The sequence below is a fragment of the Chryseobacterium sp. CBo1 genome, assembly GCF_001693475.1.
Taxonomy (GTDB): Bacteria; Bacteroidota; Bacteroidia; order Flavobacteriales; family Weeksellaceae; genus Chryseobacterium; species Chryseobacterium formosense.
Genome location: NZ_MAUH01000045.1, coordinates 1 through 57671 on the forward strand (window position 1 = coordinate 1; position 57671 = coordinate 57671).

55 protein-coding genes (1 of these 55 running past the window's edge) are annotated in these 57671 nt (G+C 34.8%); 30 read left to right on the forward strand and 25 right to left on the reverse strand.

From position 1 onward, the window contains the following. Positions 1 to 399 precede the first annotated feature (399 nt). Positions 400 to 1005 (reverse strand): bifunctional nicotinamidase/pyrazinamidase, encoded by a 606-nt coding sequence (gene pncA, locus BA768_RS16660; RefSeq protein WP_065721816.1) that lies wholly within the window; start codon positions 1003 to 1005, stop codon positions 400 to 402. A 358-nt stretch (positions 1006 to 1363) separates the two neighbouring features. Between pncA and BA768_RS16665 the strand changes: the two genes are divergently transcribed. From BA768_RS16665 to BA768_RS16690, 6 genes are read left to right on the forward strand one after another with little or no spacing between them, the layout of a single operon-like run. After that, positions 1364 to 2506: a DEAD/DEAH box helicase gene (locus BA768_RS16665; protein WP_065721684.1), complete on the forward strand. Its 1143-nt coding sequence runs from the start codon at positions 1364 to 1366 to the stop codon at positions 2504 to 2506. Between the two features lie 25 nt (positions 2507 to 2531). Continuing rightward, a complete protein-coding gene (locus BA768_RS16670; RefSeq protein ID WP_065721685.1) occupies positions 2532 to 3155 on the forward strand; it encodes a hypothetical protein in 624 nt (207 codons plus the stop codon). Continuing rightward, positions 3112 to 3651: a YfiT family bacillithiol transferase gene (locus tag BA768_RS16675; RefSeq protein WP_065721686.1), complete on the forward strand. Its 540-nt coding sequence runs from the start codon at positions 3112 to 3114 to the stop codon at positions 3649 to 3651. The genes BA768_RS16670 and BA768_RS16675 overlap by 44 nt, the downstream gene beginning before the upstream one ends. Continuing rightward, positions 3648 to 4103 (forward strand): hypothetical protein, encoded by a 456-nt coding sequence (locus BA768_RS16680; protein ID WP_228388470.1) that lies wholly within the window; start codon positions 3648 to 3650, stop codon positions 4101 to 4103. The genes BA768_RS16675 and BA768_RS16680 overlap by 4 nt, the downstream gene beginning before the upstream one ends. Beyond that, the gene (gene ytxJ / locus BA768_RS16685; protein WP_034676266.1) at positions 4100 to 4483 is read left to right on the forward strand and encodes a bacillithiol system redox-active protein YtxJ; all 384 of its coding nucleotides are present in this window, start codon (positions 4100 to 4102) and stop codon (positions 4481 to 4483) included. The genes BA768_RS16680 and ytxJ overlap by 4 nt, the downstream gene beginning before the upstream one ends. Further along, complete coding sequence (locus BA768_RS16690) at positions 4480 to 5073, forward strand: Crp/Fnr family transcriptional regulator (RefSeq protein WP_034676264.1); 594 nt, start codon at positions 4480 to 4482, stop codon at positions 5071 to 5073. Before ytxJ ends, BA768_RS16690 begins: the two co-directional genes overlap by 4 nt. A gap of 40 nt (positions 5074 to 5113) precedes the next feature. Here the strand turns inward: BA768_RS16690 and BA768_RS16695 are convergent, their stop codons facing one another. Further along, positions 5114 to 5464, reverse strand: a complete 351-nt coding sequence (locus tag BA768_RS16695; RefSeq protein WP_034676263.1) for a hypothetical protein — start codon at positions 5462 to 5464, stop codon at positions 5114 to 5116. A gap of 44 nt (positions 5465 to 5508) precedes the next feature. Continuing rightward, on the reverse strand, positions 5509 to 6015 hold the full coding sequence (locus tag BA768_RS16700; protein WP_065721687.1) for a pyridoxamine 5'-phosphate oxidase family protein: 507 nt from the start codon (positions 6013 to 6015) through the stop codon (positions 5509 to 5511). 274 nt (positions 6016 to 6289) lie between these two features. Between BA768_RS16700 and BA768_RS16705 the strand changes: the two genes are divergently transcribed. The 5 genes from BA768_RS16705 (at position 6290) to BA768_RS21610 (ending at position 8827) form a co-directional block, all read left to right on the forward strand. Continuing rightward, positions 6290 to 6508: a hypothetical protein gene (locus BA768_RS16705; protein ID WP_065721688.1), complete on the forward strand. Its 219-nt coding sequence runs from the start codon at positions 6290 to 6292 to the stop codon at positions 6506 to 6508. 423 nt (positions 6509 to 6931) lie between these two features. Continuing rightward, the gene (locus BA768_RS16710; RefSeq protein ID WP_228388472.1) at positions 6932 to 7546 is read left to right on the forward strand and encodes a Crp/Fnr family transcriptional regulator; all 615 of its coding nucleotides are present in this window, start codon (positions 6932 to 6934) and stop codon (positions 7544 to 7546) included. Between the two features lie 318 nt (positions 7547 to 7864). Further along, positions 7865 to 8170 (forward strand): hypothetical protein, encoded by a 306-nt coding sequence (locus BA768_RS16715; protein WP_065721690.1) that lies wholly within the window; start codon positions 7865 to 7867, stop codon positions 8168 to 8170. A gap of 11 nt (positions 8171 to 8181) precedes the next feature. After that, complete coding sequence (locus tag BA768_RS16720; protein ID WP_065721691.1) at positions 8182 to 8688, forward strand: CinA family protein; 507 nt, start codon at positions 8182 to 8184, stop codon at positions 8686 to 8688. A 7-nt stretch (positions 8689 to 8695) separates the two neighbouring features. Continuing rightward, positions 8696 to 8827 carry a hypothetical protein gene (locus BA768_RS21610; RefSeq protein WP_262484179.1) on the forward strand — a complete coding sequence of 44 codons (132 nt, stop codon included), beginning with the start codon at positions 8696 to 8698 and terminating at the stop codon, positions 8825 to 8827. Positions 8828 to 8922: 95 nt separating this feature from the next. On the opposite strand, the gene BA768_RS16725 is transcribed toward BA768_RS21610, so the two are convergent. Then, a complete protein-coding gene (locus BA768_RS16725; protein WP_065721817.1) occupies positions 8923 to 9516 on the reverse strand; it encodes a Crp/Fnr family transcriptional regulator in 594 nt (197 codons plus the stop codon). A 463-nt stretch (positions 9517 to 9979) separates the two neighbouring features. On the opposite strand from BA768_RS16725, the gene BA768_RS16730 reads away from it, so the two are divergent. Next, a complete protein-coding gene (locus BA768_RS16730) occupies positions 9980 to 10330 on the forward strand; it encodes a helix-turn-helix transcriptional regulator (RefSeq protein WP_065721692.1) in 351 nt (116 codons plus the stop codon). 3 nt (positions 10331 to 10333) lie between these two features. On the opposite strand, the gene pdeM is transcribed toward BA768_RS16730, so the two are convergent. The 5 genes from pdeM to BA768_RS16755 all read right to left on the reverse strand — a co-directional run bounded on the left by pdeM (position 10334) and on the right by BA768_RS16755 (position 17832). Next, a complete protein-coding gene (pdeM, locus tag BA768_RS16735) occupies positions 10334 to 10978 on the reverse strand; it encodes a ligase-associated DNA damage response endonuclease PdeM (protein ID WP_034676249.1) in 645 nt (214 codons plus the stop codon). 147 nt (positions 10979 to 11125) lie between these two features. Further along, positions 11126 to 13573 (reverse strand): ligase-associated DNA damage response DEXH box helicase, encoded by a 2448-nt coding sequence (locus BA768_RS16740; RefSeq protein WP_034676247.1) that lies wholly within the window; start codon positions 13571 to 13573, stop codon positions 11126 to 11128. Between the two features lie 192 nt (positions 13574 to 13765). Then, positions 13766 to 15346, reverse strand: a complete 1581-nt coding sequence (locus BA768_RS16745; protein WP_065721693.1) for an ATP-dependent DNA ligase — start codon at positions 15344 to 15346, stop codon at positions 13766 to 13768. A gap of 263 nt (positions 15347 to 15609) precedes the next feature. Continuing rightward, positions 15610 to 16626 (reverse strand): ligase-associated DNA damage response exonuclease, encoded by a 1017-nt coding sequence (locus BA768_RS16750; protein ID WP_065721694.1) that lies wholly within the window; start codon positions 16624 to 16626, stop codon positions 15610 to 15612. Positions 16627 to 16674: 48 nt separating this feature from the next. Further along, a complete protein-coding gene (locus tag BA768_RS16755) occupies positions 16675 to 17832 on the reverse strand; it encodes a helix-turn-helix domain-containing protein (protein ID WP_065721695.1) in 1158 nt (385 codons plus the stop codon). Between the two features lie 259 nt (positions 17833 to 18091). Here BA768_RS16755 and BA768_RS16760 point away from each other — a divergent pair, with 259 nt between their 5' ends. Beyond that, positions 18092 to 21010, forward strand: coding sequence for a TonB-dependent receptor (locus BA768_RS16760; RefSeq protein ID WP_065721696.1), 2919 nt, complete (start codon positions 18092 to 18094; stop codon positions 21008 to 21010). Positions 21011 to 21019: 9 nt separating this feature from the next. Beyond that, on the forward strand, positions 21020 to 21844 hold the full coding sequence (locus BA768_RS16765) for a tyrosine-protein phosphatase (protein WP_065721697.1): 825 nt from the start codon (positions 21020 to 21022) through the stop codon (positions 21842 to 21844). A 148-nt stretch (positions 21845 to 21992) separates the two neighbouring features. Here BA768_RS16765 and BA768_RS16770 read toward each other — a convergent pair whose 3' ends face one another. From BA768_RS16770 to BA768_RS16785, 4 genes are read right to left on the reverse strand one after another with little or no spacing between them, the layout of a single operon-like run. Beyond that, entirely contained in the window at positions 21993 to 22370 is a 378-nt protein-coding gene (locus BA768_RS16770) for a rhodanese-like domain-containing protein (RefSeq protein ID WP_065721698.1), read from the reverse strand. After that, the gene (locus tag BA768_RS16775; RefSeq protein ID WP_228388478.1) at positions 22367 to 22630 is read right to left on the reverse strand and encodes a DUF3817 domain-containing protein; all 264 of its coding nucleotides are present in this window, start codon (positions 22628 to 22630) and stop codon (positions 22367 to 22369) included. The genes BA768_RS16770 and BA768_RS16775 overlap by 4 nt, the downstream gene beginning before the upstream one ends. Before the next feature lie 41 nt (positions 22631 to 22671). Continuing rightward, positions 22672 to 23172 (reverse strand): hypothetical protein, encoded by a 501-nt coding sequence (locus BA768_RS16780; protein WP_228388475.1) that lies wholly within the window; start codon positions 23170 to 23172, stop codon positions 22672 to 22674. Between the two features lie 28 nt (positions 23173 to 23200). After that, positions 23201 to 23791, reverse strand: a complete 591-nt coding sequence (locus tag BA768_RS16785; protein WP_065721700.1) for a TetR/AcrR family transcriptional regulator — start codon at positions 23789 to 23791, stop codon at positions 23201 to 23203. A gap of 126 nt (positions 23792 to 23917) precedes the next feature. Here BA768_RS16785 and BA768_RS16790 point away from each other — a divergent pair, with 126 nt between their 5' ends. Further along, complete coding sequence (locus tag BA768_RS16790) at positions 23918 to 24547, forward strand: chloramphenicol acetyltransferase (RefSeq protein WP_065721701.1); 630 nt, start codon at positions 23918 to 23920, stop codon at positions 24545 to 24547. Between the two features lie 34 nt (positions 24548 to 24581). Here BA768_RS16790 and BA768_RS16795 read toward each other — a convergent pair whose 3' ends face one another. Then, a complete protein-coding gene (locus BA768_RS16795) occupies positions 24582 to 25331 on the reverse strand; it encodes an NUDIX hydrolase (RefSeq protein ID WP_034676221.1) in 750 nt (249 codons plus the stop codon). A gap of 493 nt (positions 25332 to 25824) precedes the next feature. On the opposite strand from BA768_RS16795, the gene BA768_RS16800 reads away from it, so the two are divergent. The 6 genes from BA768_RS16800 to BA768_RS16820 all read left to right on the forward strand — a co-directional run bounded on the left by BA768_RS16800 (position 25825) and on the right by BA768_RS16820 (position 36168). After that, positions 25825 to 28092, forward strand: a complete 2268-nt coding sequence (locus BA768_RS16800; RefSeq protein WP_083206724.1) for a TonB-dependent receptor — start codon at positions 25825 to 25827, stop codon at positions 28090 to 28092. 10 nt (positions 28093 to 28102) lie between these two features. After that, complete coding sequence (locus BA768_RS16805; protein ID WP_317039974.1) at positions 28103 to 29923, forward strand: glycoside hydrolase family 3 protein; 1821 nt, start codon at positions 28103 to 28105, stop codon at positions 29921 to 29923. A gap of 60 nt (positions 29924 to 29983) precedes the next feature. Then, positions 29984 to 30397 carry a glycoside hydrolase family 3 C-terminal domain-containing protein gene (locus tag BA768_RS21695; protein ID WP_317039975.1) on the forward strand — a complete coding sequence of 138 codons (414 nt, stop codon included), beginning with the start codon at positions 29984 to 29986 and terminating at the stop codon, positions 30395 to 30397. A 430-nt stretch (positions 30398 to 30827) separates the two neighbouring features. Further along, a complete protein-coding gene (locus tag BA768_RS16810; protein WP_065721702.1) occupies positions 30828 to 31706 on the forward strand; it encodes an alpha/beta hydrolase in 879 nt (292 codons plus the stop codon). A 333-nt stretch (positions 31707 to 32039) separates the two neighbouring features. After that, complete coding sequence (locus BA768_RS16815; RefSeq protein WP_065721703.1) at positions 32040 to 34499, forward strand: glycoside hydrolase family 3 N-terminal domain-containing protein; 2460 nt, start codon at positions 32040 to 32042, stop codon at positions 34497 to 34499. A 247-nt stretch (positions 34500 to 34746) separates the two neighbouring features. Continuing rightward, positions 34747 to 36168, forward strand: a complete 1422-nt coding sequence (locus BA768_RS16820) for a sugar MFS transporter (RefSeq protein WP_065721819.1) — start codon at positions 34747 to 34749, stop codon at positions 36166 to 36168. 54 nt (positions 36169 to 36222) lie between these two features. Here the strand turns inward: BA768_RS16820 and BA768_RS16825 are convergent, their stop codons facing one another. Further along, positions 36223 to 38010, reverse strand: coding sequence for an ATP-binding protein (locus BA768_RS16825; protein ID WP_065721704.1), 1788 nt, complete (start codon positions 38008 to 38010; stop codon positions 36223 to 36225). A gap of 374 nt (positions 38011 to 38384) precedes the next feature. Here BA768_RS16825 and BA768_RS16830 point away from each other — a divergent pair, with 374 nt between their 5' ends. Both BA768_RS16830 and BA768_RS16835 read left to right on the forward strand, forming a co-directional pair. After that, positions 38385 to 39611 carry a hypothetical protein gene (locus BA768_RS16830; protein WP_065721705.1) on the forward strand — a complete coding sequence of 409 codons (1227 nt, stop codon included), beginning with the start codon at positions 38385 to 38387 and terminating at the stop codon, positions 39609 to 39611. Between the two features lie 5 nt (positions 39612 to 39616). Then, positions 39617 to 40525 carry a leucine-rich repeat domain-containing protein gene (locus tag BA768_RS16835; protein WP_065721706.1) on the forward strand — a complete coding sequence of 303 codons (909 nt, stop codon included), beginning with the start codon at positions 39617 to 39619 and terminating at the stop codon, positions 40523 to 40525. Positions 40526 to 40572: 47 nt separating this feature from the next. On the opposite strand, the gene BA768_RS16840 is transcribed toward BA768_RS16835, so the two are convergent. The 4 genes from BA768_RS16840 to BA768_RS16855 all read right to left on the reverse strand — a co-directional run bounded on the left by BA768_RS16840 (position 40573) and on the right by BA768_RS16855 (position 43925). Beyond that, complete coding sequence (locus BA768_RS16840) at positions 40573 to 41586, reverse strand: SDR family NAD(P)-dependent oxidoreductase (RefSeq protein WP_065721707.1); 1014 nt, start codon at positions 41584 to 41586, stop codon at positions 40573 to 40575. Positions 41587 to 41747: 161 nt separating this feature from the next. Then, a complete protein-coding gene (locus BA768_RS16845; RefSeq protein ID WP_083206726.1) occupies positions 41748 to 42602 on the reverse strand; it encodes a GLPGLI family protein in 855 nt (284 codons plus the stop codon). Positions 42603 to 42615: 13 nt separating this feature from the next. Further along, positions 42616 to 42966 (reverse strand): hypothetical protein, encoded by a 351-nt coding sequence (locus tag BA768_RS16850; RefSeq protein WP_065721709.1) that lies wholly within the window; start codon positions 42964 to 42966, stop codon positions 42616 to 42618. Between the two features lie 119 nt (positions 42967 to 43085). Continuing rightward, positions 43086 to 43925 (reverse strand): M23 family metallopeptidase, encoded by an 840-nt coding sequence (locus BA768_RS16855; RefSeq protein ID WP_065721710.1) that lies wholly within the window; start codon positions 43923 to 43925, stop codon positions 43086 to 43088. A 164-nt stretch (positions 43926 to 44089) separates the two neighbouring features. Here BA768_RS16855 and BA768_RS16860 point away from each other — a divergent pair, with 164 nt between their 5' ends. From BA768_RS16860 to BA768_RS16885, 6 genes are all read left to right on the forward strand, one after another. Continuing rightward, entirely contained in the window at positions 44090 to 44929 is an 840-nt protein-coding gene (locus tag BA768_RS16860; protein ID WP_065721711.1) for an SDR family oxidoreductase, read from the forward strand. Positions 44930 to 44974: 45 nt separating this feature from the next. Further along, positions 44975 to 45892, forward strand: coding sequence for a helix-turn-helix domain-containing protein (locus tag BA768_RS16865; protein WP_065721712.1), 918 nt, complete (start codon positions 44975 to 44977; stop codon positions 45890 to 45892). Positions 45893 to 46030: 138 nt separating this feature from the next. Further along, positions 46031 to 46729 carry a DsbA family protein gene (locus BA768_RS16870; RefSeq protein ID WP_065721713.1) on the forward strand — a complete coding sequence of 233 codons (699 nt, stop codon included), beginning with the start codon at positions 46031 to 46033 and terminating at the stop codon, positions 46727 to 46729. Between the two features lie 13 nt (positions 46730 to 46742). Then, positions 46743 to 47330 (forward strand): nucleosidase, encoded by a 588-nt coding sequence (locus BA768_RS16875; RefSeq protein WP_065721714.1) that lies wholly within the window; start codon positions 46743 to 46745, stop codon positions 47328 to 47330. Between the two features lie 101 nt (positions 47331 to 47431). After that, complete coding sequence (locus BA768_RS16880; protein WP_065721715.1) at positions 47432 to 48673, forward strand: MutS-related protein; 1242 nt, start codon at positions 47432 to 47434, stop codon at positions 48671 to 48673. Positions 48674 to 49105: 432 nt separating this feature from the next. Beyond that, positions 49106 to 49609 carry a hypothetical protein gene (locus BA768_RS16885; RefSeq protein WP_065721716.1) on the forward strand — a complete coding sequence of 168 codons (504 nt, stop codon included), beginning with the start codon at positions 49106 to 49108 and terminating at the stop codon, positions 49607 to 49609. 46 nt (positions 49610 to 49655) lie between these two features. On the opposite strand, the gene BA768_RS16890 is transcribed toward BA768_RS16885, so the two are convergent. After that, positions 49656 to 50687, reverse strand: coding sequence for a threonine aldolase family protein (locus tag BA768_RS16890; RefSeq protein ID WP_065721717.1), 1032 nt, complete (start codon positions 50685 to 50687; stop codon positions 49656 to 49658). 85 nt (positions 50688 to 50772) lie between these two features. Between BA768_RS16890 and BA768_RS16895 the strand changes: the two genes are divergently transcribed. Continuing rightward, on the forward strand, positions 50773 to 51426 hold the full coding sequence (locus BA768_RS16895) for a metal-dependent transcriptional regulator (RefSeq protein ID WP_065721718.1): 654 nt from the start codon (positions 50773 to 50775) through the stop codon (positions 51424 to 51426). A gap of 37 nt (positions 51427 to 51463) precedes the next feature. Here BA768_RS16895 and BA768_RS16900 read toward each other — a convergent pair whose 3' ends face one another. The 5 genes from BA768_RS16900 to BA768_RS16920 all read right to left on the reverse strand — a co-directional run. Next, entirely contained in the window at positions 51464 to 52042 is a 579-nt protein-coding gene (locus tag BA768_RS16900) for a glutathione peroxidase (protein ID WP_065721719.1), read from the reverse strand. 17 nt (positions 52043 to 52059) lie between these two features. After that, complete coding sequence (locus tag BA768_RS16905) at positions 52060 to 52722, reverse strand: histidine kinase (protein ID WP_065721720.1); 663 nt, start codon at positions 52720 to 52722, stop codon at positions 52060 to 52062. A 142-nt stretch (positions 52723 to 52864) separates the two neighbouring features. Further along, on the reverse strand, positions 52865 to 53587 hold the full coding sequence (gene kdsB, locus BA768_RS16910) for a 3-deoxy-manno-octulosonate cytidylyltransferase (RefSeq protein WP_065721721.1): 723 nt from the start codon (positions 53585 to 53587) through the stop codon (positions 52865 to 52867). A gap of 212 nt (positions 53588 to 53799) precedes the next feature. Beyond that, positions 53800 to 56634 carry a VIT domain-containing protein gene (locus tag BA768_RS16915; protein WP_065721722.1) on the reverse strand — a complete coding sequence of 945 codons (2835 nt, stop codon included), beginning with the start codon at positions 56632 to 56634 and terminating at the stop codon, positions 53800 to 53802. Positions 56635 to 56646: 12 nt separating this feature from the next. Continuing rightward, on the reverse strand, positions 56647 to 57671 hold the 3' portion of the coding sequence (locus BA768_RS16920) for a trypsin-like peptidase domain-containing protein (RefSeq protein ID WP_065721723.1). It continues 325 nt past the right edge of the window; 1025 of the gene's 1350 nt are visible here — the last part of the coding sequence; its start codon lies off the right edge, out of view; its stop codon occupies positions 56647 to 56649.

The window sequence follows — 57671 nt, forward strand, 5'->3', positions numbered from 1 at the left end:
TGATTAGATTTTTAATATCCAAACCATCAATAATGCTTGAAACTATTTTCACAGGATGCTTTTCATCAATCAACTCCGATAAATTCGGAGGAAAAAGTAAATTTTCTTTGGGATTGTAATCTTTAAAGACTACTTTTGAATTAGTTAACACAAAGCAAATTACAAAATTTGCAACTATTAGGAAAGCTCAGGCTTTCCTTTTTTGCATTAAAAAGGCTGTCTCTCTTTTGAGACAGCCTCTTTTTTATTTTGAAAGTTTGTCATTCTGGACGAAGGAAGAATCTATACTTATTGTTAGAGAGATTCTTCATTTCACTTCGTTCCATTCAGAATGACAGACGAATGTTAATTACAAGATTGAAATTTATGTAATTTGTGAAAAAATTCGTGTTTTAATTTTTACCCTAAAACCGTTACTCCTTTCTGTAACATTTCAAAAATAGCATCTTTACCATTATCAGGTTTTACGTTCACAGCACGTGTTCCGTTGAAATGCAGACACGTAATATAGCCATTGGCAACCGCATCAAGACAAGTGAATTTTACACAGTAATCTAAAGCTAAACCGACAATTTCAACCAATTGAATTTCGTGATATTTCAGAAAATCATCCAATCCGGTTTTCATAAAATGATTATTATCCTGAAAACCGCTGTACGCATCAATCTCCGTATTTTTTCCTTTCTGAACAATATGCGTTACCTTATCACGGTTTAAATCTTTATGAAATTCCGCTCCGAAGGTTCCTTCAATACAGTGATCCGGCCACATAAACTGCGGAACTCCGTTTAGAATAATACTTTCCCCAACTTTTCTATCGTTATTGCTTGCGAAACTTTTATGATTTGCCGGATGCCAATCCTGTGTAAGAACAATCTGCTCGTAATCATTCTCTTCCATCAGAAGGTTGATATAAGGAATAATTTCATTCGCTCCGGGAACGGCAAGCGCTCCGCCTTCACAGAAATCATTCTGTACATCGACTATTATTAATGCTTTTTTCATATCTAAGATGATCGAATTTTTGATAAATTTATAAAATTTATTACTCAAAAATTTATCCAAAAAAGAATTATCGGACAAAACGGCATTTAGATTATTAGTTTTTAATAAAGACTTAATAAATTTAAATATGTTGGTCATCGCAAAGACGCAAAGTTATTTAGTAATCATGCTGTTTTAAGACGCAAGAAAATCAAAGATTTTCAATAAGTTCTGCATTATTAAATTTTATCTTTGATAAAATCCTTGCGTCTTAAAAAAAATAAAATGAATTCAAAACTTTTGCGCCTTTGCGATCACCAACAAATAAGCATAGAAACTAAAATTTCAATAGCTTATCTTTGTAATAAATAAATTTTATATGTCATTTGAATCATTAGGATTATCAAGCAATATTATTCGTTCTGTGAAAAAATTGGGTTATTTAAAGCCTTTTCCGATTCAGGAGCAGGCTGTTCCGGTTATTTTACACGGTAAAAACCTGATGGGAATTGCACAGACCGGCTCAGGAAAAACGGCTTGTTTCGTAATGCCTATTTTAGACAAATTACAAAAAACCGAGGTTAAAAAAGATCGGAAAGTTCAGGTTTTAATATTGGTTCCTACACGAGAGCTTGCCATTCAGATTGATGAAGTTTTTAAAGCTTTTACCGATAATCTGAACCGTGAAATCCGCACAATGGCAGTTTATGGTGGTGTGTCGATAAATCCTCAGATGAAAGGAATGTTTGGTGTAGAAGTTTTGATTGCGACACCGGGAAGATTGCTGGATCTGATTGATCACAATGCCGTAAGCATTTCTACCATTCAGCATCTGGTTATTGATGAAGCAGATAAAATGTTTCAGCTTGGATTCGGTGAGGAGATGAACAAACTTTTCGCAATGATGCCTGTTGCAAAACAAGTTACTCTATTTTCTGCTACTTTGAATGATAAAGTTTCTGAGATAAAAGAACGTTTATCAATCGATCCTACATTAATTGAAATCAAAAAAGAGGAAGTTGAAATTGATCATATCGAACAATTGGCATATCATGTTGCTCCCGAGAATAAAGGTCCGTTTTTAAGATATTTAATTAAAGAAAAGAAAGTTGAAAAAGCTTTGATTTTTGTTTCTTCTACGAGATCTGCGGATAATTTAGTTGAAAAATTAAAGAAAAATAAAATAAAGGCAGTTGCGATTCACAGTCAGAAATCTCAGGGTGCACGTAGAAATAACCTTGAAGAATTTAAAGTAAATGGCGCTCAGATTTTAGTAGCAACTGATTTGATTGGTCGCGGAATTCACATCGAATCCTTACCATGTGTCATCAATTACGAATTGCCGCGCTCACCTTTGGATTATGTTCACCGTATCGGTAGAACGGGTCGTGCAGGAGAAACCGGAACGGCGATTTCTATTCTTACCGATGAAGAATTGCAGCATTTCAGAGTGATTCAAAAGAAAATGGGGAAAAAAGTAACTTTACAGAGAACAGAAGATATTAATTTGCATGGTTATTAATTAATGCATTCATGCTTTTCCAATCATGAAAGAATTTACAATTGTGCGAGGTCTATTTGATACCAGAAAACGCCAGTTAATCATTAACAAAAACCTTATTAAATTTGAGAATAAGGATAAACGTGAAGATCTGTTTACTATAATTTCTAAGGAAGAAATTGCAGGAGTTCGTTACGGAGTTCATTTTATTAAAGGCCTTGAATTTTATATAGGAAGAGAATACCAGATTTTTATTCAAAATAAATCCGGGAAAGAATTTAAGATTTTCTTTAAATTGTTTTATAAAAGAAAGTTACAGGAAAAACATCAGTTATTTTGTGATATCATTGATGCTTTATGGCAATATTTTTTTAATGATATTTTAAACAATTATATTGAGAAATTTAATTGTAATCAAAATTTTACACTTGCCGGAATTACTTTTAAAAATGTCTGTATACAATTTGATAGCAAGGAAATATCATATGAAGACTTATCTGTAAAAAAGTATTACCATTATTTTGTACTGTACTCAAAAAAAGACCAGTACATCAATAAAATGTTGAATTACTTAAAAGATAAGGATGCCATAATTTTAAACGAATTATTAAACTGCATAATTAAAAATGAGCAACTTAGAGCAAAAGAAGTATCCGATCGGCCGGTTTGAAGTTCCTGAAGACATCTGTGACATCAAACTGAATGAATATATAAAAGTCATCAAAAATTTTCCGGATAAACTAAAAAATTTAATTGAAAATTTTAATGACGAACAATTAGATACTCAATACCGAGAAGGTGGTTGGACGGTGAGACAGCTGATTAATCACATTGCAGACAGTCATATTAACAGTCTGATGCGTTTAAAATTGGCTCTTACTGAAGAAAACCCTTCTATAAAACCTTATGATGAAGCAAAATGGGCTGAACTTCAGGACAGCGTAAATATGCCGATAAAACCGGCGATGAGAATGATTAAAGGAACTCATCAAAGGTGGGCTCATTTGTTAAAATCGATGACCAACAAACAGTTTGAAAGAACTTTTCATCATCCTGAGCAAAATAAAAACTACGACCTGAGAACCTATCTTGCCTATTATGTTTGGCACTGCAATCATCACTTTGCACATATTGAAAATCTAAAGACTGAAAAAAACTGGCCGTGAAAAGTCTTCATAACGAAAATGATTTTAACGAAATAAAAAAAAGAATTGCCAGTCTTTCCGAAAATTCTGAACGGAGATGGGGGAGGATGAATGCCGCACAAATGCTCCATCATTGTAACCTTATTCTTCAGATTCCTTTGAAAAAGATCGAGTTACCCGAGATTAATTTTATCTTAAGAGCCATCGGAATATGCACAAAAAAAGAAATGCAGATTTTCAATAACGGAATTCCGCACAACATGCCAGGTTTTCGGAAAGTAATCGTTAATTTTGAATGTGATTTCGAACAGGAAAAATTTAAACTTCTAAAGACTCTTGATGATTATCAGGAAGCATTCAGAAAGAAGCAATTTCCGGACAGACATGTGCTTTTCGGGAAAATGGAAGAAAAAGATTGGGGATTTTTGGAGTATAAACATCTTGATCATCATTTAAAACAATTTAATGCATGAGTTTTTTAGATAAAATATTTGGTGGAAAACAGGAACAGGGAGATACAAAATCTTTCTGGAAAACGATAAAATCTGAAGAAGATTTAGAAAAAGCAATCAAAGAATCGTATGAAACCAAGGTTGCTATTTTCAAGCATTCTACAAGTTGTTTCATCAGTAAAACAGTTTTGAAAAATTTTGAGAAAGAGATAGAAAACTCAGAAGATCTTAAAAGCAGCTTTTACTTTTTGGATCTGTTGGCTTTCAGACCGATTTCGAATAAAATTGCTGAAGATTTCGGGATTCGTCACGAAAGTCCGCAACTTATTGTTATTGAAAACGGAAAAGCAATCAATAACGCATCACATCAGGATATATCTTTAAGCCAAATTACCGTATGACAAATATTCAGAATTATTTAGCCAAAGTTTTTGAAGTTCCTGCCGATAAGCTGAACATGTGTACTTTGCAGTACGAATCTAAAAAAATTGCAAAGCACGAATTTCTTTTGCAACACGGAGAAGTTTGCCGAAACACTTTTTTTGTAGAAAAAGGACTTCTGAGAATGTACTCGATCGACAAAAACGGCAAAGAACACATCATACAGTTTGCCCCGGAAAATTGGCTGATTGGTGACCGAAGCAGTCTATATTTCAATGAAAAATCAAACTATTTTATTGAGGCGGTAGAAGATTCTGAAGTTTTGTTTCTGCAGCCTGATTTTTTCAACAAGCTTTTGGAAGAATTTCCGAACAGTATAGAGAGAAATGACCTTATCATTCAGAAGCATGTGAAGAGTTTGCAGGACAGAATCAATTCTTTATTGGGAGAAACTGCGGAAGAGCGTTATCTGAAATTCATTAAAATGTACCCGGATCTTTTGCTGAGAGTTCCACAGTGGATGATCGCTTCGTATCTTGGGATTACTCCTGAAAGCTTAAGCCGTGTAAGAAAAGAACTGGCAAAAAAGAATTTCGTTACTGACAAGTAATTTTATTTTTTTTAAATAATAAAATCACCACACCAAGCAACTAGTCGTTGTTCAGTGTGGTGATTATTCTATTGAGATATTCCTGTTCCCTTAAGACTTTTTCGTAAGATTGTTTCGCATAAGAAGGCGATAACTGGTAACCATCTGATTGAAGCTGGTAACTGTCGTTTTCGACATATCCGCCAAAATTCTGGGTATATTCATGGATGAACTTTTCAATTACCTTCCTTTTAATTTCGCACAACGTACTGTTTTTAATTTTCTGCAGAGAATTGAGTATAAAAGACTTGTCTCCACTGAAATTAATCACCTGTGTAATCATTGCAAAATTGCTTATCTGCTTATTATTCGTTTCATGAACAACAGCGTGCGGATCATCTTCGAAAATCATGATTTTTAGTTTTAAGGGTTAAACTTTTTAGAGAATAATTTTATCTAAACGCTGGCTTTACCTTCAACCCCGTCGGAATTATCGGTTTTATTACCGGTAACAGCTGCAGTTACAAATGTTATTAAACTAACCAATTTCCCTGCTTTTGTATCCCAGTAATAAGTATCTTTTGGTTCTACACGAATGATACTCACGGTGGGATCATCTTTACCATCGAACCATGCATTTGCCATTGCAGACCATTTTTCTTCAATAGTAGAACGATCTTTATAAATTGTTGCTTCACCGAATATAGACAGGTATTCTGAATTTGAATTGTTCATAAATAAAAGCTGAACTCTTTTGTCATCTTTTATCTCAAAATTTTTGTTGCTTGTATCGCTGCTAATAAACCAAAGATTTCCGTTATCGTCCGTTTCCTGAAGACCCATTGGTCGCGTATTGATCGGGAGACTTTCGAGATTGGTGCAGAACATACAGAATTTTGCTTTTTCTGAAAGCTCTTTGATTTTTTTTACCGCTTCTGAGTGAATTAGGTTTTCTGTTGACATAATAATATATTTTTGTAATTGTGGTGTTTTGGAGGAACAATATTATTCCTAGCTATTTTGGTCGCTTCAAAAACCTAACCAAAATGTAAATTTGGTAAAAAAAATATTATATTACTATTAAAAATAATGAATTTAACATTTACTACAAAGAATGTTATTGCATTAACTAAATATTATGATCGCAATCATAATACCACAAATCATTATATAGTATATTTGTATTCAAGTTTTTATGCAATATTTAAACTAAATATAACCAATCAAAAAAAGTATTATGAAAAAAACAGTATTCATCTTCGCAGTGGGATTTCTGGTTCTGAGTTGTTCGAAAAAAGATACTACAACACAAACTGATACTATAGATAGTTTATCAGCCGACACAATCACTTCTGAAACTGTACCTGTTCAGCCAGATACTATGATTGTTCCTGCAACTCATGCAGACAGTACCATAACAACCATTCCTGCTGATTCTGCAACCAAGATAAGATAATCATCACTGAGAATCACTACTTTTTACGGATAGAAAATATCCTGTAAATGCGATTATCTTAATCTTTGTGAAGTTTTCACCCTAAAAAAGAAAAATTTCTTTCATTACTAAAAGAAAATCCCAAGCTATGTTTTGATATGAATAAATAGTTATCAGAAAATCTTTATTTTAGACAAATTATGGCACAAAATATGTCTTCTCAAAATTCAGTATGAAAGCTTAAAACTTCGATGAACTACCTGAAGAGTCAGGAATCGGAAGACAAAAAGTTTAGATTTCAAATTCTATTATCCAAGCAGCAAATGGCAGCCTTATAGGAATTTGTATAAAACTGTGATCCGAACATTCAAAAAAGTGAAAAAAAGGCAGATTGCTGATTGAAACCGGTAAAATATTATAGTAATTTATAAAAATGATGAGATTATGAAAACAGTAAGTTGTATGAAGATCGATGAGCAGCTGTTATTATCTTACAGCGCAGAGATCAGAACGTATAATGAGAAAGAAGCAATTTTTCTTGAGGGTGATGCACCTGCTTATTTTTTTCAAATTATCGAGGGGAATGTAAAAGTGAATAATTATAACGAAGAAGGAAAAGAATTCATTCACAACATTCTCGGTAAAGGACAAAGCTTCGGCGATCCTCTTCTTTTTATCGATAAAAAATATCCTGTGAATGCTTATACACTAAAGCCAAGCACTATTATTCGCTTACCAAGAAAGAATTTCATTAATTTAATTAAGGAACATCCTTATGTTTCAATGGAAATGAATGCATGTCTTTCTCACCGTCTGTATTATAATATGATTATGGTACAGAATATGGCTTCACAACAACCGGCTTTAAGAATTACCGGTCTTTTCGATTATCTTAAAAGCTATACAGACTGTGAAGACGCTCACGGATTCAATGTAAAACTCACCCGTCAGCAAATTGCCGATCTTACCGGTCTTCGTGTTGAAACAATTATCCGTACTTTAAAGAAAATGGAGCAGGATAAACTTGTGAAAATTGAAGACAGAAAGATCTATTATTAAAGTATGACTCAGATCATAAATTTGTAGAAGTTTTAGGTTATACATTTGAGTAGGCTTTTTATTATTAATTCACTCTTCAATATGTGAAATAAGAAGCTACTAAATCACTCAAAATATAAAATATGATAACCGGATTAAAACAAAAAGTTTACACAGTGGAAGCGCTGTGTATAAGTGGATTTCCCACTATGAAATACACCCTCAAACTTTATTCATAATTTTTACTTTTCCGGATTACCTCTTTTTGGAGAAGAGGTAGTCTTTTTATAGTCGGTTTTTTTACCGAGATCAACTTGTCATCACCAACACCAAATTAATATGAATTCATATAAAATTTTACAAATCATCAAAGATGATGATTTCGCAGAAATACCCAATCACGGAAAATGGATAGAATCTCAGTCTGTAATTTTTGCGAAAGAGATCAGAGACAATATTTTTCTGCTTTTTGTAGTAAATAAGGATCCTCAAAAAGACTCCGTTCGTGCAATGATCGCAAAATTCGACTGTATTGAAAGCATCAGTCTAAAAGAACCCAGTCAACTGATGTTTTACCTGACCCTTCAAAAATCAGAAGATCTTCATTATTTCGAAAAATACATGAACATCACACAACTTCATTAAAACCTAAACTTATGGAATTTCAGCAAAATTTACTTAATTATATCAGCGAAGCATTGATTACGACCAATGAAACCATTTCTATCGCTGAAAGTGTGACTTCAGGATTATTTCAGCTTGCATTTTCTCAAATGCCTAATGCAGGAATGTTCTATAAAGGCGGTATCACTGCCTACAATATTGCTCAGAAAGTAAAACTTTTGAACGTAGATTATGATGAAGCAAGTCTTTGCGACTGTGTTTCAGAAAAAATTGCCGAAACAATGGCATTAAATGTTGCCAAATTGTTTGAAACCGACTGGTCTATTGCCGTTACAGGCTACGCGAATCCCATCAGAAATTCAACCTACAGAATATTTTCCTATTATTCTTTTGCTTACAAAGGCGAAATTATTTTGTCTAAAAAACTCGAGCTTCATCCTAAAACTCAGGCTTTAGGAGCTCAGGAATATTATACGGAATTTATTCTGGGATGCTTTAAAAGTGAAATCAATAAAGTTTTAGTATTAAATAATCATTAGAAATTATATGAAATCTACCATTACCATTCTTACACTTTGTCTTTTAGGTATTACTGCAAGCTCATGCCGCTGTGACTTTGAAGAAGATGAGCCAAAAAACAGAAAACCTGATCAGGTAGAAAATAAAAAGAATAAATAATCATAATCTTATTTATCGTTTACTGCAGAAAGATCTCCATTAAAATCATAAACTTAGAAAACAGCTTACATTTTCATCTCAACTTTTCTTTGGTATTAATAAAAGATCTTTCTGTTTTGTATTTTCAGAACTCCGGTTTTCTCCATGTTTTTAATTACCCTTATTACTGTTTCTACACTAAGTCCGGTAAGTGAGGCAAGCTGTTGTCTCGTTAAAGGAATCTGGAGAGAATATTGTGATTTATCTTCATGATGAAGCTTCAGATAATTCATTAATGTTAATAATTTATCACTCGGATTATGAAAAGCCATGCTCTGCATCATCAGAAATTTATAATGCATATGTTCCGCCATAAACGGAATAATATCGGAATAAACTTCAGGATGCTTTTTTAGAATTTCAAAAAAATGTGCTTTAGGAAGCCTTATCACTTCACTTTCAATCTCTGCAACAGCATTTACAGGATAGTTTTTAGATAGAAAAAGAGAAGAGAGACCAACGCTGTGATCTTTTAAGAGAATACCCTGAATAAATTCTTTTCCCGCTTCATTATAGTTATTTATTTTTATTTTGCCTTCAACAATCAGAAAAAAAAATGCAGGAACATCACCTTCAGAAAAAATAATATCCTCCGCATCAAAAGTTCTCAAATCTGCTCCAAAAGAAAATAAAATATCTTCATTTATCATATTATAGGGATTAATGTAACCTAAAATCATAATCAATAGTCTCGCAAACGTAATGAGGTACGAATTTTTAGAATTGTAAAGAAAAAGCAATTTTCTACAAAAGTGAATTATTTACCTACCACACAGATACCACATTCACCATTAAAGCTCAAAATAATTGCTGAAAATAAAATTTTAATCAGAAATAAGAGTTTAATTAAATTAAAAAAGCAAAATGCCAAAAAATGTAAAAGGGTTGATTAGAATCATAAAAAGAATGTAAAAAATCTGATACTTTTGAATCAGCAATATCAAAGAATTAGCTCTTGTTTTAAAATTCATAAGAATTAGAATTAAAATTTGAGCCTACAGGATATTTCACAACAATGATACCCCAAATTATAAAGGTAAAAAGAGAAATAAGAATGCTAATCAAATTAAGAGCGAAAGTCTTAATAATGATCGAGAAAAATTTTGCCATACGATGAATAAAAATAACGAAACACTACAAGATTTTAAAGCAGAAAATTACAACGCAAAAATTTTGGCTGACGAAGAAATAATAAGACTTGCAAAAGAAAATTCGCCACGCCTTCTAAGTAAATTCAAATCTGCATACCCGGATTTTTTTGAGAAATTAGCAACGATTAATGCAAATCTTCAAAACTCGGAAATTATTTTCTGTATCTATCTCAAGTTGAGATTGAGTACAAAAGAGATTGCCATTTACACATTTGTAACTCCAAAGGCAATCCAAAACAGAAAAAACAGACTGAGAAAAAAACTAGGCATCTCGTCAGATACCGATATTTATAAATGGTTTGATAATTTGTAAGATTTAAATCTCATAAATCTCAGCATCCGTAAAAACATAGAATCTTCCTTTTTTAGGAAGATTTTTTGTATCTAAACCCGTAAATTCGCTGAAAGCCGGAAGCAATAATTGATTTTCGGAAACCGCAAAGCAGGGTAGTTTGATATTTTTCACCATCGAATTAATCACAAAACCAGGATGAATGTGACCTGTAATCTGAAATTTTTCATCCGTTTTCTGAAAATCGTGGACGAAAAGAAAATGATCAATCTCCAACATTTCATCTCTGAAATTCAGGCATAATTTTGCTTCCAGCTTTTTTGAAATTTTGTCGTGATTGCCTTCTATTAAATGAAATTCAAGGTTGGGAAACTGGTTTTTCCATTCACAGAATTTATCAACACCCGAATTATCTCCTGCGTGGAGTAAATCGCCGACTACAATAAATTTTTCAGGCTTAAAATATTCAATAAGAACAGATAATCTTTGTAAATCATTATCGAAAATCTGATCGGAGAGGGCAATCCCATTTTTGCGGAAATGGGCAGTTTTTCCGATGTGCAAATCGGAGAGAATCAAAGCTTTTTCTTTTTTCCAAAACAGCGCACGCTGATTGGTTAAGGTAAAAACTTCGTTTTGAATGTTTATATTTTTTGTTACTATTTTCATTTTTTACTAAAAAATTTCAGCTATAGCTTTGTCATTTCGACAATAGGAGAAATCTAATAATTAATTTTATAGATTCTTCACTCCGCTATACTTCGTTCTGAATGACAAAACGACATAAATTTACAATTGACTTATTAACAATTCACTTTACCTCCCTTTCTTCGCTTGCTGAATCAGTTTCTGAATTCTCGAATCCAAATCTTCACTCGTTAAAGTCTGCCTCAAACTATCCACTTTTATAGGGAAGCTCAATGGTGTGAATGCGTTAGCAAACTTGAGAATAATTTTTGATTTTTCAATTCTTTTGAATGCTTCTACCAATCGCTGTTCCTGCAGCTGCATATTAAAAACCTCTGTATAAGCCTGCCGTACAAGAAAATGATTCTGGTCGTGGTCTTCCAGAACTTTAAAAATCAAACCTGCAGAACTTTGCAGAGATTTGTTGGAACGCTGCTGTCCGGGAAAATTCTGAACGACCATTCCGGAAATGACCGCAATATCACGGAATTTTCGTCTCGCCATTTCTGCCGCATTAATACTGGAAATCACATCGGTCATCAGATTATCCCTTGTTAAAATTTTGTCTAAATTTTCTTCATTGAGTGGAATTTCTTTATCGCTGAATAATTCAAAACCATAATCGTTCATCGCCATCGAAAAGGAAATCGGAGCCAGTTTTGAAATCCGGTAAGCAATCAAAGCAGCCATCACTTCGTGCACCAATCGACCTTCGAAAGGATACATAAACAGATGATAACCTTCTCGATTTTTAATCAATTCCACCAAAAACTCGTCATCTTTCGGGATGTGCGACCGCTCTTCCTGATTGATTAAAAGCGGATGCAGAAATTTCAGTTCTTTCTCCGAAGCTTTCGGATTGAGCGCAATCGACAATTTTTCCCGCAAAAACTGACCAAGATTGGAACTCAACGGCAATCTTCCGCCCAAATAACTCGGAGCCTGCGCTTTTCCTTTGGAAGCCCGAACGAAAACCGTCATATCTTTTATCATCGCGACTTCCAGAACCCTTCCCGCTAAAATAAATTTTTCTTCTTTTTTTAATCTTGAAATAAAATATTCTTCAACCATCCCAATATATCCGCCGGAAATGAATTTTACTTTCAGCATCGCATCGCTAACAATCGCGCCCATATTCATTCGGTGCAGCATCGCAATTTTTCGAGAAGTCACTTTATGCAAACCGTCTTCCATCACCACAACTTTATGGTATTCTTCATAGCTTTTCAGCGCACTTCCACCAATCGTGAGAAAATCAATCATCGATTTCCATTCTTCATCCGTCATTTCCTGAAAAGTGTAAACCTGCTTGATTCTTTCGTAGGTTTCTTCCGTATAAAATCCGTCGCCAATTGCCAAAGTCATCAGAAACTGAACCAAAACATCGAAACATAAAACTTGTGGTTCACGAGGTTCAATCACATTTTGTTTGACGGCTTCTTTCAAGGCAGAAACTTCAATCAATTCCAACGAATGCGTAGGAACACAATAGATTTTAGAGATCTCAAAAGGGGAGTGACCGCTTCGTCCGGCTCGCTGCAAAAATCTTGCAACACCTTTTGCCGAACCGATTTGAATAACGGTATCAACAGGTTTAAAATCGATGCCTAAATCCAGAGAAGACGTCGAAACAACAGCTTTCAGCTTTCCTGAACTTAAATTTTCTTCAATCCAATTTCTCAATTCCGAATCAATCGAACTGTGATGAATGGCAATTTGTCCTGCGAAATCAGGATAAACATTCAGCAACAACTGATACCACATTTCACTTTGACTCCGGGTGTTTGTAAAAACAATGGTTGATTTTGATTCGAGAATAATCGGAACCACTTTATCTGCTAATTTCTGACCAAGATGTCCCGCCCAAGGCAAAATCTCGACTTCATCAGGAAAAACCGAAAGAATTTCAATTTTCTTATGTTCTTTTGCGGTAACTTTTGTCTTTTTGATGTTGTAAGGAATCAGAACTTCCATCGCTTCATCGAGATTTCCAATGGTTGCGGTGATTCCCCAAATTTTTATTTTGGGAACATATTTTCTCAGTTGCGAAATGCCTAGTTCTACCAAAACGCCGCGTTTTGAGCCTAACAATTCGTGCCATTCGTCCACAACAATCGTCTGTAAATTCTGGAAAAAGCGTTGATGATTTTTTTGTCCGAGAAGCAATTGTAAACTTTCAGGTGTTGCAACCAGAATTTCAGGCATATTTTTGACCTGTTGCTGACGGACTTTCGGGTCGGTATCTCCGTTTCTCACGCCAACTGCCCAATCCAAACCAATCTCATCAATCGCTTCCTGCATTGCTTTGGCAATATCTTTTGAAAGTGAGCGGAGTGGCGTAATCCAAATCATTTTCAGTCCGCTTTTGTATTTATCAGGATTCGTCAGAAAATCTGAAATTAAAGCTAAAAATACAGAATACGTTTTCCCAAAACCTGTCGGAGCAACAACCATTCCGCTGTAGCCATTCCCGAATTTCAGCCAAGTCTGAACCTGAAATTTGAATGGTGAAATCGATTTTTGCATCATCCAGTTCTGAATGATTTTAAAGCCTTCTGTATTTTCGAAATTGCTCAATTTCTTATGATTATTTTATTTAAACGCAAAGAGCGCAAAGACTTTTTGATTTTTTTCTGCATATTTTCGTTCGCAAAGGCGTTTCATTCAGCCAAGAAGTTCTGCTATCATTTGCTGAACGAAGTGCCTTTGCGAGCAGAAAATGTTTTCAAAAATTTAAAAAGAAACCTTGCGATCATTGCGATTAAAAATTTACTGTATCAATTTTTTAATCTCTTCAATATCATCGATCTCATCAACGGTTTTATCTTTTCGCCATCTCAGAATTCTTGGAAAACGTAGTGCAACACCACTTTTGTGACGGTTACTGAAACCAATTCCTTCAAATGCAATTTCAAAAACCAGTTCAGCTTTTACTGTTCTCACCGGACCGAATTTCTCAATCGCATTTTTGTTGACAAATTTGCTGACTTCCATAATTTCTTTATCCGTCAAACCGGAATACGCTTTGGCAATCGTAACCAGTTTATCGCCGCTTTTCACTGCAAAACTATAATCGGTGTAATAAGCACTTCGTCGTCCGCTGCCTTTTTGTGCGTAAATAAGAACGGCATCAATCGTCAACGGATTAATTTTCCACTTCCACCAGTCGCCTTTTTTTCGTCCGGAATGATAATGTGAATTTTTCTGCTTCAACATCAAACCTTCACTGTTGATGTCTCTGGAATTTTCTCTGATTTTATCTAACTCGTTCCATTTTTCAAAATCAATTTGCTGAGAAATTTTGATGTTTTCGGGATTTTCATTTAATAATAATTCTTCCAACATTGCGCGTCTCGCAGAAATTGGTTTTTCACGCAAATCATTATTTTCCAATTCCAATAAATCATAAGAAAAAACCTGAATCGGAATTTCCGAAAGCATTTTTTTGGTTAAAGTTTTTCGGTTTAAACGTTTCTGTAATTCATTGAAATTTAAAACTTTATTATCTTTTACCGCAAGAATTTCTCCATCAATCACAAAATTACCTTTCATCTGCTGAACAACTTCTGCGATTTCAGGAAACTGTTCGGTAATTAGTTCTTCACCTCTTGACCAGATAAAAACTTCGTCATTTCGTCTGATAATTTGCCCGCGAATTCCGTCCCATTTATATTCAATCAACCATTTATCAGGAGTTCCAAGCTCTTCCAAATCTTTTTCCAAAGGATAAGCCAAACAAAACGGATAAGGCTTTGAGTTATCGGGGTTTACATTTTCTGCCGAAATTAATTCCCGAAACGAGACTTCATTAGGAATCCATTTTCCCATCAAACTATGCATCAACGTACTGGATTCCTGCCCGGAAAACTTAGTCAAAGCATTAATCAAAGTTTTATCCGAAACCCCGATTCTGAAGCTCCCGCCTAATAATTTATTAAAAATCAATCGTTCTGTATAATCCAAGCCATTCCAGGAATTTAAAACGAATTCTTTTTTCTCAATATCAGTTTTGTTTTTTAAATCGATAATATCATTCATCCATTCAGACAAAGTACGTTCGATTTTTTCAGTTGGTGGAGGAAGAACCAACGACAAAGTTTCACCCAAATCGCCAACTGAAGAATAGCTTTCCTGAAACAGCCAAAATGGCAATTGTGTAATTTCCAACGCCCATTCTTTCATATAATTGGTGTTTACATTTCGTTTCGGTCTTTTTCCCGTAAATAAAGCGATGAACCAGACTTTATCTTCATCCGGCGCACGTTCTAAGTAATCGATGATGGCATCGATTTTAGCGTTGGTTTTATTGGTGCTTTCGAGAGCATTGATCAGTTCCGCGAAATGTTTCATAAATTTTCAATTAACGTTTCCAAAGCATATTTTTATAATTTTTTGGCAGCTTAGAGCTCCACTTAAGACGGGCTGCGTGCATATCAATGTTTTAATAATCCTTTATTAACAGGTCGCTCCTACGGAGCTCCGCTCATCATCGCATCATTGTTGCTATTAACAGTCAGCTCCATAGGAGCTGGGCTTTAGTCCTACATTATTCTTCAACTAACAGATCGCTCTTATAGAACTTTTCGTATTAAGTTTTCAAAAAAACTTGAAATTTAATTATCAATAATTTCTTTCTCTTTTTCTTCTTCGTCATCATCGCCATACAACGTTTCCACAACATCAGATTTGATTCCGATCTCGTTTAAATATTTAGAAAAAACTTCTGTTTGTCCGTGTGTGACGTGCACAATTTCGGCTTCGGTGGCTTTTATGGCCTGTAATAAACCTTTCCAGTCGGCGTGGTCACTCATTGCAAAACCTGCATCGGCACTTCGCCATCTTCTTGCACCACGAACCTGCATCCATCCGGAGCAAATTGCTGTTGCAGCATCCGGAATTTTCTTGATGACATTAGAATCTAACAAAGCAGGAGGAACGATGACAATTTCGCCTGCAACATGTTTTATATTTTCTCTAAAATCAGGAATTTCATATTCAGGAAGTACAATTCCGACCTCTTCAAATGCCTGATTAAGCTTCCCAATCGAATAGTGCACGTGAATCTTCCCTAAACCTTCAACGGCTTTCATAATTCGTTGAGCTTTACCTAAAGAATAACCGATGAATACCGATGTTTTTTGATTTTCTTTATTTCTGAGAACCCAACTCTGCATTTTTTTGTTCAAATCATCCACTTCCAGCCAATTGTAAATCGGAAGCCCGAAAGTGCTTTCTGTAACAAATTCATTGCATTTTACCAATTCGAAAGGCGTACTCAATCCATCATCCTGAACTTTATAATCACCTGAAATCACACTTATATAACCTTTATATTCCAACCGAATCTGCGCAGAACCAATGATGTGACCTGCCGGATGAAGTGACAATTTCACACCATTAATATTTAGAACTTCGCCATATTGCAAAGTCTGACATTCGATATCTTCGGCAATTCTTTTCTTTAAAATGGGTTTTGTAAAATGATGACAAAGGTATTTCTTCATTCCCCAACGTGCATGATCAGCATGACCATGCGTGATGACCGCCAAATCAACGGGACGCCACGGATCGATGTAGAATTTCCCTTGCGGACAATAGATGCCTTTGTTTGTGAATGTAATGAGTTTCAAAAGAAGTATTGATTTTCTTTTGATGATTCAAAAAGCTGACCAAAACATTTACGCACTTATCTCGAAACTCTGTTTTTTAGTTTCATTGATCAGACTTTTATAATATTCCGAAGGCGTTTTACCGATTATCTCCTTAAAATAACGGTTAAAAGAAGATTTGGATTTAAAACCGGCTTCATAAGCAAACGATAGAAAATTTATGCTTTCATTATTTTTGATCGCTTTTTCTACCATATTTTTGAAATATTCGATGCGATATTCATTGATGTAACGGTAGAATGGTTTGTGTTTGTAGCCGTTCAGCATTTCGCTGATCTGGTATTTATTAATCTCTGTTTTTAAAGCCAGCTGATCAAGATTCAGTTCGCAGTCCCGGAACAGTTGTTTCTGCTTTACCGACTGATCCATTTTTTGCCAAAGCTCGCTGAATTTTACTTCGTAATCAATTGTATTTAATGATAGTTCGCCTTCATTATGATTTTGATTAACAGCTACTTTAAAATCGTTATCTGATTCATTTTCAGCAATTTCATTAATTTCTGTTTTTAAACTTTTTCTGACAATCAAAAGGCAAATAACTAATAATAAAAAATAAGCAATTGTTCTTATTGAAATATTAATCATCTGATTTTCTTCGGGATACAGATTAAGTAAAGCTTTGGAAGCAATGACTCCCAATTCCATAAAGAGAATGCAAAAAGAAATTCTTGTAACGATATCGTATTCAGTCTTTTCAAGAGCTTTAAGATTAACTGTATTAATGATAAAAAGACTTCGTAAAGGATAATAGAGATTCACGATAAATAAGACAATCAGGCTAAAATCATTATACAGATCAAGCAGTTTCTGGTCGACATGGTTTAGGACAAAAAACACGCAGGACACTGTAAGATAACCGATCATCAGAATAAAAAGCGGAATAAAGGTATACCATTTCCCGACAATGGAGAACTCTTTTCTTGTTTTGCTTAAAGTATATAAATAGATTAAAGGCCCATAAGACGCGCCAATAAACGTATTCATCCGATGTCTGATACTTTCATCCGGAATAAAATTAAAAATAACAAACTTAATCGTCAAGTGAACTGCAATCGCTGAAAGAAGGCAGATAAAGAGATAGTTGGAAGGTGATTTTCGTTCTTTAAACTGTAAAAGCCAAAGTGCCACCAATGCCTGAAAAGCGCCGAGTATAACAATATATTGCATTCTATCCTATAGGTTTTCACAAAATAAATGCAAAATTCACATTTTATCATTCTTATGGCTGTTATATATCTATTAAAAATTGTCTCGACGATTTAATATTAGGTTCATAAATAAATAACAAATAGTTCAATTAAATTAAGTTATTAAAAATCAATCAATTAAATACACAAAACCAACGAGTGACACGTTTAGACGTATGGTTTTTTCCTTCGGACGAATACATATTCTCAGCTAACGAAATTTGCATCAAAAATAATCTATGAACAATTCTATTGGTTTTTCAAAAAACAAGTCGAGAATCATTCAGATATCTGCATTTTTCCTGATGACATGTTTTGGAGCCATACATGCACAAACAATTAAGGGTACAATTGTCAGCAAAATAAACGGCGCACTTCCCGGAGCCAATATTTCGATTATAGATGCTGATGCGAAAGCCATTTCTTCATTGGACGGAGATTTCAATATTCTTTCACCAAAGTTGGGAGACATCAACATTAAAGTTGAATATCTTGGGTATGAAACAAAAATTTTTCCGGTTACCATAAAAGAAGGAACTAACGATGTCGGCTACATTACGATTGCTCCTGAAGAAAAACAAAGCAAGGATAAAACAAAGGATATTGAACAGGTTGTAATTTCAAGACCGAATGCTCTAACGCAGGCAAAAGCCTATGAAATCAAGAAAAATAACAACGCCATCATGGAGGTTATTGCAGCCGATGCGATTGGTAAACTTCCAGACAGAAATGCAGCTGAAGCCGTACAGAGAGTGCAGGGAGTTGCGGTTGCGAGGTATCATGGTGAAGCAGATCAGGCGACTGTTCGCGGAACTCCTTTTGCCTGGACTTCTGCCTTATTCAACGGAAACCGTCTTCCAAGTGCGAATGTTTTAGGAAACAGATCTTTCGTTTTAGACGTTGTGCCTTCGGAACTGATTCAGTTTGTACAGATTTCAAAAGCCGTAACTCCAGATATGGATGGTGACGCGATCGGTGGAAGCATCAATTTCATTACAAGAACAGCTCCAGCAAAGAAAACTTTAAGTGTAAGCGGAGCAGGAGGTTATAATACCTTTTCCCAAAATGCAACGTACAACGGATCAATTGTTTACGGAGACCGTTTTTTCAAAAATAAATTAGGGGTAATTCTTTCCGGTGCAATCTGGGACAGGCAGTGGGGAGCAGATTCATTTGATGCTACTTACAATACGGCTGCTGCCAATGATATTGAGAAAAAGTCGATCAGTACTATTATGTTGAAAAGATATATGGGAACAAGAAGAACAATCGGTTTGAATGGCGGACTGGAATATAAATTTAATGCCAATAATAAAATCTATTTCCGTGGAATGTTCAATAAGTTTGATGATATCCGTCCGGTTTACGAATCATATGTAGATTACAACAACAGCCGTTATCAGTATAATTTCAGGTATTCTTATTATCAGACCGAATTATATGGAATGGAATTAGGTGGTGAGCATTCTCTTTCTAAAAAATTGAACTTAGACTGGATGTTAAGCGATTATCAGGCAAAATATTACCTTGATACTCCGCCGACAAGCGAAATCAAAGGACTCCCTATTGCAACTTTCAGACAAAAAATTACAGGCGGATTTACCAATCTTTCAAGCGACGGAAAGCGTTATTGGGGATTTGATTCTCCAAATGGAGTGGGTGGCGAATATCTTGATTACAACTCTGACACTGCCAATCCGAATGAAACCATGAATGCTAATAAATTATTGCTTTCTCAATTGGTTATCGCAAAATTAGACAATAATGAAAGGGATAAAATTGCAAGATTTAATCTTAAATATGATGTCAATTCCAATATTATCTTAAAAATCGGAGCAAAATACCGTGAAAAAGATCGAAACAGTACTTACGGTTACAATGCTGTTTATCTTCCTAACGCAGCATTAGGCGTCCCGAATTCTCCGGCTTTGCTGGCTTTGTCTCAATTATCTACTACGGATGCACCACAAGGAACAGATTTCCTGAACGGAATGAATGGGAATTATAATTCGTACATCATGAATCCGCCGACGAAAGATCAGTTGTTCCAGATGTATTCTCCTGCCTTTTTACAGCAAAACGGTTTCAGAGACCTTTCAAACGCAGAAACGAATGCAACGAGTGTCTATACCGGAGAAGAAAACGTTTTTGCAGCCTATACAATGGCGGAAATCAAGGCAAGCGATAAGTTTAAAATCGTCGGAGGTTTTAGAAATGAAACAACAAGGCTAAGTTTATACGGAGCAAAAGCAACAAAAGAAGAAACGCCAGCAACAACAGTAATCAGTCCGTCAGTTGTGGAAAGTAACTATAATGCTTTTCTTCCGATGCTTCATTTACGGTATAACTTTTCACCAAAAGCGAGTTTAAGGTTTGCTTATACAAAATCATTCATCAGACCGAATTTTGGGGATATGTCGCCGGGGTCAAGCATCGATAATACCACAACTCCAAACAGAATTACAAGAGGAAATCCCGATCTGAAGCCGACGTTCAGTCATAATTTTGATTTGATGGGTGAGTATTACTTCAACAATATCGGGATTCTTTCCGGAGGTGTTTTCTACAAAAAGATTTCGGACATTGTTTTCCAGGATACTTCCATAACGAATCTTAATGGTACGGATTATGTGATCACTCAGGCGAAAAATCTTAAAGAATCTGATCTTCTTGGTTTTGAAATGGGAATTAATAAGCGTCTTGATTTCTTACCAGGCTTTTGGAACGGTTTCGGGGTTGAATTTAACTATACCTATATCGATTCTAAAGTTGATGTGGCGAGGACAGATGCAGGCGGAAATTTAATTACAACAGACAGAACTTCGCTTCCGAACCAATCCAAAAATCTTTTCAATGCAATTCTTTATTATGAAAGCAATAAAGTGATGATCCGTCTTGCCGGAAATTACAGAGGGAAATCTGTTGAAACTATTAATGAAAAACTTGGTCCTGAATATTACATCTGGTCGGATAAAAATTTCACCATCGATTTTTCTGCAAGCTACGACATCAGTAAAAAAGTTAAATTATTTATCGAACTAAACAATCTAAGCAACGAGAGCCTAAGACTTTACATGGGCGACAATAAAAAAAGAATTACCTCCAACGAATGGTACGGAAGCAGGGGGCAAATGGGAGTTCGCTGGCAAATATTTTAAAATTTATATATGAAAAAATTAGGATTAACAATGGCTATCATTGCTTTAGGAGCAACAGCAAATGCACAAATTACAGACAGCCTTAGTCGTGTTGTAAAAATGGAAGGCGCATACAATTTCAGGGATACGGGAGGTTATAAAACGGCTGACGGAAAAGAGGTTACGCTTGGAAAAGTTTTCAGAAGTGATGCGATTGATAAATTATCGGATAAGGATTTAAAAACTTTCAAGGATAAAAAAATCGTAACCGTAGTGGATTTCAGAGGAATTGAGGAAGCAAAAAAAGCTCCGGACAGACTTCCGCAAAACACAAATTATCTTCTTTGTCCGGCGGGAAGCAACAATCTTCCGACTGCGCAGGATATGGCGAAATTCCTGAAAGATAAAAACTTCCTTTTTGATATGTATGGAGAAGGCGGACTTCCTTATTTCGGGGAAAGATACAGGTCGTTATTCGTTCAGCTATTGACTTTGAAGCCGGATGAAGCTTTGCTTTTCCACTGTACAGGCGGTCGCGACAGAACCGGAATGGCTTCTGCCTTATTCCTGAAAATTCTAGGTGTTCCACAGGATGTGATTGAAAATGATTATGTTGCTTCCAATTATTATTTAGCTAAAAATCCAACGATGAAAGGAATGTACTCAGGATTATCAAAAATGTCTGGATTAACGGAAGCCGAAATTAAACAGCAAATGGAATTAAGACCGGAACTGATCAGAAATTTCTTCGCAACCATCAACAAAAAATATGGAAGCACAGAAAATTTCTTTCAGGTAGAAATGGGAATCGGACCAAGAGAAATTACGACTTTAAAACAGAAATATGTAAAATAATCAATTGTGAATGGTCAGTTCGCTTTGCTTGTCAATTTTTATATGAAGCTTTAAAATTCACAATTGGCTTACAAAGTAAAATTAACAATTCACTTTTCAAATACTCAGTTAGATTTAAATAAAATAGGCTGTCTCAGATTGAGATGGCTTATTTTTTATCTTCAGAGATCTGGAAATTGAAACTTTTCTGCAAATCGCTCCAGGCTCCACCGTTATGAATATGTTTAAAGCCTTTTTCCTTTAAAATATTCTCCACTTTTACACTTCTTAAACCGTGAGAACAAACGGTGATGTAGGTTTTATTTTGATCAAGTTCTGTGTACCTTTCTCGAATTTCGCCTAAAGAAATATTTTGTGAACCAGCAATATGACCGGTTTTGTATTCTTTTTCAGTTCTTACGTCGAGAATGATTGCTCCGTTTTTTACTAGTTTATCTAAACCTTCATCTAAAGTCTGATATTTATAAATCCTGTACACTACATAAATGGCAAGAATGATTCCGCATAAAATTAATAGATTCTTCATAGTTTGCTTAATATTTTTCTGTCAATATAAAATGTTCCGAACGGAATAATGCATGCCAAAAGAACTTTCCAGGTTGTGTCTTTAAACTTCCAGTTTTGTTCGACTCCGACACTTAATGTATTAAATAAAAAAAGTAGAAATAGTGAACCGTGAATAGGTCCCATCATTTTTACAAAAGCAGGATTATTAAATCCATATTTTAACGGAACGGCAATAAATACTAAGGTTAATAAAGAAATTCCTTCAAGAATCGCAATAATTCTTAACCGTCAGATTTTAGTTTTAAATAAATCAATCATAATTATCTTAAATAAGGTCTGTTAGCAAGAGGGGAGAATGGCCACGGAATGGCGATGAAAATAATTACCAAAGCAATAATGAAATAAATCAACATCGTTTTAAACTTCTCTTTATCAGTCATTTTTCGTTTTGAAATTGATGAACCAAGTGTAATTAAAACAATGGAAAACAGCATCAGGAAAATGTGAATCAATCCAAAAAATAAAAGATCTAAAGATTCTTTAGCTTCATCAAAATTCTTCCAAAAGTATTTGATGATCGGGCTTTGTGAGTACAAAGTTATTCCTAAAACCAATTGAATATGGGCAATTGTCGCCGTCCAGTGTCTTACCGAATTGTCCGTTTTTGAAAATTCTTTATCTGAAAAATATCCTTTGTAAGCCCTGAAAATCGAGTAAACTAAACTCAACAAAACCAACCACCGAAAAGTGGAGTGCAGGAAGGTCAAAGTCTGATACATCATTAATCTTTTTAATAATGTGACAAAGTTAAAATAAAACATACCAATTAGTATGTTTTTAATGAAAAAATTATTTTAAAGTATCAAAATATGCTTTAAGTCCTTTTAAATAAACCAGATAAACCGATTTAGAATTTTCTAATTTACCTAAATTTCTTACCCCCCAATAACCAGACAACACAAAAATTGCCACTTCTTTGGCATCAACTTCAGCTTTCACCAAACCGTTTTCTTTCCCTTTTTCCACAGCCTCGATCATTGTATTTTCCCATTGCAAAGAAAGTGTGTTCAAAGCCTTGGTGAAGTCGATATTCCAGGGCGCCATTTCCTGGGTAAAATTGGAAGCGGGACAGCCATATTCAACCTTCAGTACGTCGTTTTCCATCAATAGATAATGCATTAATTCATAAATCGCATCTAACGGATTTTCAACACTTTGAAAAGGTTTAATAAAAGTTTTTTTGAAATTAGGAATCATGAGTTCATTAATGATCGCCAAACCCATTTCGTCCTTCGTTTTGAAGTGATAATAGAACGCACCTTTCGTAACCTGGGTGGTCGCAATGATCTCATCCACACTGGTCGTTTGATAACCATTGATATAGATTAGCTCGAATGCTTTTTGTAAAATATTAAGACGGGTAGCTTCTGATTTCTTCATATAAATTGATACTACAAAGGAACACATTTTAATATTTTAAACCAAAGGAGAATGAATCCTGATAAATCTCTTTCTATTTAATTTTAAAAACTAACAAATCTTACGGAAATTTGCAAAAATAATTTAATGAAGGTAATAGATATTGAGAGCTGGAACAGAAAAGAACATTTTGAATTTTTCTCTAAAATGAAAAGCCCGTATTTTGGGATTACGGCAGAGGTAGATTGTACAAAAGCATATGACAATGCAAAAGAAAAAAAGTATTCTTTTTTTGCTTATTATCTTTACAAATCGATGGTTGCGATCAATACAGTGGATGAACTGAAGCTGAGAATGGTCGATAATCAGATTATTTTATTTGATGAAGTGCATGTCGGAAGCACGATCGGAAGGGAAGACGGAACGTTTGGATTCTCATTTTTTGAATACTCTGAAGATTTTGAAAAGTTTAATGAAGGATTGCAAAATCAGATCAATATTGTTCAAAACTCAAAAGGTTTAGGAATCAGTAATGATGTTTTGCCGATAAATCACATCAGACATACAACTATTCCGTGGAGCTCTTTTACTACGATTCTGCACCCGACAAATTTCGATCCTAAAGAATGTATTCCTAAAATTGCTTTTGGCAAATTCAGTATTAAAGACGGAAGAAAAATGATGCCGGTTTCTATTGAGGCGCATCATGGTTTGGTAGATGGTCTTCACCTGGCAAAATATTTTGAAGAATTTCAGAAGCAGCTAGATTTACCATAAAAAGAAAATCCTGATAAACTCAGGATTTTTTTTATTACCAATTGTTTAGTCCGTTTTCTAACGCTTTAGCATAATTTTCTTCATCGAAAGTATAAAGATCAGGTGATTTGTGAGCACCGCCACGTCTTTGTTCATCAAGTTTTTTAAGAATTCCCAGATTTTTAATTTTTCTGTAAAAATTTCCTCTGTTCAGTTCTTTACCAAGAATCACTTCATATAATTTCTGCAATTCAGAAAGGGTAAATTTCTCCGGGAGAAGGTTGTAACCGATTGGTTTGATAGAAATTTTTTCTCTTAACGTAAGCAATGCTTTTTCAATGATTTCACGGTGATCCATTGCGATATCAATTTCATCGAGTTTATCAAGATAAATCCACTCACAGGCATCACTGAGCTCATCTTTTACAAGAGTTGTATTCGATGGATTGTACAAGGCAAGATAACCGATGGATATAAATCGCTGTTTATGAAATAGTGTTTCATCAAAATCTTCGAAGTAGAATTCGCTACGCTTCAGCTTACCAAAAACTCCAAATTCTTCCAAATATGCATCTGTGATACCGGCTCTGTCTTTTAGAATCCTAACAACAGCGTCATCCAGATTTTCATCTTTTCTGACGTAACCACCGGGTAGAAGCCATTTTTGTCGATAATTCATTTGAAGCATAAGCACTTTCAAACCATTGTTTTCAAATCCGAAAATAACCGGATCTGCAGATAAGTTTGGGAGAAAAATTTCTTTTGCTTCATTTGACTTCGTTAAAATTTGTTGCTTAGAATCCATATCAATTAAAATGTAACTGCATTATACACAAATTTAACATTAAAATTTAACTGAAGCATACATTTTCGTGCCTCAACATTAATTTTGGGAGTTTTTTGAGATGATTTTTATCATTGCTTCATATAGAATCTATAATAAATCATTTCAAAAAACAAATTTAACACTCTCATTTTCAATAAATTAAATAATATATTAATTTTTGTTAATATTTTTTTTGCTTATTAAAATTATTTAGTGTAGACTTGTAATGCTTCTTATAGAAGCATTAAAAACAAACAACTTTCATGAATACTTTATATTCCTTTTTTGCATCAGGTTAAATAAGTAAAAAACAAAATTTTATCATCAGAAAAAAATTAACATTTTTTCCTACGGTCAGATAAAATTATTCATTAAAAACTCTATAAAACCTTTATAAAATACCATCTGATAAACTTCAGATGAAGGATATATTTTGCTTTAAAATAAAAGAGAAACAACTATATAAAAGATAATGAAAAAATCAACTTTAAAAATTTCAGCGCTTGGATTGATTCTTTCCTTTGCTACGGTTTTTGGTCAGGAAAAGACAGATACCATAGCTGTTAAAAAAGCTGTAAGTGCCGCAACCAAGCAGGAAGAAGGTGTAAAAACGGTTACCAGTTCAACCAAAGAAGACAATAACAGAAACGTCATGTTGAATGCGGCCAACAATACAAGTCCAAGAGACGTAAATATCGGTTTGCCTTCTACAGTAGGTGGAATTACCATTCTTGAAAACGACTTGCCCGCAGTATACTTCTTCTGGCCGGAACTTCCCAACAAAACGTGGAGGCAAAGTGTAGGCTTAGAAAAAACAGGACTTCTGAAAATGGACCAGCTGGCAAATACAATGGGTGATCTTGGTTTTGCAGTCAACTCTTATTCTCAAATCGGAACAAAGGATTTAAAAGTCAAAGGAAAATTTACAACAAGCACTTTCGGCTGGCTACAGGGTGACGCCAATGTTTCGGGCCCTATATCTAAAAACGGCTGGACATACACGGTTGGTGCCTTCTCCAATTTTGACCCGAGCACCTATAAATTAGGTTTTGCCAGAAATGCCGATGAAACAAAGATTTTCAGAGCCGGTATAACCAAATATTTCAATGACAATAAGGGTAAAATCTCAGTTTTATACAAATATGCTGATTCGTACAGTCTTACCAATTATGCGGTTTTTGAATACGGACCGGAAGGTAAGGTAACCGAGCTGGATAACTTCAAAATCGGTAGAGATTCTTACATAGTGCGTGAGGGAAATATGAAGTTTAAAGACGTTCTTTCAGGACAGACCTATTTTGCAAACCTTGCAGGGAATGATAACAGGTCTAGCTCTCATAACATTGACGTTGTCGGAAATTATCTGCTGAATAACGGCTGGAATTTCAAATTCTCAACACGAGTCCACTTCTCAAAAGTAAAAATGGCCAACAGCATTCCTTTAAGTATTTTCAATGCTGCGCCGGGAGCTGGTTACACACTGGCTTCAAACGGACAGGCGTATTCAGGTCCAGTCGGAACGCAATTGGCAATGTACACCCCGGAAACGCCGATTACGAGTGTTGCAGGACGTTTTTCACTGAACAAACAGGTGGGAAATCATAACCTTACCGTAGGTGTTTTGGAGCAATATTATCACATCGATAAATTCACCTCAAACCGTTCTTTCTTCTACCAGACGGTTGGCGCACAGCCTCAAAGATTAATCGGTCCCAATACAGATGCAGACGGTTTCTACAACTACAATGCCGGTGCAGAATACCACAGCGGAACAGAAAATAAACTGTCTATTTATGGAACAGATGAATGGAAAGTTTCTGATAATTTCAACTTGAGCTACGGTTTGCATCTGAAAAATCACATTCTGGACGGAGAATATTCGTTGACACCAAGAACGGTTGGTTTCAGCTTTACAAATCCAAATCAATTCAATCAGATTAATCAGAGCTTTTTCCAGATTGGTGGTAGCTTGAACGCAACATACAACATTACCAAAAACTTTGGCGTGATCGCAAATGCTTTATACACCGAAGAAAACAGAAGACTGGAAAGTTATTCACAGGCTTTTGAACCCAATACTAATAAAATTAAAAGTCCGCTTGGTGCAATCGGAGTGTTCTGGAATACAGACTGGATTCAGCTGATTTCTCAGGCGACTTATCTGAAGAAAAATAACAACCTGAACCGATACAATCTTGTAAATCCGGCCAACAGTTCTCAGGCACAGGTTGCAACGGTTTATTACGATATTCAGACATTGGGATGGACAACGGATTTTGTTTTAAAGCCATTCAAAGGATTTAACTTGCATTATTTGGTGACGTTCCAGAATCCGGTTTACAAGAAATTTAATTTTGATGCATTCGGAACTTCATATAACTACAGCGACAACAATGTGTTGGGTGTTGCTAAAACTTTAATGGAAATCGACCCAAGTTATACAGTTGATAAATGGAGATTCTGGGCAAGTTTCAGATATTTCTCTAAACAATATGCGAACCTTACCAACGCTTTATATTTCGCTCCAAGATGGGAAACTTTCGGTGGAGTAAGTTATACGGTTAATAAAAATATCAATCTTGGCGCAACGGTTATCAACTTCCTGAATCAAAGAGGAGCAAGCGGAACCATCAACGGAGCTGAACTGATTACCGACGCCAATCCATACTACGGAAAATTATTGACGGGAACTTATATTATGCCATTAACAGGTCAGTTCTCAGTAAGCTTTAATTTCTAAAATTTTTAAAATGAAAAAATCAGTATTCAATATAGCCGCTTTATTTTTGGGTGTGACTGCTTTTTCTCAAAATATCCAAACCGTTACCAATTCCAATGGTCCGGTTTTGGGGTATTCTACAGATTCTGGAGTGAAAATCCTGACAGTCGGCGGAAATAAATTTAAAGATTTAAACAAAAACGGAAAGCTTGACAAGTACGAAGACTGGAGACTTCCGGTTGACGAAAGAGCCAAAGATTTAGCTTCAAAAATGTCCGTTGAGCAGATTGCAGGCTTGATGTTGTACAGTGGTCACCAATCGGTTCCGGCTCCTGCAGACGGTTTCAGAGCAGGAAAATACAACGGAATGTTTTACAAAGAAAGCGGTGCAAAAGCTTTTGATTTAACAGACCAGCAAAAGAAATTTTTAAAAGAAGATAATCTTCGTCACGTTTTGGTAACAACGGTAGAATCTCCGGAAATTGCCGCAAAATGGAGCAATAATATTCAGGCTTACATCGAAGGTTTGGGATTAGGAATTCCTGCCAACAACAGTACAGACCCGAGACATTCAGCAACCGTAACAGCAGAATTTAATGAAGGAGCAGGCGGACAAATCTCTCTTTGGCCGGACGGTCTGGCAATGGGTGCAACTTTCGACCCGGAATTGGTTAGAAAATTCGGAAATATTGCAGCTCAGGAATACAGAGCATTGGGAATTTCAACCGCTTTATCTCCACAAATCGATTTGGGAACGGAACCTCGCTGGTACAGAATCGCTTACGTTTTCAGCGAAAGTCCAGAACTCACGGCAGATATGGCAAGAGGTTATATCGACGGTTTCCAGACAACCATCGGAAGTAAAAACGGTTGGGGAAACAAAAGCGTCAATGCAATGGTAAAACACTGGCCGGGAGGTGGACCAGAAGACGGCGGTCGTGACGGTCACTGGGCAATGGGGAAATATGCTGTTTATCCGGGAAATAATTTCCAAAACCACGTAAAACCTTTTACTGAAGGTGCTTTCAAGTTAAATGACGGAACCAAAGAAGCTTCTGCGGTAATGCCTTATTACACAATTAGTTTTAATCAAGATACAAAAAACGGAGAAAACGTTGGAAACGGTTACAGTAAATACTTAATCACCGATTTACTTCGTGGGAAATACAAATATGACGGCGTAGTCTGCACCGATTGGCTAATCACCGCAGACGAACCAAAATCTCCGGGAGGATTTGCCGGAAAACCTTGGGGAGCAGAGAAATTGTCCATCGCAGAGCGTCATTACAAAGTGTTAGAAGCCGGAGTTGACCAATTCGGAGGAAACAACGACAAAGCTCCTGTTTTGGAAGCCTATCAAATGGGCGTAAAGGAACACGGTGAAAAAGCGTATCGTACAAAATTTGAGCAGTCAGCGGTTCGTTTATTGAGAAATTTCTTCAGAACCGGATTGTTTGAAAATCCTTACGTTAACGTTGAAGAAACCAAGAAAATCGTTGGGAATCCTGAATTTATGAAAGTCGGTTACGAAGCTCAGGTTAAATCTATCGTACTATTGAAAAACAAAGCCAATATTCTTCCGATTAAAGAAAGAAAAACGGCTTACATTCCGAAAAGATATTCTCCTGCAACCTTCAACTGGTGGGGAATTTACACCGCACCATCTTTGGAATATCCTGTCGATATCGAAAAAGTGAAGAAGCATTTTAATGTGACAGACGACCCTGCAAAAGCAGATTTCGCATTGGTTTTCGTGAAAAGTCCGCACAGTGAAGAAGGCGGTTACAGCGACATTGATGCGAAAGAAGGCGGAAATGGTTATGTGCCTATTTCTCTTCAGTACCAAACATAGACAGCAACCGAAGCCCGTGAAAAAAGTATCGCAGCGGGAGACCCTGTTGTTGCACCCAACGTGCACGACAGAACCTTTAAAAACAAAACGTCTACAGCAACAAACTTCACAGATTTGTTAGCGATAGAAAATGCTTACAAGGCAATGAACGGAAAACCTGTCATTGTTTCTATCACCGCTTCCAAGCCGATGATTTTTAATGAATTCGAAAAACACGCGGATGCGATTTTGATGAATTTCAACGTGTCAAATCAGGCAGTTGTGGATATTGTGACCGGAAAATATGAACCTTCAGGATTGCTTCCACTTCAGATGCCTGCGAATATGGCGACGGTTGAAAAGCAGAAAGAAGACGTTCCTTATGATATGGAAACACACAAAGATTCCGAAGGTCACAACTACGATTTCGGATACGGAATGAACTGGTCGGGTGTGATTAAAGACGTCAGAACTCAAAAATATCATAAGCAATAGTTCATCAAATATTAGTTAATTGATGTCTTGAGACCGGGCATTATGTTGGGTCTCATTTCTTTCAAAATAATATTTTGGGCAGCTATTTCCGCCTTCCGTTCCCGCTTTTTTGTCATTGCGAAGAAACTGAGTCTCAATTGAACTTTTCAGCAATCGCAATAACAAAAAGAGCTCCACTCAAGTCGGGCTGCGTGCAATTCGATGTTAAAATCAACAGCGTTTTTGTCATTCCGTAGGAATCTCAACAATGATATTTGAAATACTGAACTTAGATTCCTACTGAAATCGAAGATCCGACGAAGTCAAAGACAAACTAACTGTTATCTAATTGTTTGTCTTTGCTAAGTAGAACGCCTTTGCGAACTTAAAAACAGTTAATGATCAAAAAAACTTTGCGCTCTTTGCGTTTAAAAATTAAAATCAAATCAAAATGAAAAAATTAATTATAACAAGTTTATTTCTTACAGGTTTAACAACCATCAATGCTCAAAAATCAATTCCATTATACAAAGGAAAAGCGCCGGGAACAGAAAACTGGACACAAAAAGAAGCGCATCAATTTAATGAATTGTTCAAAACAGAAGTTGTTTTCAACGTAGCGCAACCTTCAATGTTATTATTCGAAGCCGATAAGGCGAAAGCCAACGGAACGGTTATCGTTGTCGCTCCAGGGGGTGGTTTTCAAAGTTTATCCATCAACAGAGAAGGAATTGATGTTGCCAAAAAACTAGCAGAAAACGGAATTACGGCAATCGTTTTAAAATACAGATTACTGGAAACAAAATCCAACGACCCGGCCAAAGAAATGATGGAAGGCATCAAAGACCGAAAAGCATTCGACGCAAAAACAGCTCCAATCAAAGTAATGGCTGGAGACGACATCAAAACGGCCATTTCCTACATCAGAACCCACGCAAAAGAATTAAATATCAATCCTGAAAAATTGGGCGTTATCGGTTTTTCAGCGGGCGCAAGTGTGATTTTGGAAAGCCTTCTTCACAGCAAAGATGCTTCAACGTTACCCAACTTCGCAGCTTCGATTTACGGCGGGCCAAGTCAGGAAATTTTAGATACTCAGATTCCTTCAACACCGCTCCCATTATTCATTTGTGCAGCAAGCGATGACCAATTGAAACTCGCTCCAAAATCAGTTTTGTTGTACAACAAATGGCTCGAAGCAGGACAGCCAACCGAACTTCACATCTACGAAAAAGGCGGTCACGGTTTCGGAATGGGGAAACAGAATCTTCCTGTTGATAAATGGTCGGATGTGTATTTGGATTGGCTGAAATTCCACAAGTTCTTATAAACCTTAAAATAATTGTTGTCCGATAAAAATCATAAAAAATTGACGAACTCAATGTTTATAGGATAAATCAACAGGTCGCTCCTATGGAGCTTTGTTTTGGCACTACATTTTTTCTATTAACAGAAAGTCCCGATGGGACTAAATGCAGCTCCATTAGGAGCTAACTGATAATAGGAAGTCATTGTTTTTTGTAATTAAAGCTCCATCGGAGCGACCTGTTAATTATATTTTAGTTTTTATCAGACAACAATGCTTAAAATTAATGTTAAAAAGCATTTGTGCCTTTTGTGGTTTAAAAATTCATTCAAATTAAATAATATAAAATAATTACATATGCAGAAGAATATATCAACGCTGATAGGACTTTCTCAGAAAGTAAAATATTCAGGATTATTCCTGGCTTTATTGGCTTCATCGCCGTTTGCGAATGCTCAGAATAAAAATGCAACGGTAACAGTTGACGGAAAAACGTTTAAAGATTCCAACAAAAATGGAAAATTAGATGTTTGGGAAGACACAAGACTTTCGGTTGATAAAAGAATCGATGCCATTATCAAGCAAATGACCAACGAAGAAAAAGTAAATCTTCTCATTGGAACCGGAATGCCTGGAATTGAAGTGCTGACAGGTCCTGTCGGAGATTCAAAACAAGGTTTGGTTCCCGGAGCTGCGGGTGGAACAGATTCTTTTGACCGATTCGGGATTCCTGCAACGATTGTTGCAGACGGACCTGCAGGTTTGAGAATTCAGCCGACAAGAGATAATGATTCAAAATCCTATTATGCAACAGCCTTTCCTGTAGGAACAGCTTTGGCTTCGACTTGGAACAAAACACTTTTGGAGCAAGTTGGAAAAGCAATGGGAAATGAAGTGAAAGAATATGGTGTTGACGTACTTTTGGCACCTGCTTTAAATATCCAGAGAAATCCATTGAACGGAAGAAACTTCGAATATTATTCGGAAGACCCATTAATTTCAGGGAAAACTGCGGCAGCCATCGTTAATGGAATCCAGTCTCAAGGTGTGGGAACTTCGATCAAACATTTCGCTGCGAATAACGAAGAAACCAACCGTTTGACTATCAATGCACACGTTTCTGAAAGAGCAATGAGAGAATTGTATCTGAGAAATTTTGAAATCACAGTGAAAGAATCTCAACCTTGGACGGTGATGTCATCTTACAATAAAGTGAATGGTGTTTACACATCAGATTCAAAAGATTTATTGACTCAGGTTTTGAGAAATGAATGGGGTTTCAAAGGCATTGTAATGACCGACTGGTTCGGAGGTTTTCCGGGATTTGAATCGATTAGAAGCGGTGGAATTTCTGACGTTGTAAAACAAATGAATGCAGGAAACGACTTGTTGATGCCCGGAATTCCTGCACAGAAAAAAGTCTTGTTGGAAGCTTTAAACTCAGGGAAATTGTCTCAGGAAGTGGCGAATCTGAATGCTAAAAGAATTTTGGAATACATTTTCAAAACACCCACTTTCGCACAATACAAATACAGCGACAAACCCAATTTGACTGAACACGCAGAAGTAACGAGAAATGCTGCAGCAGAAGGAATGGTTTTGCTTAAAAATGAACAAAATGCTTTGCCTTTTGCCAACAAACAGAAAGAAGTTTCGTTATTCGGAGTGACTTCTTATGCCTGGATTACAGGCGGAACAGGAAGTGGAAGTGTGAATAACAAACACACGGTTTCACTTTTGGAAGGCTTGAACGCAGCAGGATATAAATTGGATAAAGAACTGGTTGATTTGTACAAACCATTTGCTGAGAAAGAAGAAGCAGCTGAAAAAGAAAGCAGAAAAGCAAGAGGGATTTTAGCACTTCCGGGAAGATTGTCTGAAATGAAATTGGACGATGCTTTCTATGCTAAAAAAGCTGAAACTTCAGAAATTGCTTTCGTTACTTTAGGAAGAAACTCAGGAGAAGGTGGTGATAGAGTAATGAATGAAGATTTCAACTTAGCAACAGAAGAAATTGAAATGCTGGATAAAATCTCAAAAGCGTTCCACGCAAAAGGAAAGAAGGTGGTTGTGATTTTAAATATCGGTGGGGTCATCGAAACTGCGTCGTGGAAAGATAAAGTAGATGGAATTCTTTTAGCTTGGCAACCAGGTCAGGAAGGCGGACATTCCGTAGCTGACGTCGTTTCAGGAAAAGTAAATCCTTCCGGAAAATTAACGATGACTTTCCCTGTAAATTACGCAGACCACGCTTCTGCAAAGAATTTCCCGGGAATTCCTGCCGACAATCCGAAAGACGTGACGTATCAAGAAGGGGTTTATGTTGGATACCGTTATTTCAATACGTTTGGTGTGAAACCTTCTTATGAATTCGGTTATGGAAAGTCTTATACGGATTTTGCTTATTCGAATATTAAAACCAATTCTAAAACTTTTAATAATAAATTAGAAGTTAAAGTTGATGTAAAAAATACCGGAAAAGTTGCAGGAAAAGAAGTGGTAGAATTGTATCTATCAGCTCCGGGAAAAAATATCGACAAACCAAAATCTGAATTGAAAGCTTATGCAAAAACCAAAGAATTGAAACCGGGAGAATCTCAAACTATAACTTTAACGCTTAATCCGAAAGATTTAGCATCATTTGAAACTGCAAAATCAGCGTGGATTGCAGAAGCAGGAAATTATAAAATTTCTGTTGGAGCATCTTCTTTAGACATCAAACAAACGGCAGAATTCTCTGTTCCTAAAGAATTGGTGGTGGAGAAAGTTCAGCATATTTTGCCTGCTGATGAGAAGTTTGAGGATTTGAAACCTTAATCCAAAAAAAGTAAATACGCAATTTAGCACTACGTCAATTCGAGTGATTTTTGAAACGAAGTGGAAAAAATTGTATCGAGAATGGGTCATGAAACAAAAAATTCTCAATACAAATTCTTTAAGAATTTTACTCGAATTGACGATTTACAATAAAGTGACAATTTTAGCCACAAATTTATTATCTCAAATTGAGATTTTATCATGAAAAGAGATTATATTTATCCTCTTTTTAATATAAATGAATGTTATGATCAATGAAGTAAAGACAAAAAGCAGGAATTATACAGTTCCGCTGATTACCATTACGCTTTTATTTTTTATGTGGGGATTCATTACGTGTATGAATGACATCCTGATTCCCTACCTGAAACAACTTTTCAACCTTACCTTTTTCGAATCGATGCTGGTGCAGTTCTGTTTCTTCGGAGCTTATTTTATCGGCTCACTCATTTACTTCCTGATTTCGATGATCGGTGAAGATCCAATCAACAAAGTAGGGTATAAGAAGGGAATTCTTTTTGGAATTTTTCTTGCAGCTTTCGGATGCATACTGTTTTATCCGGCAGCAACCTCTTCTTCTTACGGATTGTTTTTAGGCGCTTTATTCGTTCTTGGATTAGGATTTACCGTTCTGCAAATTACTGCAAATGCGTATGTTTCTCTTTTAGGATCACCAGAATCTGCATCAAGCCGATTAAACATGACGCAGGCTTTCAATGCATTCGGAACAACCATTGCTCCGGTTTTGGGCGGACATTTAATCTTTGAATTTTTCTCCGCTGATGATGGTTCGTTCTCCGCAGTAGCGACGAGAATTCCGTACCTCATCTTTGCAGGAATCTTACTTTTGGTGGCTTTGTTAATTTCTCAGGTAAAACTTCCTTCTTTCCAGAGTGAAGGAGAGGAAGCTGTAAAAGGTTTGGGTGCACTTCAGTATCCGCATCTTTTATTTGGAGTATTTGCGATGTTCTGTTATGTAGGTGGGGAAGTAGCAGTAGGAAGTTTTATCATCAGCTTTCTTGAGCAACCACAGATCATGAATCTGAATGAAACCGTAAGTAAAAACTACCTTTCCCTGTATTGGGGCGGTGCAATGATCGGAAGATTTTTGGGAGCCATCTCTCTGAATCAGGCGATCAGCCAGAGCAAAAAAGCAGTCTACATGTTGGGAGCTGCAGCCGCAGTTTTCTTGGTGATTTTTAGTATTGTTGATTTGACTTTCTCACAGATTTCTTTCTTCCTTGTATTTATTGTTTTGAATTTCGTGGCTTTCTTTGTCGGAAAATCTGCTCCGGCAAGAACGTTATCGATCTTTGCTTTCATCAATGTATTCTTACTGATTTCTGCGATGATGAATCAGGGCGAACTGGCGATGTACAGCATTTTAGGAATAGGAATTTTCAACTCGATTATGTTCTCTAATATTTATACGCTGGCCATTTCAGGATTAGGAAAATACACCAGTCAGGGTTCGTCATTGGTCGTAATGGCAATTTTAGGTGGTGCGATTGTTCCTATTTTCCAGGGTTATCTGGCGGATATTTTTGGCGTACAGAAATCGTTTATTATCCCTGTGTTCTGCTATGCAGCGATCTTAATTTTTGGGGCATATTGTACCAAATATTTGGGGCATGTGAAACAGGATGCGGATGCAAAATCGGGACATTAATATTTTTGATTTTTATATGGGAAAACCTGCTGTGGAGCAGGTTTTTTTGTTATTTTATTTAGGTAAAACAATAATAGATTCAATTTTTTCGAATAGAGGTTTAAAATTATCAAAATATTTAGCATCTAAATCTTTAAGGTTTTCAGCAAATTTTCTTTTATCTCCTTTAAATGTATAAATATTACCTCCGCCAACTACACTTTCATAATTAAAATATTTTTCTTGAAAACTAGGAACATTTAAAAATAATGATTCAATATACAAATTAGATTTATCCTCAAAAGTTGTTTGACCATCTTTTATTACAAGATTTCGTATATTATCTTGGTTGGGAACAGGTAATAAAATCTTATGTGCATTTTTATAACTCTTAGTTAAACAGTAAAATGGATTCTTTTCAATATCAATAAATTTTTTATCTCTATTCCAACAAGAATAACCAGTTGGATCAAAATCAAATAATGCTATGAGACACTTTTCGGGAAATTGATTAAAAATGCCATCTTGCTTATCATCACCTCTAACAAACAAGTTTCCTAAAAAACTCGCATCGAAACAATCTTGAATAAAGAAAGGTTTTTCTTCATTGTTGTATATCTTTTTCCATGCAATATCAAGAATTATTTTATCTGTAATTCCCTCAGTAAATAATATATGTTTAGAAGTTTGTTTAATATTGTAAATAATTCCTAAATCACCACTTTCAATACTGATTGATGCTAAGCCATTACTTAAACTTTGGACAGCTTTATCTTTATTTTCTTTTATTGGATAGCCTAAGATTCTATCCATTCTAAAAATTGATTCTTCGGGTGAAAGAGCAATTGTTGACGGAGAATGTGTAGTCAATATAACCTTTACATTTTGCTCTTTTACTAAAACATCTTGAATAACGTTTAAAAAAAGTTTTGTTAGACTGGGATGAAGATGCGCATCGGGCTCATCAAAAAGTAGTACTTCAGGAAATTTTCCATTATTTGACGCATTATAAAGAACAAAAATAAGAGCAATTATCGTTTTCTCTCCTGAAGATAAGCTATCAAAATCTACTTTCATCCTGCTTTCTTTATCAATAAGAGTTACAGTTGCAGGTTTATCATCTTCTGAAGAAGCATTATATTCTGTTTGATATTTAAATTCAGCTTTCTCTAAAATATTATTAAATACAATCCATGGTGCCGTAATATTCTCCGTTAAATGAGAAAAGTACTTTTGCTTTAAATTAAATTGATGAAATAAAAGATCTAATGATGAAGAAAATAAATCATTTTGCACTTCATAAAAGGTAATAAAATCCACTAAAGTCAAATCGTATATTTTCTTTGAACTTTTTTCTTCCAATAATTTTAAAATTTTTAGATCGTTCTGTTGAACTTTTATGAACTTTGACTCATCAAATCTATTGTAATCTGAAACCATTGATTTTTGAAAATCATTTCTTGCCTTGTTTAAAGCATCTAATTGAAGTAAATCACTGACATAATTAATGTCTTTTATTAAAAAAAAAGATTTTGCAATATCTTTTAATTTAATCCATTGATTTTTTATGTTTTGAATTAATTGTTGAGAATTTGATTCATAATGCATATATGTATTAACTTTTATACCTGGATGTGAAATGATTATATCTTTAAGTATATTCAGTTCATTATCGGTTATAGGATTGATATTAGTGTCAATTAATCCATTCGTAATTATTTGTATATGAAAATAATTTCCTAAATACTCTAATAACTGTGTTTTACCTGAACCATTTTCACCGGTCAATATTGTAAAGTCAGGTAATTTTAGATTTAATTTTTCTTTTAAAATTTTTCCATTGTTTTGAATATTTATTATCATACTTTTCACTTTTATTAATAAGTCAAATATACAATCTAGCTTTAAATGTACGTTGCTAAAATTTAAACTTTCAAAACATCCGTTTTTAAACTACACAACTCCTCCTTCAGTCTCAAACAATCCGTTTATAACCAAACAACTTTTACTTTTGTTTCCCGCAAAATTTTGGTAACAAAACACAATTGGCAGAAGTCTCCCGCAATCTGTTTGAAACAATTCAATATATTCACATTCAAAATTCCCCTCCTATGGAGGGGTGGATTAATTTTCAAAGAAAATTAAGACGTGGTAGTTGAGCTACACATAAATCATTTGCCCACATTAAATAATTTTTACAATTTTGTCGTCATTCAAAACTAATTACCCATTCATTGATGATTATAAAAACTCTATTTTTTAAAACTCAGCTTATTGCAGGCTTGTCGATGGCTGTATTAAACTTTGCACAGAATGCTCCGGTTTCCATCAACAAAGATTTTAAGCTGAACACCCATTATATGACCCCGGAAAATAATTTTGCAAAAGCCGGGGTTGAAGTAAAGGACGGATACATTATTTCCGGACAGAACTTCGTACAGGAAGGTGATGCAGAATACAATTCAGCTATTATTAAAATTGATAAAAACGGAAAGCTGCTCAGGAAAACCGTTCTCGGGGATAATAAAGATTTCGACAAAGAATCAGTAATGAAAACCGTTTACAGCATCAATAACAACAGATTGGTACAGTTGGGTTCTAAGAAGATCGACAAACGTTCTTACCTGTGGCTTCGGGAGGTGAATGACAATCTCGATGTGTTACAGGATAAGGTTTATGAATCGGTTTCTGCGGCTGCGACTCACGATCCTGTTGTTTTTAATGTTCCGGACGGATTTTTTGTAGTCTCCGAATCTGCTTTTTCACGCGATCTTGAGATTAATCTGACCTTTATCTCTAATGATTTACAGAAAACTGATAATCACATCATCAGTTTTATAGAACCACCGTTTGATTTTTTTGGCAGGTTTGATTATTCCGCTGCTTTAGTAAACAACAAATTTTACCTCATCACCAACGGAGTAGACGAAAGAAATGCGCAGGACACTTCCAACAAATACAAAACCTACATCCTGGAATATGATCTCGCAACAAGAAAAGTGACAAAGCACAAGAAAATTTCCGAAGCAGATTTCATGAGCAGAAAACTTCTCATCAATAAAGATCTCATTTATGTAGTAGGCGTAAAAGATACAGGCGAACCGATTTTAAATAAAACCGGCAGAAGAAATACGCTGGTGAAAGTTCTCAACATGAATTTCGACAAGGTGAAAGAATTTAATTATATTCCCAGTCCCGACAAAGGTAAATTTTCTGAACATCTTTATGACGCTGCCATCGTGAATGATGAACTGCATATCATTGGCGAAATGTACCGATCCGGAACATTCTCCAACGAATCTGTTTACCTGAAGTTTGATTTAAACGGAAAACTCCTGGATGACAGATTTCTGAAATACGGATCGATGTATTCTGAAAACAGGCTTATCAAAATTGTTCCTCTAAAAAATAACGAACTGATGCTTCTTGGAAAAGGCGAGGGTTGGAGAGTAATTATTAAATAAAAACCATGAAATATTTACATATTGTACTTTTCATTTTCATCGGTATTCATGTGAATGCACAAACGCAGAAAAAGAATGTCATCGTAGACCAGAATTTGGTGAAATATCTTCTTTCAGCCAATGAAAACAACAGTATTGCTGTAGATTCCACGTATCAATCTATAAAGTTAGATGCCAATAAAGACGGAATTATTTCGGCTAATGAAGCAGAAAAGGTTGCGCAGCTCAATATCGAAAAAACATCTGTTTTAACGCTTAAAGGAATTGATATTTTTAAAAATCTGAAAATACTTTTAATAAAAGCAGAAACACTGAAAGACCTGGATGGTGTGGAGAACCTGAAAAAACTTGAGTATATCGATTGTTCGTTCAACAAATCATTAGGTCAGCTTTCATTTAAAAACCTTCCGAAACTCGAAACGATTGACTGTATGTGGTCGGGTCTTACCAAACTAGAACTTTCGGGTCTCCCTAAGTTGAAAAAACTTCATTGCGGAACCAATGATCTGAAAACGCTGGATTTGTCACAACTGAATTCACTTACCGATCTTATCTGTGAAAGCAATGGACTTACCGAACTTTCGATCAATCATCTCAAGAATCTAAAATTTTTACGCTGCGAAAATAATCTTCTCAGAAATCTTGATCTCAGCAATCTGAAAGAGCTTGAAAAGATACAATGTTCCTATAACGAATTGTCGCAGCTCAATTTTGAAAATTTTAAACAGCTTACCGATGTAGACTGCGCTTACAACAGAATTAAATATCTTAACATCAAAACCAACGGAAAACCTTTGACCAATTTAAGAATTGAAGGCAACAGATACATCAATACTTTTTGTTATAATGATTTTGATAAAGAAATAATCACCAGAAACAATAAAGAAAATATTAATCTCAGTACCTGTAAATAATAAAAAACGAGAAACCATTATTGATTTCTCGTTTTTTTTTGATAACATTAATCATCAAGATAAATTTCTTTTTGAGAACTCTTCGATTTCAGCAGCATAAAAGCTAAGCCTAATCCAAGTCCTGCAACCAAAGCAATTTTGGTTTTCTTTCCGGGAACAGGGAGAATAGTATCCCCATAAATTTTGTGCGGTTCTGACGACGGTTCAAGAACATTTCCTGAAGTTGGTTCGCCATTTTTTAATTTCATCATCACACGCATTCCTGCTGAAGCGGTATTGATGATAACTTTCGGAAACATTTCGTAAAGATTGACCAAAACTCTGGATCGTACATCGGGGAAAAGATCTTTCTGCGGCTCTTTTGCCAACTGTACAATTTTATCAGCCGTATCTCTCGGATCTGATGCAAATGGCGGAATTTTAAAATCTAAACCTGAAAATTTTGCCGAATGTGAATTTCCTGTCGATTTCTGAATCTGCGGATATAAATTGGCAATGTGAATATCCGGATAATCTGAAATCTCACCGTGAAGACATTCCATCATCCCACGGATTCCGAATTTGGTAGAAGAGTAGACTGCACTGTACGGAGCAGGCATAAAACCACCAATGGAAACATTATTGATTAAAATACCCTCGTTTTGCTCTTTAAAAAGCGGTAAAACCGAATACGCTCCGTGCATGTACCCGAAAAGATTGGTTTTGATCACCTGCTCGTGAACTTCCATCGGAATTTCTTCAAACTTTCCGCTTGCCATGACTCCTGCATTATTTACCCAGATATCTATTCTTCCGAATTCTTTTACAGCAACTTTTACAAGATGATCTACTTCTTCAGCTTTTGAAACATCGGTAGGAACTGCAATGGCATTCACACCTAATTCCTTACATATTTCTAAAGTTTCATCCAAAGCTTCCTGACCTCTCGCTGCGATAACAATATTGCAGCCTTCAAATGCAAAAGCTTCTACAGCAGCTCTTCCGACTCCGCTGCTTCCGCCTGTGACAACGACAGTTTTACCGCGAAGGCTTCTTTTTTCTAAACTGTTTTGTGATTTCATATGGTGTTATTTATAGATTTGATATGAGTGTTGTTTATAACCTATCTATTTTTACACCAAATACGAGTTTTTGGATATTAATTTTAAATCAATTTATAAAAAAAGAAAAAACACGGACTTAATTGCCCGTGTCTGATTTGAAATAATATTTAATGCGTGTTTTATCGGTATAAATCGAGTTCTAAGAAATTGTTTATCTTTTTAAGCTCCTCCTTACGACTTTTCTCTGTTTCTTTCATCATTTCCTCCGGGGTATAGCTTTTTCCTCCGAAAGAGAACGCAACCACTTTAGCACCACTTGCTGAAATGTTCATTTGCCTCATATCTTTCACAGGATCTTCCTTATATTCCTTCCAAAGCTTTCTGAATTTATCTTCAGATACAGGGATTTCGCGCGGTTTCATGCTTGAATATTCTTCTGTTGCTGTAATATTCTTTGTCGCAACAAGGTTGAATGAATGATCACCTTTAGAGTCCTCTATTTTCACGATAAGACCGGGAAGGCCGGAAAATTCATAAGGTCCGTCCTGCAAAGGAATTTCCGGAGCAAACCAGGCTACCCAATTTCTTCCTCTCCATTTTGCTGTTGCTTTCTGAACATCATAGCCCAAAACTTTGCTTTTTTCATTAGAAATTTTCCACTCTATTTTTTTATCATTGGCAATGCCAAGCCTTGTAGAGCCAATACTTCTTTTCAGCATTATTTTATAATCAGGATATGATTTTGTGACTTCAAAGCTTATTTTGGGCTGCTTAAGATCTGTAAAATCAAAATGATTATTCTGTGTCAATTTCGCATTTTTAATTGTTGCAGTCATCACAGAATCATGCACATATCCCACCTGACTGTAAAATTCTGAGCCTTTGGAAGAAGTAAGCAGAACCATATTTTCAGTTTCAGATTGATCTCTGTTCAGAGAATCCATTTTAAATCTGTACTCATAAATAAACTGCTTTGATTGTGCAAAACTTAAACCTGCCATTAAGAGTAACAGAAAACAAAATTTAATTTTCATATGATTACTTATCTTAGAATGTAACGCTTTCTTCTCTCATATTATAAATAATCACATGAGAATCTTCTTTTTTACCTGTTTTATGAACGGATTTTGCAGCAATAATCTTAAAGTTTTTAGGGCTGTAAATGGTGTAGGTTCCGTATTCTGCGTTGTAAATTACCTTTTCTGCATTCTCAAAAGAAATATTATCATTTTTCATCATCACATTTCCTTCATAAATTGTGGTTTTGTCCTCTGAATTTTTTTTCGATTTATCAGATTTAAATGTAAATGATTTCATTATCCTTTTTTCCTGAGCAAAGGTGGTTTGAGAAACCAGCAGAAGCATAAAAACCCCTGAGATTGTAAAGAATCTTTTCATATATTCGAATTTTAATGAGACGAAAATACAGATAAATCTCTATACTGTGTGAAATTTATTATTTATTTAAGAATTCTAAGAATTTTTTAACTAAAAATCTATATCAAAACCTTCCAGTCTCATTTCGGATTTTTAATCTGCATGTTCTTTTTCAAACTCAATGAAGAAATATTATTCTCAAAAGTAAAAGGTACAGACTTCAACGTTTTATCTTTCTCCGGAATCAATACATTAAAATGCAGATGCTCACCCGAAACGAAACCGGTTGCTCCACTAAGACCTATTGGCTGATTTCTTTTCACCGAATCACCAACTTTTACTAAGCTTCCGTCCTTTTTTAAATGAACGTACTGCGTAAACAATCCACTATGAGGGTGATAAAGGGTAATATAATTCGCATAAGGCGTCCATTGCTTATCTTCTTTACCATATTTGTAATCTTTTATAACACCTACCACAAAACCATCATCTGCACTTGTAACCGTGTCGCCAATTTTCATGTCGAAATCTATGGCGTATCTGCTGTAATCGCTGTCATGACTAAAACCTCCGTTATCCGATTGCATTACTCGGTATATTTTACCTCTAGGAAAGGGGAGTGCAAGCTCATTCTGTTTTATAATTTTCTTGTCATCTCCAAAGGCTGAGTTGAAGCTGAAATTAAATTTAGCACCATCAAGCTTTTTTGCCGATAATCTAAACTTTCCTTCTGAATTTTCGTTTATCGTTACTCTTATAGTATCATTAATAATATTTTCATCTTTTAAATAATCAGAAAAAATATTTACTCTAAGCGGAGCAAACAAAGGATTTCGAACAATTAGCGTGATGCTATCATTATTGTATTTAAAATCATGATAATAAGAAAATTGATAATATTTTTCTTTAGGTAATTCCTGCGCTTTGGTGAAAGAAAAAAATATGCTTATAAAAATAAACAGAACTTTACTAAACTTCATTTGCCTGTATTTATATCAAAAATAAAGAATTTATCACAAGTATTTGAAAATTAATAATTATACACCTTAGTTTTGGCTACAACAACCTTTGATTTGGGCACATTGTTCTTTTCACGATTTCCCAACTTTGTACTGTAAAATTAATCAATTAAAATATTTAAAAAATGGACACACAAAAAGTATGGTTTGTAACCGGAGCATCAAAAGGTTTAGGTTTAACCTTAGTAAAAAGATTATTGAATGAAGGATATTCTGTAGCCGCAACTTCCAGAAACCTGTCAGAATTGAAATCTGCGGTAGGTTATGAAAGTGCATCATTTCTTCCTTTAGAGATGGATTTGATCAACGAAGCAAGTGTAGCAGAATCAATTAAAAAAACAGCAGATCATTTTGGGAAGATCGACATCATTGTCAACAACGCTGGTTACGGACAATTAGGGACTTTGGAAGAATTAACAGATGAAGAAAGCCGTAAAAACTTTGATACCAATGTTTTCGGTTCGTTGAACGTCATCAGAAAAGCAATGCCTTATTTGAGAGAACAAAAAAATGGGCATATCATTAACATTGCTTCGATTGGCGGTCTTTCAGGTGATTTCCCGGGATGGGGAATTTATTGTGCCACCAAATTTGCTGTCGTTGGATTTACAGAATCTTTAGCTGTTGAAGCAAAAGAATTCGGCATCAACGCAACCGTAATTTATCCGGGATATTTCAGAACAGATTTCTTAACAGGCGGCTCTCTCCGAACTCCTGAAAATGAGATCGATGCTTACAAAACAGCAAGAGATGTTCAGGCTGCGCACGAAAAAGAGATCAACGGAAATCAGCCGGGAGATCCTGAAAAAGCCGCAAAAGCCATGATAGAGTTGGCGGCGATGGAAAATCCACCGGTTCATTTGGTTTTAGGTTCGGATGCATTTCAGATGGCAAACAATAAATTAACCTCACTTCAGACTGAAATTTCTGATTTTAAAACTTTGAGTACATCTACAGATTATTAACTTTGTAAAGGCAACAGCAAGAAACTGTTGCCTTATTTTAAAATTATGGCAAACAGAAAATTATACAGCATTGATACAGTTTCTGAACTTCACAAAATTTCAGGATTGCCACAACCGCAACATCCGCTTATTAGTCTTGTTGATTACAGTCAGGTAGAATATCAGATCGAAGAATCGGAAATCAGCTGGATTCAGGATTTGTATTTTATCGGCTTCAAAAGAGATTTGCAGGGGAAACTTCACTACGGTCAAAGTCAGTACGATTTCGATGGTGGTTTGCTTTGCTTTATTGCACCAAGACAGCTCGTAAAAATGATTATTGAGAAATATGATAAGAAACCTTCCGGATATCTTCTCGCATTTCACCCAGATTTTATCTGGAATACATCTTTGGCAAAAACCATTCATCAGTATGAATTTTTCGGTTACGACGTGAACGAAGCCTTATTTCTTTCTGAAAAAGAAGAGGAAACCTTAATCGGACTTTTCAAAGGAATTGAAAAAGAATATCAATCCGGAATCGATCAGTTTACCCAGAATATTATTATTTCTCAGATTGAAGTTATTCTGAATTACTGTGAAAGATTTTATCAGCGTCAGTTTATTACCAGAAAGAAAAGCAATCACCAAATTTTGGATAAGCTTGAATTATTTCTTGAGCAATATTTCACGGGAGAAAAAATTATTAATAACGGACTTCCAACCGCACAATCAATCGCTGAACAACTGAATGTGTCAACGAATTATCTTAGCAGCTTACTAAAATCACTTACCGGACAGACAACGCAGCAGCACATTCACGGAAAACTGATCGAAAAAGCCAAAGAAAAACTTTCGACTACCGAGCTTACCGTCAGTGAAATTGCTTATGAACTGGGATTTGAGCACTCACAGTCGTTCAGCAAATTATTTAAAGCTAAAACTGATATTTCGCCTTTGGAATTTAGGAAATCTTTTAATTAAAATTAAAGACTTAATTTAATTATTTATGTTCAAAAGGCCTTTCATGGAAAAAAACTATGGTATATAATTTATTTTTTAACTGTTCAGTTTCGGTCTATCCATCAACGAATACTTATATTTACCTAAATTTTAAATTCAATGAAAATAGAAATCTGGTCGGATGTGATGTGTCCGTTCTGTTATATAGGAAAAAAGAATTTTGAACAGGCTTTGGAAAATTTAGCGTTTAAAGATGAGGTAAAAGTAGAGTGGAAGAGCTTTCAGCTTGATCCGACTTTGGAACAATCGAAAACTAAAACCACTGCAGAATATTTCAGAGAGAAAAAAGGTTTTCCTGAAGAACAGGCTAAACAGATGACCAACCAGGTAATGCAGATGGGAAAAGCTTCAGGAATTGATTTTAATTTTGAAAAAGCTTTGATTACTAACACTTTTACGGCTCACAAACTTCTTCATTTAGCCAAAAAACACGACAAGGCTTCCGAAATGGAAGAGGAGCTATTTAAAGCTCATTTTCTGGATGGTAAAAATGTCGGCGATGTTGAAACTTTGGTTTCTTTGGCGGTCTCATTAGGAATTGATGCTGATGAAGCAAAAAATTCTTTAGAATCAGATCAATTTGATTACGAAATTAATCAGGATATTTTAGAAGCAAGGAATAACGGAATTACAGGCGTTCCGTTTTTTATTCTGAATGGAAAATACGGAGTTTCCGGCGCTCAACCATCTGAAGTTTTCAAAAATGCATTGACCCAGACATACGAAGAAACGGTTGTTCCTTTTAAAGACCAGTCTCAGAATAATTTATCATGTGATGCAGACGTTTGTTCAATTTAACATAATATAATCCATGATTACATTAAATAAAGAATTGACCTATCCGATTTCAGAAACACTTTTTGTTTTTGCTTTGGATTATGAGGCCGGAAAAGTTTTTGATCACACCAGAAAATTAATTACAGGAATCGGAAAAGTAAATGCTGCCATCGAACTTACAAAAGCCATTCACGAAAAAAAACCAAAACTGATCGTCAATCTCGGTTCGGCAGGTGGAAATGGCTTTCAAAAAGGAGAGGTGATCTGCTGTACTCAGTTTATCCAGCGTGATATGGATGTGAGAGGTTTAGGTTTTAAAAAATTTGAAACACCACTTTCCGGAATTCCTGTTATTTTGGAAAACGGATTGAAAATGGATCATCTGAAAGAAGGAATTTGTGGAACCGGTGACAGTTTTGAGATGAATCACCTCAATACAGAATACAACGTCATTGATATGGAAGCTTATTCTTTAGCCCTAATTGCAATGCAGGAAAAGATTCCTTTTCTGTGTTTAAAATATATTTCCGACGACGCAGGAAGTGACGCAGCGGATGATTGGTCGGTTCAGGTGCATTTGGCTTCTGAGGCTTTTAAACAAATATTATTTTCAGAGATTTAAATTGATCTTTAAAAAAAATTACAATATTTTAAGAAATTTTAAAACAGAATTCAGAATTAAATAGATAGTTTTACTCATGAAAACTTAAACACAGATGAATCATGGAAAACGTTTCTGAAATTGCAGCTCATTTTGATTTCACTCAAACCAGAAAATCGAAACGATATCTTAATTCGTTTTTTAATCAAAAGTCATTCAATAAAAATCAGACACTTTATGTGCAACAAAAACTAAAGCTATTTTTAGCGAATTTTGAAATTATTGAGTATTACAGAATTAACGAAAGTAAAGTTAATGGGATTCAAAAGTTTCTGGATGAGTTCAATATCAATCAATATAATCTGATTTCAAGTTTAAAGTATAGAGAATATTTCAGAGAAATCAATACAAACATTTCTTTGTTGATCGACTTCTTTTATCATTTTGAATTGCTTTTAAGAAATTTTAAAATGAAGGAAGTATGTCCGAAATTTTTTATAGAAATTGAAGAACAGATCCTTTTTATCAATTCATTATCAGTATATGAACAATATAACAAAGACCTCGATTTCAAGGAAAAGAAAAACTTTTTGAAGATTATAACACATGAAAATAAAAAGAAAAATTTTGAATCTTTCTGGAGTTTTTTCTACCTGTTTGATGTGTATTCGAGTATTGCAAAAGGAATTAAAATTAATAACTTAGTATTTCCTAAATTCAATTCTGAAAATGCTTTTAACATTGAGAATTTTTACCATTTAGATCTAAAAAATGCAGTTAAAAATACTTTACAGGTAGATCATAAAAATACGCTTGTTTTCACTGGAGCCAATATGTCGGGGAAATCTACAGCAATGAAGTCGATAAGCATTATTATTTTGTTGGCTCATCTGGGAATTGCTGTTCCAGCAGATTATTCTGATATCCCTTTTTATGATAGTATTTTCATGTATTTTTCAGTAAATGACAATCTGAAAGAAGGCTACAGTCATTTTGCTCAGGAAATTATGAATGTAAAAAATGTTTTATTAGAGCTAAAATCAAAAAACTGTTTCGTTGTTTTTGATGAAATTTTCAGCGGAACTAATATTAATGATGCAACTCAAATTACTGTAAAAACTGTAAATGGTTTTTCGAAATTTAAAAATTCAATGTTTATTTTTTCTACGCATTTAAATCTGATCGAAAATCATTTGATAACAAATAGAAATATTTTAATGTTGCATTTGGAATCTTTTTTAGAAAATAATAAGTTATCATTCACATATCAATTAAAGGAAGGTTGGTCTAAACTCGAAATTGGGAAAATTCTTTTTGATGAGTATGGTTTGAATAAATTATTGGATATGGAAGTTGATTATTAATGTTAAGTGATTTGAATAAATTTCAAAAGTTCAAAAAATATCCAATTTAACATAATATAAATTATAGGATTTTTTTATTACGCATAATAGGAGACTACTGGTCTCAATTTTTAGTCATTATAAATCAATTTTAACTAATTAATTATTTATTTGCTTAATCAAATTATTATGGAAATATTTCAAGCGATTCTCAAAGATTAGATTTCATAATTATATTTAAGGAGTTTAGAAATTTTCTGCATTCTAAAAATTTTCTAACTCAAAATGTTAATTTAGAATTTCCTTTAAATTGAAATATTTTAAACAAAAAAAATTTTAAGCGATTCTCAGCGATTAGGATTTTATTTAAACTATAATTATTTTAAAAACCTTTATCATTCAAATCACAATGATTAAATTAGCCAATACAAAGTTTAACATAATATTGAAATTATGAAAAAGTATATTGCAATCAGTGCATTATCTCTTGTATTAATGAACTGTAATAAAAAACCTGAACCTGTACAACCAGTGACAACCACAGATTCTACAGAAACTCCGACAGAAAAAGTTGTTGATACTTTAGGCGCCAAAACATTTTGCTATTTGGGTGTTACCGGAAAAGACAGCGTTTTTGTAAGTCTGGATGATAATTTGGGAACATTTTCCGGGAAAATGGCCTATAAAAATATTGAAAAAGACAGTTCGAAAGGCGAATTATCCGGCTTCAAATCTGGTGATACACTCAAACTTACGTATGAATTTGCTTCCGAAGGAACTACCAGTAAAAGAGATATTTTCTTTATTCAAAAAGGAAACACTTTAACGGAAGGAACTGGAAATCAGAAAGATGAAAACGGAATAATGCGTTATGCCGATAAAAAGAAAATTTCTTACAAGGACGGTCAGAAATTAGAATCTGCAGATTGCAAAACAATTGCAAATGCATTAAAATAATATTTAAATAATACTTAAAATGCAGCTTCTGAAGCTGCATTTTTATTTATAATTCACTTGTAAAAGTTTCGATAAACTCTTCAACAGCTTTATTTTGTGTATTCCATGAAGTAATTAAGCGAATTGCCGATAAATTTTCATCTACTTTTTTCCAGACATAAAATTCAAATTTTTCAGATAAAACTTCAATCATTCTATACGTTAAAATCGGGAAAATCTGATTGGTATACGTATCGGAAAGAAACTGTACTCCCCTTTCAGACAAAGCATTTTTAATCTTCATCGCCTGTTGATTGGCATTTTTAGCTAAATTAAAATAAAGATCATTCTGCATCAGCTCTAAAAACTGAATTCCCAAAAGTCTGCCTTTTGCCAGCAATGCTCCTTTCTGTTTGATATTAAACGCAAAATCCTGCTGCAAATCTTTATTATTAATAACAATTGCTTCTCCCAATAAAGCTCCGTTTTTAGTTCCACCCAAATAAAAAACATCAGTTAATTCGGCAATGTCTTTTAAGGTTAAATCACTAATTTCAGAGGTTAAAGCGTGGCCTAATCTTGCCCCGTCCATAAAGAGATACAGATTATTTTCTTTGCAGAATCTTGAAAGATTTTCCAGTTCTTTCTTAGTATAAATCGTCCCCAATTCGGTCGAGTTTGAAATATAAACCAGCTTTGGCATTACCTGATGCGGAATATTTTTGTGACTTTCCAAAACAGGAATAATGTCTGACGGATTTAGTTTTCCATCTTCTTTTTCTATGCTTAAAATTTTATGTCCGGTTGCTTCAATTGCTCCGGTTTCATTATTTAAAATATGTCCGGTAGCTGCAGAAATTACACATTGATAAGGTCTTAAAATCGAAGAAATGACAATCAGGTTTGCCTGTGTTCCGCCTGAAACAAAATAAATTTCAGAATCAGGATTTTCAATTTTATTTTTAATTAAACTTTTAGCTTTCTGAGAATATTCATCATCGCCATAACCAGCCTGCTGATCAAGATTATTTCTAAGAAGAGATTCTAAAATCTGCGGATGACACCCTTCTGAATAATCGTTTTTAAAGGAAAATTTCATAAAGTAAAATTAAAAAAACTTAAACGAACAAGACCCATCTTTAAAAAATATTTTGTTAGATTTGTAATGAAAATCGTCTAACATTTTGAAAACAACATTAACAGAAGAAAATTATCTGAAAGCTTTGTTTCATGTAGTTGACCATGAAGGAAAAGTAACGATTAACGAACTGAGCAAATTTCTCAATGTGAAAATGCCGAGCGTTAATAACATGATGAAGAAATTCGCAGATAAAAGCTGGGTAATTTATGAAACTTACAAACCGCTGAGAGTTACAGAAAAAGGCAGACGTGAAGCTGCTTTGGTGGTAAGAAAGCACCGTCTTACTGAAATGTTTCTGGTTAAGAAAATGAATTTCGGCTGGGAAAATGTACATGAAATCGCCGAACAGCTTGAACATGTTCATTCACAGGTTTTTTTCGATAAAATGGATGAAATTTTAGACTATCCGAAATTCGATCCTCATGGCGAACCAATTCCCGATAAAGATGGAAATATCATATCTCAGGATTTACAGAAACTGAGCAACTGTAAAGTTGGTGAAACGGTAGTTTTTGCTTCTGTTACTTTATCCGACGATGCTTTCCTGAATTATCTTACCGAAAGAAATCTTCTTTTAAATACTAAAATCAAGATTGTCAAGATTGAAGATTTTGATAAATCTGTTACGATAGAAATTTCAGGAAAGACTGAAATTCTAAGCAAAAAAGCAACAGAAAAGATTCTTGTAAAGCATTAATACAATAAAAAAGCGGATCAAAAATCCACTTTAAAAATTATTTCAAATACTTGGTAATCTCTTCGTCAGTAGGTTTCACTTTACTTACAAAACTGTCAATCAATTTACCATTTTCATCTAATAAAAACTTTGTAAAGTTCCACTGAATTTCGGTGTCTTTCACACCATTCAGACTTTTTTCTGAAAGGTATTTAAAAATTGGAGCCGTATCTTCTCCTTTTACAGAAACTTTAGATGCTAAAGGAAAAGTAACCCCGTAATTTTTCTGGCAGAATGCTCCGATTTCAACATTGGTTCCTGGTTCCTGACCTCCAAAATTGTTTGCAGGAAAACCTACTACAACAAGCTTGTCTTTATATTCATTCGAAAGCTTTTCCAAATCTGCATATTGTGGTGTAAATCCGCATTCTGAAGCCGTGTTTACTATAAGAATTTTCTTGCCTTTATAATCTGCAAAATTGATGGTTTTACCTTCTTCAAGGGCATCCACTTTATAATCGTATATTGATTTTGACATAACTTTGTTTGTTTTTACTTTAGGAACTTCATTTTTTTTCTGTGCACAGCTGTTAAAAAATGCACCCAATGAAATCAGCACTATGAAAATCTTTTTCATAAGAAATTTTTTATTAATTAAAATTTAAAACTGTTTGCCGGAAATACTTTGTTGATTTCCACTTTATTCAGAAGCATTACGTAATCGCCGTCTTTTTTGGCGCTCGAAGATTCTAATCTGAAAGGCATCATCAAATTTCCTACCTTTTTGTAATTTGAATATGTTAAAGTTTCATCTTTTTTCATTTCCTTCAAAAGCATGAACGATTTTGTGTCGAAATAGTAGTAATTTTTATTTACATTTTTAGTCAGCTCTACTTTGTGACAGTAGATCTCTCCTACTTTTTCTTTCCCTAAATATTTGGCTTCAAAACCTTTATTTTCCCAATCAATAAAATCATTATCAAAACTTTCTGGTATATATTCCGGATAAACCTGAAGCTTATTGGTTGCATAATTCATCGCATAGCCTTTTGTACCGTCATAACCTTCAATAGCAGTATCTTTTCCACCCATTGTGATTACGGTTTTGGTTAAATTTGGCCTTTGCTGATATATTTTGATCGGATATTCGTCTTTAATTCCCAAAATTACTTTTCCCTGAAGTAATACTGAATTCAAAAGCTTCCAATTGGTTAATCCTCCCGATAATTCTATGTTTTTGTCGATAATTTCTTTAGCAGTCTGAGCAAAAGACAATTGCGAAATAATCAGAACGAAAACGATAAGTAATTTCTTCATTAAATCAATTTATAAATTCAAATATAAGCCTTTCTTGGAAAATGTAGCAATGTAGCAGTTTAACAGTGTAACAAAATATCACAATTTTGTAATGTATTTTTAAATCACAAACCTTTTACCTTTTTACTTTTGTCTTGGCTCTTTACAATAGCTTTCTCGCTTTCTCCAAATCTTCAGGTGTATCAATTCCTACTCCGATGAAATTGGTTTCAATTAATTTAATTTTCATTCCGTATTCCAGGTAACGGATGCATTCTATCTTTTCTGAAATCTCCAAAGGTTTCATTTCCAATTTTGAAAATTGAAGCAGAGCATGTTTTCTGAAAGCATAAACTCCGATGTGTTTAAAATAATCAATATCATAAGAAACTTCTCGGTGAAAAGGAATTACCGAACGGCTGAAATACAAAGCAAAACCATTGTTATCGGTAATTACTTTTACATTATTCGGGTTTTCAATTTCCTCTTTTTCGTGAAGTTTTATTTTTAAAGAAACTAAGGAAATTTCCTGATTATCATCGGCTCTAAAAACTTCAATCAGCTGCTGTAAAGGTTCTAATTTTAAGAACGGTTCATCACCCTGAACATTGATGACAATATCACAGTCTATATTTTGTACCGCTTCTGCAATCCGGTCGCTTCCGGTTTCATGTTGACCGGTCATTACTGCTTTTCCGCCATGATTTTGAATTTCATTAAAGATAATCTCAGAATCTGTTGCGACAAAAACTTCATCGAAAAGACCGGTTTCCACAACATTTTGGTAGGTTGTTGTAATAACTGTTTTTTTACCTAAAACCTGCATCAGTTTTGCGGGAAAACGGCTGGCTTCATAACGTGCAGGAATAACAGCAATGATTTTCATTATTTAATTTTTCTTATTTATAATTAATTGTAGTTCTTCAACAGTGAATCTCACGCAGCCCGACTTGAACGGAGCTCTTTTTGCAGGAACGAAGTGCAAGCAAAAAAGCGGGAGTGGAAGGCGGTAAAGCTGCCCAAAAAAATCTATTCGAAAATATGAACAGAAATATAAATTGCCGAAGTACAAACCTTCGGCAATTTATGTGATTTTTCTTAAAACTCAAATTCTCCTATCAGAATTTTGCTGTCATCTTCCTGTTTATTTTCTTTCTGACTCTGGAAAACAGCAATTTTCCTTTCCTGTCTTCCATCAGAATAATACAGATACACCTCTGCCATAATTGTCGTTGGTCCCGAAAGAATATTCTGTCTTTCACCAAAAAAGTTGGTTTTGATTTTATATTTTCCTTTAATGGCTTTTTTCAGTAAAAACTGTTCCGGACCGAATCCTTGTGTAAAATCATTGCTGATTCTTCCGCCGATTGCAGTGGACTTGTGCTGATAAGAGCAGTCCTCACCTTTCGGATCTGTTACCCAAAGATCGATGTCGGTGTTGTCTTTATTCCAATTAATCACCACACGAATATCTACAGGCAAATCTGCTTTCAGACGGTCATCGATTTTGCTTGCCTCAACGTTTTTATTTTGTTTTAAAATATTGTTGATTTCCATAATCAGAATTTCCTCAATTCCGTTGTCACGCACAGAAATTTCATCTGTGAACTCCTGATACAGCAGAGATTTATAAATATTTAAAGCTTCCTGAGGTCTTTTGTTATCAACCAAAGCCAAAGCGTAATCTCTGTGACTTTGTGTATCGAAAGGCCGCCATTCAAGAATTTTCTGAGTGATCCACAATTCTTTATCGTAATGACCTCTCTGTTTTAAAAGATAATAAATCGTTTTATACAATTCTTCGTTTTCAAGATCCAACTCAGCTAAAGTACTCAAAACTTTTAAAGATAATTCTTTGTTTCCTTTTTTGAAAAGCAATTTAGAAATATCAAAATAATAAGAAACCTGTTTTTCATGTTTTGAACGGTTTTCTAAATATTTCTGATAGATGACATCTGCCGACTGCAAATTCTGGAAATCTTTCATGTATTCTGCAGTGCTTTCTACATCGACTAAAGTGATTTTTCCTTTTGGCTTAACTTCAGATTCTGCCAATTTCGCAGAGCTTAGAATTTCTATTGCTTGATCACCTTCAGAAGAAATTCGCATCTCTAAAGGAGCCGGAGGTGGCGTTGCATCAACAACAGATTGATTAGAAACTCTTGGATATTCCTTTTTTTCTACAGGTTTAAATTCGGTATTCCACCAAGTTTTTAATTCTCTGGTTTTATCAAATGCTTTGGATAACAGATTTTTTCTTTGTTCTAAAACTCGGCCTTTATTTTGAGAAACGATTTTCTGATAATCAGCCAATAATTCCTGCGGCGGTGTAATTTTGTAGCGTACATAATCATTAATATCATCCAGAACAATTAAACTTGTGTTTTTACTGACAACACCAAATTGTTCACTGATGTTTTTAATTTCCTGACGGTTTTGTGTGGAATTTAATTCCAGCTCATTGATTTTTCTCTGAGCCCAAAACCGAGCAACCTGCCAATTTTCCAACTGTTGAGGTTTTGAAAAATCAACCGGAACTTCAAATTTTTCATTTCCAACTGAGAAAATTGCCGTCAAATTTCCGACATTACCTGTTGTAATTCCAAAAATATTAATTGGTTCACTGATGACCGAACCAATATTTGGAAACAATTCCTGCATATTCGGATTTTCTTTAAATCCTAAAAAACGAACGGGTAATCTTTTGTATGTTTTTAAAGCAGATTGTGTTTCCAGTTCATTTAAATTAATAAAATTTCCGCCTGACTGGTTCGCCAATAATTTAAGCAGATTAAAATCAGAAGTTGGTGTACTTGAAATACTGTTTAAAGGCTTCTTAAACTTCATCGTTAAATCTCCGAAATTGGAAATTCCATCAGAAAATAAAAGATATTCTTCTACTCCACTGACTTCTTTTAATGCGCCGAAATCTGTTCCGCCGTCATATTTTACATTTAAAATTCTATTTTTCAGTTCACTCCAGTTTCCCTGAGAAATACTGAATTCTTCAATTTTTTCGAAAGTATTATTTAACAAAGAAAAAGAAACGGAAACATTTTTATTGTCTGCAAAATAAGCATCTAAAAACTGTAATTCTTTATCACGGTTTCTCTTCGAACCACTGTAAGAATTATCCCAGATAATTGCAATTTTCTGAGATTTTGGTTTCTCTTTTACAGGAAAATCTAATCCTACATTGGCTGCAAAATAAAATTTATCGCCTGAAGCTTTTTGCAAAACAACATTTGATGAATTTTGATTTTTAGGAATCGTCACTTTTAAACTTTCATTTGGTGTAAAATCTGTTTTGTTGATTTCTGCAATCCATTGATTTCCCTGTTTCTGAAAAGCAAAACTTCCATCCGGATTTTCTAAAATCTTTGGCATGGTTGCCGTTTCGCTGATCCAGACCTTCAGATTAAATTTTGGAATTGTGGTTGCATTCGCAAAGCTTAAAAAATATTGATAATCAGAAGCGAAGTTCTTCAATTCCTGATGATAGATAATCTGAATCGTTCGTGTTCCTTTTTCAGGTAACGGATAAATTCTCGTTCTGAAATTATTTCCTTCTACTTTTTCGATAATTCCGGGATCAACATTTCTTCTTTCGATGCTTTCAAAAACTTCTTTGGCTCTTTCTTTGGGAACAGGAACTGCATTTCTCAGTTTTCCGTTGATGTCTAAAGCATAGCCACTCACTGAAACGCCTTCAGGAAGAGGAAAAGTAAGATTGCCTTCGAGAATTCTGCTGCTGGGATTATAAAAAGTGTATGTTGCTGTCGTTGTGGCAAGATTACCTAAAATTTTGGTGTCAATTTTAGCTTCCTGAAGAATAACAGGATGTTTTTTCTGGTTCTCCACTTCCAGAGTGGGAATTTGTGCAAATGCAATACTGAAAGCCAGCGTTGCCATAAGACTGATTATTTTTTTCATAGTGAATTGTGTTTAATTAATATGATCGACTTTTACTTCTGCAGCTAAAAACGGATAAACAGAATTGATCTGTTTAGCAATAATCCCGAAATTGTAGCCCTGTACTTTTTCAAGTCCGCTGAAATTAACGGCTATTAACTGTCCGCAATTGTTAAATATCGGAGAACCGCTTGCTCCATGCGTTGATGTTACGCTGTATTGAATTTTTGTTCCGTCTGATTCTTTACTGATTTGCCCGTCATACAGCTGAACTTTAATTCCTGAAATAGTTTGCGCTAAATCTTCGCCTAAAGGATAACCGATCATCACTGCTTTTTCACCCGGACGCAAAGTCTGGTCATCAGTTACAGCATGTTCAAGATTTATAATATTTACAACCGTATTTGGTGTTTCTTTGGTAGTCAATTGTAAAACACCTAAGTCGACCGATACATCTTCAGAAATTTTTTCGATCGTGCATGGCAACCATTCTTCGGCAGAGTTATGCAGAGCGACAGAAATATCAATCGTCTTCATGTACACTTCAATATATTCTTCAGAGATATAGTCTTTATGAGGGATTGAAGCAGCAATATCAACGGCTTCTGCGGTTGAGTCTACTGTTGGTTGATCTGATGTTACAAATTCTTCTCCTTGGTCTGCTTCGCCTTCACCATCATGATAATCACTTTCTCCTTCTTCATCATATTCAGAAGATGCATTTCCCCAGTTTGATGTGATAAAAGTTTCGTACCCATCTTCCGAAATATCAGTTGTAAGAATGGAAGCAATTTTTCTGCGGATATTTGAAGCATCTGTATTAAGCTTATCAATATTTTCAGGAGAATTCCAGGGTTGGAGAACATGACTGTTGGAAATCATATTTCCTTTTTTATCAACAAAAAATGCAGTCCCGAAAAGCGTTTCTTCAGAAACATCAGGAAGATTCAGCTGAACTTCTTTTCCTTTAATTTTGGCAAAAAATCCGTATCGATGTTTTACCATCACAACCGCATCTTTATAGGCATCATAAATTTTGGTATCGGTATCTAAACAGA

Coding starts and splice junctions, on each gene's coding strand:
- BA768_RS16905 (WP_065721720.1), bottom strand. CDS start 52,722: ATGAAGAAATTACTTATCGTTTTCGTTCTGATTATTTCGCAATTGTCT.
- BA768_RS16825 (WP_065721704.1), bottom strand. CDS start 38,010: ATGATAATAAATATTCAAAACAATGGAAAAATTTTAAAAGAAAAATTA.
- BA768_RS16730 (WP_065721692.1), top strand. CDS start 9,980: ATGAATAAAAATAACGAAACACTACAAGATTTTAAAGCAGAAAATTAC.
- BA768_RS16710 (WP_228388472.1), top strand. CDS start 6,932: ATGAAAACAGTAAGTTGTATGAAGATCGATGAGCAGCTGTTATTATCT.
- BA768_RS16720 (WP_065721691.1), top strand. CDS start 8,182: ATGGAATTTCAGCAAAATTTACTTAATTATATCAGCGAAGCATTGATT.
- BA768_RS16725 (WP_065721817.1), bottom strand. CDS start 9,516: ATGATAAATGAAGATATTTTATTTTCTTTTGGAGCAGATTTGAGAACT.
- BA768_RS16900 (WP_065721719.1), bottom strand. CDS start 52,042: ATGAAAAAGATTTTCATAGTGCTGATTTCATTGGGTGCATTTTTTAAC.
- BA768_RS16880 (WP_065721715.1), top strand. CDS start 47,432: ATGGAAAACGTTTCTGAAATTGCAGCTCATTTTGATTTCACTCAAACC.
- BA768_RS16875 (WP_065721714.1), top strand. CDS start 46,743: ATGATTACATTAAATAAAGAATTGACCTATCCGATTTCAGAAACACTT.
- BA768_RS16755 (WP_065721695.1), bottom strand. CDS start 17,832: ATGCAATATATTGTTATACTCGGCGCTTTTCAGGCATTGGTGGCACTT.
- BA768_RS16670 (WP_065721685.1), top strand. CDS start 2,532: ATGAAAGAATTTACAATTGTGCGAGGTCTATTTGATACCAGAAAACGC.
- BA768_RS16675 (WP_065721686.1), top strand. CDS start 3,112: ATGAGCAACTTAGAGCAAAAGAAGTATCCGATCGGCCGGTTTGAAGTT.
- BA768_RS16885 (WP_065721716.1), top strand. CDS start 49,106: ATGAAAAAGTATATTGCAATCAGTGCATTATCTCTTGTATTAATGAAC.
- BA768_RS16820 (WP_065721819.1), top strand. CDS start 34,747: ATGATCAATGAAGTAAAGACAAAAAGCAGGAATTATACAGTTCCGCTG.
- BA768_RS16860 (WP_065721711.1), top strand. CDS start 44,090: ATGGACACACAAAAAGTATGGTTTGTAACCGGAGCATCAAAAGGTTTA.
- BA768_RS16765 (WP_065721697.1), top strand. CDS start 21,020: ATGAAAAAATTAGGATTAACAATGGCTATCATTGCTTTAGGAGCAACA.
- BA768_RS16790 (WP_065721701.1), top strand. CDS start 23,918: ATGAAGGTAATAGATATTGAGAGCTGGAACAGAAAAGAACATTTTGAA.
- BA768_RS16845 (WP_083206726.1), bottom strand. CDS start 42,602: ATGAAAATTAAATTTTGTTTTCTGTTACTCTTAATGGCAGGTTTAAGT.
- BA768_RS16815 (WP_065721703.1), top strand. CDS start 32,040: ATGCAGAAGAATATATCAACGCTGATAGGACTTTCTCAGAAAGTAAAA.
- BA768_RS16705 (WP_065721688.1), top strand. CDS start 6,290: ATGAAAAAAACAGTATTCATCTTCGCAGTGGGATTTCTGGTTCTGAGT.
- BA768_RS16800 (WP_083206724.1), top strand. CDS start 25,825: ATGAAAAAATCAACTTTAAAAATTTCAGCGCTTGGATTGATTCTTTCC.
- BA768_RS16835 (WP_065721706.1), top strand. CDS start 39,617: ATGAAATATTTACATATTGTACTTTTCATTTTCATCGGTATTCATGTG.
- BA768_RS16780 (WP_228388475.1), bottom strand. CDS start 23,172: ATGTTTTATTTTAACTTTGTCACATTATTAAAAAGATTAATGATGTAT.
- BA768_RS16840 (WP_065721707.1), bottom strand. CDS start 41,586: ATGAAATCACAAAACAGTTTAGAAAAAAGAAGCCTTCGCGGTAAAACT.
- BA768_RS16785 (WP_065721700.1), bottom strand. CDS start 23,791: ATGAAGAAATCAGAAGCTACCCGTCTTAATATTTTACAAAAAGCATTC.
- BA768_RS16830 (WP_065721705.1), top strand. CDS start 38,385: ATGATTATAAAAACTCTATTTTTTAAAACTCAGCTTATTGCAGGCTTG.
- BA768_RS16805 (WP_317039974.1), top strand. CDS start 28,103: ATGAAAAAATCAGTATTCAATATAGCCGCTTTATTTTTGGGTGTGACT.
- BA768_RS16870 (WP_065721713.1), top strand. CDS start 46,031: ATGAAAATAGAAATCTGGTCGGATGTGATGTGTCCGTTCTGTTATATA.
- BA768_RS16760 (WP_065721696.1), top strand. CDS start 18,092: ATGAACAATTCTATTGGTTTTTCAAAAAACAAGTCGAGAATCATTCAG.
- BA768_RS16850 (WP_065721709.1), bottom strand. CDS start 42,966: ATGAAAAGATTCTTTACAATCTCAGGGGTTTTTATGCTTCTGCTGGTT.
- BA768_RS16810 (WP_065721702.1), top strand. CDS start 30,828: ATGAAAAAATTAATTATAACAAGTTTATTTCTTACAGGTTTAACAACC.
- BA768_RS16745 (WP_065721693.1), bottom strand. CDS start 15,346: ATGAAACATTTCGCGGAACTGATCAATGCTCTCGAAAGCACCAATAAA.
- BA768_RS16855 (WP_065721710.1), bottom strand. CDS start 43,925: ATGAAGTTTAGTAAAGTTCTGTTTATTTTTATAAGCATATTTTTTTCT.
- BA768_RS16665 (WP_065721684.1), top strand. CDS start 1,364: ATGTCATTTGAATCATTAGGATTATCAAGCAATATTATTCGTTCTGTG.
- BA768_RS16865 (WP_065721712.1), top strand. CDS start 44,975: ATGGCAAACAGAAAATTATACAGCATTGATACAGTTTCTGAACTTCAC.
- BA768_RS16690 (WP_034676264.1), top strand. CDS start 4,480: ATGACAAATATTCAGAATTATTTAGCCAAAGTTTTTGAAGTTCCTGCC.
- BA768_RS16915 (WP_065721722.1), bottom strand. CDS start 56,634: ATGAAAAAAATAATCAGTCTTATGGCAACGCTGGCTTTCAGTATTGCA.
- BA768_RS16795 (WP_034676221.1), bottom strand. CDS start 25,331: ATGGATTCTAAGCAACAAATTTTAACGAAGTCAAATGAAGCAAAAGAA.
- ytxJ (WP_034676266.1), top strand. CDS start 4,100: ATGAGTTTTTTAGATAAAATATTTGGTGGAAAACAGGAACAGGGAGAT.
- BA768_RS16770 (WP_065721698.1), bottom strand. CDS start 22,370: ATGAAGAATCTATTAATTTTATGCGGAATCATTCTTGCCATTTATGTA.
- pncA (WP_065721816.1), bottom strand. CDS start 1,005: ATGAAAAAAGCATTAATAATAGTCGATGTACAGAATGATTTCTGTGAA.
- BA768_RS16695 (WP_034676263.1), bottom strand. CDS start 5,464: ATGATTTTCGAAGATGATCCGCACGCTGTTGTTCATGAAACGAATAAT.
- kdsB (WP_065721721.1), bottom strand. CDS start 53,587: ATGAAAATCATTGCTGTTATTCCTGCACGTTATGAAGCCAGCCGTTTT.
- BA768_RS16715 (WP_065721690.1), top strand. CDS start 7,865: ATGAATTCATATAAAATTTTACAAATCATCAAAGATGATGATTTCGCA.
- pdeM (WP_034676249.1), bottom strand. CDS start 10,978: ATGAAAATAGTAACAAAAAATATAAACATTCAAAACGAAGTTTTTACC.
- BA768_RS21610 (WP_262484179.1), top strand. CDS start 8,696: ATGAAATCTACCATTACCATTCTTACACTTTGTCTTTTAGGTATTACT.
- BA768_RS16700 (WP_065721687.1), bottom strand. CDS start 6,015: ATGTCAACAGAAAACCTAATTCACTCAGAAGCGGTAAAAAAAATCAAA.
- BA768_RS16890 (WP_065721717.1), bottom strand. CDS start 50,687: ATGAAATTTTCCTTTAAAAACGATTATTCAGAAGGGTGTCATCCGCAG.